Here is a 46045-nt window from a genome sequence, read left to right as displayed (position 1 = left end):
ACACCACAGCCCCGGCCGGGAATGAACGAGGGTACCGCGTAGCGGCGGAACGGTCTGCCGCACAGGCCCGGAGTGCAAAGGGCCCTTGCGCCCTTTGCCTGGTCGCGCGCAGCGGGGCAGCAAAAAATGACGTTACGTAATGGCGAACGGAACCCCGCCGGGTTTACATATTGCATATCAGCGCAAGCGTTACACCACAGCCCCGGCCGGGAATGAACGAGGGTACCGCGTAGCGGCGGAACGGTCTGCCGCACAGGCCCGGAGTGCAGAGGGCCCTTGCGCCCTTTGCCTGGTCGCGCGCAGCGGGGCAGCAAAAAATGACTTTACGTAATGGCGAACGGAACCCCGCCGGGTTTACATATTGCATATCAGCGCAAGCGTTACACCACAGCCCCGGCCGGGAATAACCGAAGGTACCGCGCAGCGGCGGAACGATCTGCCGCACAGGCCCGGAGTGCAGAGGGCGCGGCCGTTGCGCCCTTTGCCTGGTCGCCCGCAGCGGGGCAGCAAAAAATGACGTTACGTAATGGCGAACAGAACCCCGCCGGATTGACATATTGCATATCAGCACAAGCATTACGCCAATGATAACGACTGTTGCACAGCCCGGATTATCTCCAGCCATAACTTTTGCAGACGCGGGCCCGTCAGAGGGCTGCTGGCCAGCTCCTCCGCCGTGACACCCGGTAATACATAGCGGGTTGCCAGCGTTGCTGTCGGGCTGCAGGCCTCAGATAATATTCCCCCCATGACGGTGACAGTCTCCCTGAGTTGCCCCCATGCAAGATCAGTTACGGGTGACAGGTTCGGCAGAGCTACAGGTTTATCCAGCAATTCACCACTACTGACCAGCCAGTCGAGAGCATTTTTGATTACACCCGAAACACCGTGTGCATATTCCGGACTAACAATCAGAATTAAATCAGCGTTGTGTAATTCCTGTCTCCAGAGCCTGACTTTGGCAGGGGGCTGATATTCCAGGTCAGGGTTGAACAGAGGGAGACTGCCGGGAGTCGTGCTGATTTCAAAGCGAACCTCCTGCGGGCTAATCAGTGCCATCGCCCGAAGAAACAGACTGTTAAGAGAGTGACTGCGTAAACTGCCCGAAATACCAATCACTTTGTACATGGTTGTTATCCTTTTGAAATATGACCAGCCGGTAAACCCGGTGACTATGTCTGCTGAGTATCCTTTGCTGGCGGATAACAACAGTATTTATCAGTGACTGTCGCCAGAAGAAGACACTTATCATTATGTTATTCTATGAGATATTTATAAAAAGGATTTTTTGTCGTTGTACGACGACGCCTGCAGCTCTCCGGACTGCTGATAAAGAATCTTCGTTATCAAAAAATTATTTTTTATTTATTTAAAATCAAAGTGTTATTTTTTTGCAGCCTTTATTTATTCTGCTGGCATAGTTTCTGCAATGACTGCAGCGCAGATGCTCATTCTGCTTTTTATGTCTGCCGCCCGGCAACATAATCCCTGGAATGATGCAGAGCCCTTTACCGATACCTGTTATCTGCCTTCTCACAATTTATTGATGAGAGTTTCAGATATTACGTTGAGTCTGGTATCAGCTGTTGTCTATCGACCTGATTTTACACCTGCCCTGTTGCAGGTGTTTTTTTTGACTGCAATAAAAAAGCGCCCTGAGCGGCGCTTTTTAGGGATGACATTGATTACTGGTCCGGATTCTGCCTGAGAGTCAGTAACAGACCTTCACGGCGCATTTTTGCGGCTTGTTCGGGGCGGCCTGTCTTGTCATAACAGTCAGCCAGCCAGGCGTAATCGAAGGTATCAGGACGCTGTTCCAGAGCCTTCAGGAAAACATCTGCCGCCTGCTGCCACTCAGCCTGGCGCATCAGCATCTGCCCCAGAGTACTGTTCAGCAAGGGGGTAGCACCATGCTGTCTGATCTGCTGCCGCAATACTTTTTCCAGCTGTTCCGGTGCCGGACTATTGATTCGTGGTAACAGCAGAATCAGACGTTCATCATACTGTTGTTTCAGCCCGGCCAGCACAATTTCCTGTGCCATCTGCGGGTCGTTGCATTCGATCAGATGATTAACCATTGCCACCTGCAGGGCAGTATCCTGGCGGGTTTTACGGCTCTGATTTTTCCACCATTGCTTCAGACCTTCGCTACCCTGTTCTGCCATCGCCTGGTTCATCATGCCGAGCCAGGCCCGTTGCCGGAGATCCTGCAGGTGCTGCTCAGTCGTAACCTGTGACTTCTCCATTGACGGCAGAATATCCAGTAATGCGCGCCATGCCCCGGTATTCAGATAAGCCTGCTCTGCCAGCCGTAATACTTCAGGATGGCGCGGTGCAACTTCCAGTAAACGGTCAAGACAGTGACGGGCAGCATGATCTTCATGACGGGCCAGCAAAATACGGGCGCGGGTAATTTCTACCGGGATCTGGTTATCAGCACAGACCTCAGCAGCGCGTTCCAGGTGTTGATTCGCCCTGATTTCGTCTCCGCGTTGCTGGGCCGCTTCCGCCGCCAGCAGATAGTTTGCCAGAGGGTCGGCAGCATGATCCGCATCGCGTGACAGTAATTTCTCTACCTGCCGGTGATCACCTTCTGCCAGTTTAATCAATGCATCACGGGTATGGCGTTGCGCCCGGCGACGTTTACGGCCACTGAACCAGCCACGGGTACGTACTCCGGTACGCAGTATCCGCCGCAGCAGCCATTCGACAGCCAGGATAACCACTAATGCAAGGATCAGGATAATAGCCAGCCCGGTAACACTGGTTTCAATATTCCAGTTGTCCGTTTGTATCAGCACGTATCCCTGGTGTCCGGCCAGCAGGGGGCCGAGAATCACTCCTGCCAGCAGCAGCAGAAACAATATCAGTACTTTTAACATATCAGCCTCCCTGCTGGCTGGCTGCCGCAGCAGGCTGGTTCAGCAGTCCGCGGACACGGGTTTGTACTAATTTATCCAGCAGAGGCTGGCTGGAGAGGGTATCCGGGATATCCATAGCAATCGTCTGCTGCTCCAGAGCATCAAGCTGCGCTAAAAATGCTTTCGTCGCCGGGTCGTTGACGTCGTACCAGGCACGTACCCATGTCGATACGCTTTCCAGGGATTGTTTATAGATTTCTTCCTGATGGCGGGGCACTGCCTGGGCCGCGATCAGTAGTCCGGAACGAATATTTTCCCGCAGATAAATATCCTGATTAGGGGCCAGTAACGGCTGAGCAGTATTGTCGCGGCGGCGGATAGTAATAAAATTATCCATAAAATCGTGCCAGCTTTTGGCCAGATTTTCGCGCCAGTGGGCTAAGGATCCTGAGAGTTCGTGACTGTCCTGATCCATCGGATTACTGTTGTCTTCGTTATCCGCCAGACGCAGATTATCGACACCATTTGCCAGCTGGTTAAGCTGCAGAATGATACCGTCATAATCAACCTGATTGATGGCCGACAACGCACTGATATCCTGCATCAGGGCACGACGTATATTCAGAACGCTCGGGTCATTCATTTCAGCCAGACTGCTGTCGGCACTTTTTAACAGTGCAGCGGCGGTTGTGGCATCCTGGTCACTCCACAGTTTGCGTCCTGCAAGTTTCACCAGATAATCAGCCTGGGCTATCAGCCAGTTGTTACTGTCATTTCCGGTCAGTGATGTGACTTTTTCACGTAACGTGTTCAGTTCTTTGTCAGTCGTGTCCTGGCGCAGACGGGCGTCCTGCAGAGCCTGTGTGGCGGTGGTCAGCTGTGCCGAAAGCTGTTGCTGTCCGGATGTGGTCTGCTGCTGTAACAGAGTGAGTTTATCACTCAGTCCGGCTTCTGATTCAGCGTTCAGGCTCTGCTGCTGTTTAATATACCAGTAGCTTCCGGCACCTGTTGCCAGGGCAATGATAATGGCCACAATGGCTAAAGTGGTTCCGCTATTCCTTGCTACTGAAGTTGTTTGTTCCTCTGCCGGGGATTGCTGTGCTTCCGGAGGGGTCACTTCAGGTATGGCGGAGGGGTCTTTGTGTTCCGTCATTTTGGCTCATCCCATTATATTAATTTCAGTGTAACGCGCGTAACAACGCATCGTTATCCGCACCATCAGCTACCGTCACTGAATGCCAGCCTAATTCACTGGCGAGGGTAGCTAAACGTTCACTGACGACAACCAGCCGGCAGTGTAATAGCCATTCGCGGCGGTCAATTGCCGGGAACAACGAATATAAGAGTTGCAACATTTCACCGCTGGTCACTACCAGCGTGGTAATTCCTTGTCTGCGCCAGCGGACGGCTTCTTCCGCGCCCCGATATTGGCAAGCTATCCGTTGATAACATTCACACAGCTCTACCTGCGCACCGCGTTGTTGTAATGTGTCTGCCAGTAAATCACGTCCGCCATTACCGCGTAATATCAGAGCACGTCTGCCGGAGAGTTCTCTGAGTGAAGGCAGATTAAGCAGTGTTTCACTGGTGGCCCTGCCTTCAGGATAGTTCACTCTCTGCAGACTGGCCTGGTGTAAGTCCAGTGCAGTCCGCCGCCCTATAGCATAATAGTCGAGCCCGGCCGGCCATGCAGTATTACTTTGTACTATTGCCGGCGCGGCAAACCTGATTGCCTGGTGTGATACAGCAAACAGCAGATCACCGTTATGCAAACTGAGCAACTGCTGTGCCAGTGACCCCAGGCCGCGGCCGGGGGTATAGTCAATCAGCGGAAGGCTCCATGCGTGCTTGCCGGTCTGACGCAATCTGGCAACCAGCGCCGATGCCGAAGGCTCAGGGCGGGTAACCAGAATTGTCATACGGGAGGCTGGCCCTGATAAACTTCGCGTAATATCTCTCCGGCACCACGTTCCAGCAGTTCGTCCGCCAGGGCAATGCCCAGCTGTTCAGCCTGATCGCGATGGCCACGGCGTTCGGCACTGATCATTTTCGATCCATCCGGCGTCCCGACCAGTCCGCGTAACCATAACTGGTCGCCGGGCTGTAACAGGGCGAAACTGCCAATAGGTACCTGACAGCCGCCTTCCAGCCGGGTGTTCATTGCCCGCTCAGCACGGACACAAGTTTCTGTATCCCGGTGATTCAGCGCCTGTAACAGGGCGATCAGCGGGGCGTCATCCAGCCGGCACTCAATACCGACCGCTCCCTGGCCCACAGCCGGCAGTGAAACTTCGGCCGGCAGTGTACTGCGGATACGGGATTCTAATCCCAGGCGTTTCAGGCCTGCAGCCGCCAGAATAATTGCATCGTATTCTCCGGCATCCAGTTTTGACAACCGGGTACCGACATTACCCCGCAGGGAACGGATTGTCAGGTCGGGACGCAGTGCACTCAACTGACACTGGCGACGCAAACTGGAAGTACCGACCACTGCCCCCTGAGGCAGGTCATCAAGGGTGGCATATTTTTCAGAAACGAAGGCATCAAGGGGAGTTTCACGCTGACAGATGGTGACCAGCCCCAGCCCCTCAGGGAAAGCAACCGGTACGTCTTTCATCGAATGGACAGCCAAATCTGCCCGGTTCTCCAGCATCGCCAGTTCCAGCTCTTTGACAAATAATCCTTTGCCACCGACTTTGGATAACGGGGTATCCAGCAGAACATCACCTTTGGTGACCATAGGTACCAGCTCAACCTGTAAACCGGGATGGGCTGCGACTAACTGTTGCTGAACATAGTGCGCCTGCCAGAGCGCAAGCGGACTTTGCCTTGTGGCGATCCGAATAATTTTATCAGACATGTCATTAACCGTTTTTATCGTTTGTTAATCATCCTATCATTTAAACGACAAATGTGGCAGGCTTCGGCGATGAAATCCGTACGGGGACTCTGGCGCTGACCAGGGGGCGCGGGTCAGGGCTGTCCGCATCTAATAGTAAGATTTCAGCATGAAAGGTGATAAAGTAGGCGACGCAGTTGTTGCGTTTAGTCAGCAAAGGATGAAAGGCTAATCATCTCTATTGTCCGCAGCCGGTATCTGCCCGGCTGGTGAGAATACAGGTGTGCCCTGGGAACAACAGTGCTTAATTACCGGAAGAAGCAGGCGAAACCTCTTGTACCTTTATATTGAGACTCTGAAACAGAGGCTGGATGCCATTAATCAACTGCGTGTTGATCGGGCAAAAGCGGCTATGGGACCTGCATTCAGACAGGTGTATAGTTTGCTGCCGGCATTATTGCAGTATCATCATCCTATGCTGCCAGGCTACCTTGAGGGTCATGTACCACAGGGTATCAGTTTTTTTACGCCTGAAGATAATCAGCAGACCTTACTGAACCAGCTTGCCGGAAGACCCCTTCATCTGCCTGATATTTCCAGTGGTGAGGCACCTATCACCGGTGTTTACTCGATGGGCAGTACCTCATCGGTCGGGCAGAATGGCTTGTCCGACCTGGATATCTGGGTATGTCACCAGTCATGGCTGGATAGCGACGAAAGACAAAAGTTACAGCAAAAATGTCATCTTCTTGGCCAGTGGTGCATCTCTCTGGGAATTGAAGTCACTTTTTTTCTGATTGATGAGAACCGTTTCCGTCATAACGAAAGTGGTAACCTCGGGGCTGAAGATTGCGGCAGCACCCAGCATATTTTATTACTTGATGAATTCTACCGTTCTGCTGTGAGACTGGCGGGCAAGCGTATTCTGTGGAATATGGTGCCGGGTGAAGAAGAAGCTAATTACGACGATTATGTGATGTCGTTGTACGCTGGCGGGGTACTGACCCCTAATGAATGGCTGGATTTAGGTGGATTAGGCACGCTGTCGGCCGAAGAATATTTCGGTGCCAGTCTGTGGCAGCTGTATAAAAGTATCGACTCTCCCTATAAAGCGGTTCTGAAAACACTGCTGCTCGAATCCTATACCCGTGAATATCCCGACACCCGTCTGCTGGCGATGGACATTAAACAGCGGCTGCATGATGGTGAGATTGTCAGCTTCGGGCTCGACCCTTATTGCATGATGCTGGAAAAAGTGACTCGCTATTTACAGGACATTGATGATCCTGCGCGACTGGATCTGGTTCGCCGCTGCTTCTATCTGAAGGCCTGTGAAAAACTCAGTGTGGAACGGCCCGGGGGCCGTTCTCTGTGGCGGCGTGAAATACTTAGCCAGATGGTCAGAGAGTGGGGCTGGGATAGTCAGCGTCTGCAGATGCTCGACAGCCGTGCCAGCTGGAAAATTGACCAGGTGCGTGAAGCCCATAACGAATTACTGGATGCGATGATGCAGAGTTATCGTAACCTTATCCGTTTTGCGCGGCGCAATAATCTGAGTGTCAGTGCCAGTCCTCAGGATATCGGGGTACTGACCCGTAAGCTGTATGCGGCTTTTGAGGCCCTGCCAGGTAAAGTGATCCTGGTGAACCCGCAGATCTCACCGGATCTGTCGGAAGAAAACCTGACGTTTATTCATGTGCCTGAAGGGCGGGCTAACCGTCCTGGCTGGTACTTATATAATCAGTCGCCGGATATGGACTCCATTATCAGTCACCAGCCACTGGAATACAGCCGTTACCTGATAAAACTGGTGGCATGGGCATGGTTTAATGGTCTGCAGACCCGTAAGACACGACTGCATATTAAAGGGAATGGCGGTTGTGATGCCGGACGTTTACAGGAAGTGGTTAACGATATATCACAACAGTTTCCGTTACGGGTTCCGGCACCGACGCCGAAAGCATTGTACAGCCCGTGCGAGATCCGACACCTGGCGATTCTGGTGAATCTGGAATATGACCCGACAGCGGAATTTCGTAATCAGGTGGTACATTTTGATTTCCGTAAACTGGATGTTTTCAGTTTCGGCCAGCAGCAACGTTGTCTGATCGGCAGTATTGATCTGTTGTATCGAAATTCGTGGAACGAGGTTCGCACACTGCATTTCAGTGGTGAGCAGGCGATGATCGAAGCACTGAAAACCATTCTGGGAAAAATGCATCAGGATGCATTACCACCGGATGCGGTCGACGTCTTTTGTTATAGCCAGCATTTGCGGGGATTGATCCGTACCCGTGTGCAGCAGCTGGTCTCTGAATGTATTGATATCCGTCTGTCCAGTACCCGCCAGGAACCGGGCCGCTTTAAAGCCCTGCGGCTGGCTGGTGATACCTGGGGAGTCTTTTTCGAGCGGATGAGTGTGTCGGTACAGAAACTGGAGAATGCTGTGGAGTTTTACGGGGCCATTTCTAATAACAAACTGCATGGCCTGTCGATCAAGGTGGATTCACTGCAGGCCGATGTTCCGGCAGTGGTTAATGGCTATGCCAGTGAAGGAATTATTCAGTTTTTTTTCGAAAATAACCCGCAGTCGGATGACTTCAGTATTTATATCCTGGATGAAAGTAACCGGGTGGAGGTCTATCGTCACTGTGAAGGAAGTCGTGAAGAGCTGGTGCGTGATGTCAGTCGTTTTTACTCTTCCTCTCACGATCGTTTTACCTATGGATCCAGCTTCGTGAATTTCAATCTGCCCCAGTTTTATCAGCTGGTCACGGATGAAGGTAAAAGCCGGGTGCTGCCGTTTCGTTCTGTCTCTCATGATGAAGTGGCAGAAGATGTTTCGCCGCAATTCAGTCGTGACGTGCTGCCGCGTTCCCGAAACCTGTTTTAAAGCATAACGGCCCGCGGTCTGTCGCCGGGACCGTCACTGGCCGGTCAGAAGCTGAATTTTTCACCGGACTGCAGGCTGCAGGCTTCAGCCAGCAGGTGCCAGAAGTCACTGCCGGTGCGGTCACATACCCAGATCGGTGACTGATAGCTGAAGTGGTATCCACCGGTTTTGGTCGCCAGCCAGACCTGGTGCAATGGCTCCTGACGGTTAATGACAATTTTAGTGCCATTGTCGAAACTCAGGGTCATTACGCTGCCATGGGTTTCATAATCAATATCAGCATCGCCCTCATGCGCATCCAGACGTTCTTCGACGGCCAGTAGCAATTGGTCTGCCAGTTGGTGAAATTCACTGTCGTTCATCATAGCTCCCGTGTTTTTGGCAAAGTATAGCGCGCTGATATTGTTTGCCAATCATTGTCTGGCGCGGCAGGGATCAGATATTAAGCAGCTTATGCGAATTCAGGGATTTTCTGTTGCTTTTCCTTGTTCAACTGCGATGATAAGTGAACAGGAAAAAGCACAGAATGAGTGTAATCAAGATGAAGAAAATGTTCGGCTGGCTGGCGTTAATCGTGATCCCTGCGGTACTGACGGGATGCGGTCTGAAAGGCCCCCTTTACTTTCCTAAAACCGAAACCACACAGCAGGAACAGCAGCAAACAGCCCCGGTAAACACCTCGGAAACTGATGCGGCAGCGCCAGCGGGCACAGTGGCACCGTAACTAACCGATCACCGGCGGAGCAAAACATGCAGTTTTCTAAAATGCACGGCCTCGGCAATGATTTTATGGTCGTTGACGCAGTGACTCAGAATGTATTCTTTTCGCCGGAACTCATTCGCCGGCTGGCAGATCGCCATCTCGGGGTCGGGTTTGATCAGTTACTTATTGTCGAACCTCCTTATGATCCCGAGCTGGATTTTCATTATCGTATTTTTAATGCCGATGGCAGTGAAGTCGCCCAGTGCGGTAATGGCGCTCGTTGTTTTGCCCGGTTTGTCCGCCTTAAAGGCCTGACTAACAAAAGCGATATTCGTGTCAGTACCCAGACCGGAAGAATGACGCTCAGTGTGACCAGTGATGAGCTGGTAAGGGTCAATATGGGCGAGCCGGATTTCGAGCCCGGTAATGTCCCTTTTCGCGCCAATAAAGCAGAAAATCTCTATTTAATGCGGTTGCAGGAGCAAACCATCATGTTTGGCGTCGTATCGATGGGCAACCCGCATTGTGTTATTCAGGTCGACAATATTACAACCGCGGCGGTTGAACTTATCGGCCCGCAAATGGAAAGCCATGAGCGTTTTCCGGAACGGGTAAATGTCGGGTTTATGGAAGTGGTCTCTGAGGCGCATATCCGGTTACGTGTTTTTGAACGCGGGGCAGGAGAAACCCGGGCCTGCGGCAGCGGTGCCTGTGCAGCAGTCGCCAGCGGAATTCAGCAAGGCCTGCTGGCAGATAAAGTCCGGGTCGATCTGCCGGGTGGCAGCCTGCATATTACGTGGGGAGGACCGGGCACGCCGTTATATATGACGGGGCCTGCAACACATGTCTATGACGGATTTATTCATTTATGAAATCAGATGAAGACCAGGAGTTACTGAATTCTGTGATGACTGACGATCAGTCGGTCAGTGATTATCTGCGCCTGAACCCCGATTTCTTTATCCGTAATGCGCGGCAGGTGGAACAGATGCAGGTACCGCATCCGGTGCGCGGCAGTACCTCGCTGGTGGAATGGCATATGGCTCGTCAGCGTAACCATATCCGGCTTCTTGAAGAAGAAATCACCCTGCTGATGGAGCAGGCCACGGCGAATCAGCAACTCTTCGGACAACTGCTGTCATTGCAGTCTCATCTGGCCAGTGCCGGTAGTTTAACGGAGATGCTGAGCCGGTTACATCGCTGGGCCAGGAATCTGGGGCTGGCCGGGGCCAGTGTGCGGTTATTCACGGAACACTGGCAAACGGGAGCGCCTTCAGAATTTACCCATCTCGGGTTATCCCGCCAGTCCTTTGATTCACTGCGTATTCAGCGGCTGGGACGCAGACAGCATTATCTGGGCCCGCTGAATGGCCCAGAGCTGTTACTGTTGCTGCCGGAAGCGAAAGCGATTGGTTCAGTTGCCATGTCGCTGATGGGCGAAAATGAAGATGTCGGGGTACTGATTTTCAGTAGTCGTGATAAACAGCATTACCACCCCGGTATGGGCACCGAATTACTGGAGTATCTGGCAGGTATGCTGCCTGCGTTACTGACACGCTGGATCAGCCGGCGATGAATACCCCGATCCCCGTAACGCTACAGAGTCCGGTTGACCAGTTTCTGCGCTATCTGAAAGTGGAACGACAACTTAGTCCGCTGACACAGACCAGTTATCAGCGCCAACTGGCAGCGCTGACAGAAATGATCAATGAGATGGGCCTTCAGCAGTGGTCGCTGCTTGAGCCAGCTCATGTGCGCGCACTCGCAGCCAGAAGCCGGCGAAACGGGTTACAGGCGACCAGCCTGGCCCTGCGTTTGTCGGCTTTGCGTAGCTTTCTCGACTGGCAGGTCGGGCAAGGGTTGTTGCCGGCGAATCCGGCCAAAGGTATTGCCACACCAAAAACGTCACGCCATTTACCGAAAAATATTGATGTTGATGAGATGGGGCAACTGCTGGACATTGATCTCAATGATCCCCTGTCGGTTCGTGACCGGACCATGCTGGAGGTGATGTACGGTGCAGGGTTGCGTTTATCTGAGTTAGTCAGTCTTGATTGTCGCGATTTCGATGCGGAGCAGGGCGAAGTCTGGGTAACAGGCAAAGGCAGCAAAGAACGTCGTTTACCGGTGGGACGTACTGCCTGTGAATGGCTGCAGCGCTGGCTGGAGATGCGCGATTTATTCGGGCCGCAGGACGATGCGGTTTTTCTCTCGATGCAGGGGAAACGTATTTCGGCCCGAAATGTACAAAAACGCTTTGCCGGCTGGGGCATCCGCCAGGGACTGAACAGTCATATTCATCCGCATAAATTACGCCATTCCTTTGCGACTCATATGCTTGAATCGAGTGGCGATTTACGTGCGGTGCAGGAACTGCTGGGCCATGCCAGCCTGTCCACTACCCAGATCTATACGCACCTGGATTTTCAGCATCTGGCATCTGTGTATGATGCTGCACATCCCCGAGCGAAACGAGGAAAAAAATAATGCGTTTTTACCGGCCAGCCGGCACTGTCAGTGCCATGACCTTTGACCTGGATGATACGCTGTATGAAAACAGCGATGTTATCCTGACTACGGTCGAGAAGACTCATCAGGCATTACAGGATTTTCATCCGGTGTTGCAAAACGTGACGCTGTCAGACTATGAGCTGGCACGTGAAGAGATTAAATATCATCAGCCAGACAGCGTACATGATGTGACCCTGTGGCGGGAAAAATCTGTATACCTGCTGATGCAAAAGCACGGATTATCTGAACAGCTGTGTCAGCAAGGGGCATCTCATGTGATGTCGGTATTTGCCGCCTGGCGCAGTCAGGTCCATATGCCGCAGAGTACCCATGACGCGCTGCAATACCTGGCTGAGCGTGTTCCGCTGGCCGCGATCACTAACGGTAATGCCGACCCGCAACTGATGGGCATTGCCGGCTACTTTCGTTTTATACTGCGGGCCGGCCCTGACGGGCGGGCGAAACCAGCGCAGGATATGTACCGGCTGGCGGCCAGTCATCTGGGGTTACCGGCCGGTGAAATTCTGCATGTCGGCGATGATTTAACTACGGATGTGGCCGGATCGCTGCTCAGCGGGTTTCAGTCCTGCTGGATTAACCCGTTCCGGCGTAACCTGATGACAGCCTGTGATGCACGCCTGTTACCACACATGGAAATTTCACGGTTGGATTCCCTGACTACACTGGTATAATGGCTGTAAAAATATACAGTTAAATTCTCCTGATTCGCGGTGCCTATGGACGTTTCTGATCTGCTCAACAGTTTAAATGATAACCAGCGTGAAGCCGTTGCGGCACCGCGCAGTAATTTGCTGGTACTGGCCGGGGCGGGCAGTGGTAAAACCAGGGTGCTGGTTCATCGTATTGCCTGGTTACTGACCGTCGAAAACTGTTCCCCGTATTCGATTATGGCGGTGACCTTTACCAATAAAGCCGCTGCAGAAATGCGTCACCGAATTGAGCAGGTGCCTGGCACCAGCCAGGGGGGGATGTGGATTGGTACTTTCCATGGACTGGCTCACCGCTTATTACGCGCACATCCGCTGGATGCCGGATTACCTCAGGATTTCCAGATCCTCGACAGTGAAGACCAGCTACGGTTATTGAAACGCTTAATTAAGGCCATGAACCTTGATGACAAACAGTGGCCGGCACGTCAGGCGATGTGGTACATCAACGGTAAAAAAGACGAAGGATTGCGGCCTAAGCATATCGACAGCTACGGTAACCCGGTAGAGCAAACCTGGCTGAAAGTGTACCAGGCCTATCAGGAAGCCTGTGACCGTGCCGGGCTGGTGGATTTTGCCGAACTATTATTACGCGCTCACGAATTATGGCTGAATAAACCGCATATTCTTAACCATTATCGTGAACGTTTTACTAACCTGCTGGTGGACGAATTCCAGGATACTAACAACATCCAGTATGCCTGGATCCGTATGCTGGCGGGAGACAGTGGCAAAGTAATGATCGTCGGCGATGATGACCAGTCTATCTATGGCTGGCGTGGTGCTCAGGTCGAAAATATTCAGCGCTTTCTCACGGATTTTAACGGTGCCAGAACAATCCGGCTGGAACAAAACTATCGCTCTACCAGTAATATCCTGAAAGCTGCCAATACCCTGATTGCCAATAATCAGGGGCGGTTAGGGAAACAGCTGTGGACTGAAGACGGTGAAGGCGAACCCATCTCGTTATATTGTGCATTTAATGAACTCGACGAGGCACGGTTTGTTGTCGGGCGGATTAAACACTGGCATGAACAGGGTGGGGCGCTGGCAGACTGTGCCATCCTGTACCGCAGTAATGCCCAGTCGCGGGTACTGGAAGAGGCGTTACTGCAAAGCAGCCTGCCGTACCGGATTTATGGCGGGATGCGCTTTTTCGAACGTCAGGAAATTAAAGATGCCCTCGCCTACTTACGCCTGATATCGAACCGTAATGATGATGCCGCTTTCGAACGTGTGGTCAATACACCAACCCGGGGAATCGGCGACCGGACTCTGGAAGTCGTGCGTCAGGCAGCCCGAGACAGACAACTGACCCTCTGGCAATCTGCGCGGGAACTGTTGTCTGAAAAGGCGCTGGCGGGCAGAGCTGCATCTGCATTATTGCGCTTTATTGAACTGGTTGACTCACTGTCACGGGAAACCAGTGAACTGTCGCTGCATGTGCAAACTGACCGGGTAGTAAAAGATTCCGGGCTGTGGATGATGTATGAACAGGAAAAAGGTGAAAAAGGCCAGACGCGTATCGAAAACCTTGAGGAACTTGTGACGGCAACCCGTCAGTTTAGTTATCAGGATGAAGATCAGGATTTGATGCCATTACAGGCATTTTTGTCACACGCAGCGCTGGAAGCCGGTGAAGGGCAGGCGGATAAATGGCAGGATGCGGTACAGCTGATGACCATGCATGCTGCGAAAGGGCTGGAATTTAGTCAGGTATTTATTGTCGGCATGGAAGAGGGGATGTTCCCGAGTCAGATGTCACTGGAAGAAGGCGGACGTCTGGAAGAAGAACGCCGTCTGGCCTATGTCGGCGTGACCCGTGCTATGCAGAAACTGACGCTGACCTATGCCGAGAGTCGCCGGTTATACGGTAAAGAGGTATATCACCGCCCGTCACGGTTTATTGGTGAGATCCCTGAGGACTGTGTGGAGGAGGTCAGATTACGGGCCAGTGTCAGCCGGCCGGTCAGCCACCAGCGAATGGGGGCACCGGTGACGGCCAATGACAGCGGTTATTCTCTGGGACAGCGGGTCCGGCATGCGAAGTTTGGTGAAGGCACTATTGTTAACCTGGAAGGCAGTGGTGAGCATTGTCGCCTGCAGGTCGCATTTCAGGGCCAGGGGATAAAGTGGCTGGTTGCCGCCTATGCAAGGCTGGAAAACGTCTGAGGACGGGTAGTTTCCTTGACGATTTTTTCGTCCCATCGTAACATGCGCGCACTATTATTATCAGAGGACAACGCCTTGGACACGCCCAGTCGCTGCTGGCACACAGACCTGAACAACAGGCGAAACTGTTAAGGCAACCTCTTTTACCGGTAGCCCTGACGGTTATCGGTAACTCTCTGTAAATCATCGTCATCTGAGCCAGCACTGATTTACCATTCCTGTGGTTTATCGTGTTCAGGCGCCTGCTGTGCCAATCATCGGTTTTCCTGCGGTGTACAGCCTTGTCCCGTCATATAAGATATGGGGAGTACGTACTGCTATGCTGAGTGCATTTAAACTGGAAGACAATCGGTTAACCCGTCTGGAAATGGAAAGTGACGATAGTCAGCTTACGTCCTCAGTCTGGATTGATTTGATTGAACCTGAAGAACAGGAACGTGACTATATTCAGGAACAGCTGGGACAGAGCCTGGCAACACGTCCTGAACTGGAGGATATCGAAGCATCGGCACGTTTCTTCGAAGATGAAGACGGCCTGCATATCCACTCATTCTTCTTTTTTGAAGATGCAGATGATCATGCGGGTAATGCGACCGTCGCTTTTACTATCCGTGACGGTCGTTTGTTTACGTTGCGTGAACGTGAGTTACCGGCATTCCGCTTATACCGGATGCGGGCCCGTAATCAGACCCTGATTGACGGTAACGCGTTTGAGCTGTTACTGGACCTGTTCGAAACTAAAATCGAACAGCTGGCGGATGAGATTGAAAATATTTATACGGCGCTGGAGAAATTAAGTCGCGTCATTATGGAAGGACAGCAGGGTGAAGAATATGATGAAGCCTTGTCGCGACTGGCTGAACTGGAAGATATCGGCTGGAAAGTCCGCCTGTGTCTGATGGATACCCAGCGGGCACTGAATTTTCTGGTCAGAAAAGCCCGTTTGCCTGCCAATCAGCTTGAACAGGCCCGGGAGATTCTGCGCGATATAGAATCACTGCTGCCGCATAATGAATCCCTGTTCCAGAAAGTTAACTTTCTGATGCAGGCTGCGATGGGTTTTATCAGTATTGAACAAAACCGCATCATTAAAATCTTCTCGGTAGTTTCTGTGGTTTTCCTGCCACCGACCCTGGTAGCTTCCAGCTACGGGATGAACTTTGAGTTCATGCCGGAACTGAAGTGGAGCTTCGGTTATCCCGGCGCGATTGTACTGATGATCCTTGCGGCACTGGCCCCCTACCTCTACTTTAAACGACGTAACTGGCTATAAGCCCCGTTATACAGGCAGCCTGGCGGGCTGCCTGCTGTGCGCTGGTTTCACAATATTCCTCAATCCCCTGAGCTGCCAGTACCAGTACCGGATCGCCGCGGAATGTGCTGGTCTGGGGCAGAGAAAGATCAGAATCCTGCAAAAGGCTGCAGAGCCGTTAACGGCTCTGCAGTAATCGCTAAAACGAGGGATCAGTATTCTGAGTCGGTAATCACTTCTTCACCGAGATCGCCGGCTTTTGGCAGTGGTAAATAAGAAGAGTTTGCGGCCCGCAGTACCCGGATACCCCGCGCCCCGGCTTCACGGGCTGCGGTAATATCGCTGTCTGCATCACCGTAGTAGATACGAATATTTTTCTGTTTAATCCAGCGGATTTTGGTGTTTTCACCGGCCCGAAAACCGCTGAAAATCACCGGATTCATTTTATCCTGTGGAATAGAGAAATCCTGTTGCAGGATCCGGCTGACGGTTTCGGTGCTGGTCGGGGTTCGTGCTGTAATAAAATAGACCTGATCGCCGCGCTGTAAATGCATCTGAATCAGCTGGCGTGCAACCTGTTTGGGAATACTGAATTCATCCCAGCCATTATTCATTTTTTCCCAGAACTGCGGATTATTCAGGTAATCATTATTGCCCGGTGAAAACATTTTCTGGCCGCGGTAAAAACCGGGTGTTGAATAAAGCACCGTATCGTCAATATCAAAACCGACCGCCATCGGTGGACGGCCCCGTAAATTGTTCTCAATCTGTGCCACTGATACCCAGTGTATGGGTTGCCGGTGCGCCAGCCCGGCAGCAGTGATACCTGAGTATAACGGCGTAGCGGGCTGGACCTCGCTGGCCTGAGCCAGAGGCTGCAGAACCAGCAGAGAAAGGGTACACAGAGAAAAAAGCAGTTTACGTAATCTCATAACGGTGAGTCCTGGTATTTGTTAATGAATCAATAAGATAATGGCTATCTGATAGCATTAACGGGACACTCTGTAAAATAATTATTGCGGTTTTATGAGGTGGTTACGGTTGCCGTATTATCTGCCGGCTAGCCGATCAGGTAAGTTGCCGTCGCGGTAGCAATATAGTCCTGTTGTTGATTATGTAATTCGACCCGGCCGACGGCGACTTTATTACCGGCCCGGAGCAGCTGTGCGGTAGCGATAAATTTCTCTCCGCGTCCGGGACGTAAATAGTCAACCCGTAAGTCAATGGTGCCCATCCGTGAAATACGCTGACGAAGTTCTTCTTCACTGATCATATCCTGGCGGGTCAGGGCATGGTTAACACAAACCAGTCCGGCGGCCACGTCCAGCACCGAAGCAATGACACCGCCGTGCAGAATATTTTGCAGGGCATTACCCACCAGTGATGGCGCATTTTCCAGGGTCAGGATGGCCTGTTGATCATCCAGATGCTCCAGCTTCAGCCCCAGCGCCCGGTTAAAAGGCATACTGTTTACAAAGATATCACTGACCAGGGTTCTTGCCTGATGTTGTGTCAGATAACGCAGGCTCATAATTCACCTGTGGCAGGTTATTCGGCTAAGTCATTTTCTAATATTATGCTGTTATTCATCGGCTTTCCAGGTGAATATGAGCGGCCATTTTTTGGCATTTAACGATGTGACTGCATCGTTTTTGGTTTTTTTTTCTATCTTCGGGAGTATAGATTATGCGTTTCTTTGGCTACGGAATGGCTGCTGCCTTGCTGGTGCCTGCGCTGGTACAGGCGAAGGAAGCTAAAATATGCGAGGTTCATGATAATCCCGCTGTGCGCGGCAGTATCATCGCTAACTTACTGGAAAAGCATGATAATGCTTTTTTACTGTATCCCTATGAGAGTAATTATGTGCTCTATACGGATACCAGTAATATGAACACCCCGGCCATTTCCAGCTACCGCTGGGCAGATAAAGCGAATAAAGATGAATTAAAATTTCAGCTGAGCCTGGCGTTCCCTCTCTGGCGCGGGATTGCCGGTGACAATTCGGTACTGGCAATGTCTTATACTCAACGCTCGTGGTGGCAGATTTCAAATACCAAAGCGTCGTCACCGTTTCGCGAAACAAACTATGAACCACAGCTTTTTGTTGGCTGGGCAACAGATTACCGGTTGGGTAACTGGACATTACGTGATGTGGAACTGGGTTTCAATCATCAGTCCAATGGCCGGAGCGACCCGACTTCACGTAGCTGGAACCGGGTATATGCCCGTTTGATGGCAAAAAATGGTAATATGCTGGCAGAGATCAAGCCCTGGTATCGTATTCCCGAAAGTGCGGGCAGTGACGATAATCCGGACATTACTAAGTATATGGGCTATTACCGGGCGAAACTCGGGTATATGCTGGGTGACAGTATCTTCAGTATTGAAGGCAACTATAACTGGAACACCGGTTTCGGTGGCGCCTTACTTGGCTGGAGTTATCCGGTCACAGAGCATGTGCGTTTCTATACTCAGCTGTTTAGCGGTTATGGTGAGTCACTGATTGATTACAATCACCGCCAGACCAGGATTGGCGTCGGTTTTACTTTAAATGATTTATTCTGATTAAGAGCGCAGGAAATTTGTGACAACATCGGCAGTTATTCCGCAGCAGGATCATGCTCAGCAAATCCTGCGGGATATTTTTGGTTATCAGCACTTTCGCCCCGGCCAGCAAACCATCATTCAGACATCTCTTGACGGACAGGACTGCCTGGTGGTTATGCCGACCGGTGGCGGGAAGTCGCTGTGCTATCAGATCCCTGCGCTGGTTAGCGAAGGTCTGACGCTGGTGGTATCCCCGCTGATCTCCCTGATGAAAGATCAGGTCGATCAGTTACTGGCAAATGGTGTCATGGCTGCCAGCCTTAACTCTTCTCAGACCCGCGAGCAGCAACAGCAAATTTATGCTGACTGTCGGCAGGGGCGGATAAAATTACTGTATGTCGCGCCTGAGCGTCTGATGATGGACAGCTTTCTTGATGCACTTAGCCAGTGGCAACCGGTGATGCTGGCGGTCGATGAAGCCCACTGTATCTCACAATGGGGACATGACTTCCGCCCGGAATATGGTGCGCTTGGGGTATTGCGCCAGCGTTTTCCGCAACTGCGGATTATGGCTCTGACCGCGACAGCCGATAACGCGACCCGCCATGATATTCTGCAACAGTTGCAGTTGCAGGACCCGCTGATCCAAATCAGTAGCTTTGACCGCCCGAATATCCGCTATACGCTGCTGGAAAAGTACAAACCGACCGAACAATTACTGCGTTATGTTCAGGATCAGCGCGGTAAGAGCGGTATCATTTATTGTAACAGCCGCGCTAAAGTTGAAGACACGGCAGCACGTTTACAAAGCCGCGGGATCAGTGCCGGTGCCTATCATGCCGGACTGGATGTGCAGCAACGTGCCAGCGTCCAGGAAGCATTTCAGCGTGACGATCTGCAACTGGTAGTGGCCACGGTGGCTTTCGGGATGGGGATTAATAAGCCGAATGTCCGTTTTGTGGTGCATTTCGATATTCCGCGTAATATCGAATCCTATTATCAGGAAACCGGTCGTGCAGGCCGTGACGGTCTGCCTGCTGAAGCGATGATGCTGTATGATCCCGCCGATATGGCCTGGCTGCGACGCTGCCTGGAAGAAAAACCGCCGGGCGCGATGCTGGATATTGAACGCCATAAACTTAATGCGATGGGTGCTTTTGCTGAAGCACAGACCTGCCGCCGTCTGGTACTGCTGAATTACTTTGATGAAGGGCGACAGCAGCCGTGTGGTAACTGCGATATCTGTCTGGACCCGCCGAGGCGTTATGACGGACTGGTGGATGCACAAAAAGCCTTATCCGCTATTTACCGGGCAGGACAACGCTTCGGTATGGGCTATATTGTGGAACTACTGCGTGGTGCGGCCAGCCAGCGTATTAAGGATAACGGACATGATAAATTGCCGGTATACGGCATCGGGCGTGAACAATCCCATGAACATTGGGTCAGTGTATTACGCCAGCTGATCCATCTGGGTCTGGTGACCCAGAACATCAGTCAGCATTCTGCGCTGCAGCTGACCGAGGCGGCCAGACCGGTATTGCGCAGTGAACATCCGCTGATGCTTGCGGTGCCGCGCGTGGTGGCCCTGAAACCCCGCCAGGGAATGAGCAGGGTGCCCGGAGGCAATTATGACCGTAAGTTATTTGCCAGACTCAGGAAATTACGTAAAACCATTGCTGACGAAGAGAGTATTCCCCCTTATGTGGTGTTCAATGACGCGACATTAATCGAAATGGCGGAACTGTTACCGGTTTCCGCTTCTGAAATGCTGAGTGTAAATGGTATTGGTCAGCGAAAACTGGAACGTTTCGGCCAGCCCTTTATGCAGATGATTAAACAACATCTCAGCGATTTGTAATCTGTCCCTGTTTTTCTTTCTTTATCTGAGGAGTTTCCGGCATGTTAATGTCGTTTCTGACTCTGGCGCTTGTGCAGTTGCTGGCACTGATGAGCCCGGGTCCTGATTTCTTTTTTATTTCACAAACTGCCGTCAGCCGTTCTTCACGTGATGCGTTGATGGGGGTTCTCGGTGTGACACTGGGGGTGGCTATCTGGGCAGCGGTGGCACTGCTGGGACTGAATCTGTTGCTGGCAAAAATGGCCTGGCTGCATCAGCTGATTATGCTGGGCGGCGGGCTGTATCTGTTATGGATGGGCTGGCAATTATTATGCTCTGCACGGCGTCAGCATTTACAGCCGGACAGGGTTCAGCCGGCACCGGTGCTGGCGAAGCAGGGGCGAACGTTCCTCAAGGGGTTACTGACTAACCTGTCGAATCCAAAAGTTGTGATCTATTTTGGCAGTGTTTTTTCGCTGTTTGTCGGTGATGATGTCAGCACTATGCAGCGCTGGGGCATTTATGCACTGATCCTGCTGGAAACACTGGGGTGGTTTACACTGGTAGCGACGGTATTTGCCTTACCATGGATGCGCCGCAAATATCAGCAACTGGCGAAATGGCTGGATGGTGCCGGCGGAATACTGTTTACAGCCTTTGGCCTGCACTTAATCATATCCGGTTAAACCCGCTGCCGGGCCGTGAAGGTACGGACCCGGCAGATAATTAATGGCTGTGTCGTGCAGTTGCCAGTACGACCCCGATAGCAATAAAAACACTGCCAAAAATACGGTTCAGTAACTGCATTTGATGCGGGCCACGTATCCAGCGTGAAATACGGGTCGACAGTAACGCGTAACCCTGCATGACCAGAATATCCACACTGATAGTGGTCAGGCCCAGCACCAGATATTGCAGCATTTGGGGCTGATGGGGAATGATAAACTGTGGAAACAGCGCTGCCAGAAACACAATACTTTTCGGATTGGTCAGATTTACCAGCACCGCCCGTTTAAATACTCTGCCGCGGGATGTTGCTTTCGCCACCGCATTCAGGTCAATAGCACCTTTGGTTCTCCATTGCTGTATCCCTAACCAGATAAGATAAGCAGCACCGGCCCATTTCAGGATTTCAAAAGCGATTAATGAATGAGAAAATAAAGCACCAAGGCCGATACCGACTAACAGAATATGGGTGGCGAGGCCAACTTGTAATCCGGCAATAGAAATCTGAGTGCCCCTGAAACCATGGCTGATACCGGTACTCATGGTATTAATGGCTCCGGAACCAGGGGAAAGGCTTAACAGGGTAGTGGTCAGCAGGTAGGTGATCCACCAGTCAAAGGTCATTGATGTCGCTCCAGTCTTCAGCAGAGAAACAACAGAATACGTTATAATTCCATCAGACGATACTGGGATTTCAGCCGTTTTCCAGACCACAGAAAACGCCGAAGGGAGAGTAATGAAACAGCTTACGCAACGCTGGTTGCACCGTGAAAAAGAGTTTTCGGCGTTTGTTACCGGTCCTTTGCTCCACTTCTGGCGTCGCCGCCAGGAGAAATCATTTACCGGCACTGGCGGGCTGAATATCCGCTATGTCAGTTTCACATCCCCGCAACACCATAAAGCGATTATGGTTTCCCCCGGGCGGATTGAGAGTTACGTCAAATACCCTGAAGTGGCTTATGATCTGTTTCAGTGTGGCTACGATGTCTTTATTATCGATCACCGGGGGCAGGGCTTATCGGGCCGTATGCTGGAAGATACCCATCGCGGGCACGTAGAGAATTTTTCTGACTACGTGGATGACCTGCATAAGTTCTGGCAGATCACTCTTTCCGATACGCGTTATCAGCAAAAGTTTGCGCTATCCCATTCTATGGGGGGCGCGATTCTGGCATTGTTACTGCGCCGTCACCCTGAACTGGTTGATGCAGCAGCATTACTGGCTCCGATGTTTGGCATAGTGCTGCCGATGCCTGAGTGGATGGCAGAACGAATTCTTAACTGGACCGAAACCCGGTCGGGATTACGTGAAGGGTTTGCTCTGGGTACGGGGCGCTGGCATGCGCCGCCCTTTGCCGTAAATACGCTGACCCACAGCCGGGTCCGCTACCAGCGTAACTTACGTTTTTATGCTGATGAACCGGCATTACAGGTCGGCGGGCCGACGGCACACTGGGTACGGGAAAGTCTTAATGCCGGACATGAAATTCTGCGCGATGCTGCACAGATCACTACACCGATGCTGATCATTCAGGCCGAAGAAGATCTGGTGGTGGAAAATCAGGCGCAGGATCAATTCTGTGAATTACGACGGCTTGCGGGGATCCCTTGTGAAGGGGAAGCGCCGCAGGTTATCAGTGGTGCACGCCATGAAATATTATTCGAAAAAGATGAAATGCGGGCGCGGGCACTGAATCTTGCGGTCAGCTATTTTGACCGGTTTGGATGTTAATCATCGACGATAGCCATACCTTACCTCCGGAAACTCCGGTCTGACGTTAATTAAAGAGGTTTTCATGTACCATATTGTTGCTTCCGACCTGGATGGAACGCTACTTTCTCCTGATCACTCTTTGTCTGCTTACACCCGTGATACCTTGCAGAAGTTAACCCGTAAAGGGGTTCATTTTGTGTTTGCTACCGGCCGCCATCATATTGATGTCGCGCAGATGCGGCAGAAGCTGGGTATCGAAGCTTATATGATCACGTCGAACGGAGCGAGGGTACATGACCTTGCGGGTAACCTGATTTTTGCCCATAACCTGGACCCGGCGATTGCGTCAGAGCTGTACCGCCTGAAATATACCTCGGATGATATTCTGACTCAGGTTTATCGCAATGATGACTGGTATATCAGTCGGCATAGCGAAAAAGAGCGTGAATTCCTCCGTGAGTCGGAGTTTAATTATCAGATATTTCAGCCTGACGGGCTGGCGACTGATGGTATCAGTAAAGTCTTTTTTACCTGTGATCAGCATCAGACACTGGCTGAGCTTGAGCTGGCGATTATTGCCCGCTGGGGCGACCGGGTTAATGTGAGTTTCTCCCTGCCCGGCTGTCTGGAAGTGATGGCCGGAGGTGTCTCAAAAGGCCATGCGCTGGATGAAGTGGCAAGACGGTTAGGTTATAACCTGCAGGACTGTATCGCGTTTGGTGACGGGATGAACGATAAAGAAATGCTGAGCATGGCAGGCAAAGGCTGCATTATGCAAAATGCCCATCAGCGGCTACCTTCGCTGCTGACCGGGCTGGAAGTGATTGGCAGTAATGCGGAAGATGCGGTTCCCCGTTATTTAGAAAAGCTGTACAGCGACTGATCCTTCCTGCCATCGCCCGGGCAAGTCCTGACCGGACTGTCCGGGCGATAGAGTGCCTCTCCGCAGTATGATTTTTATGATATCAGTTGCTGTTTATGGCGTTTTTCACTCAGCGTGGTTAACAGCAGCAGTAATACTGCCAGTATACAGCCGGCAATCATGACCATAAAACCGCCATTCCAGCCAAAAAAATCCACCGTATAACCAACAATTGCACTGGCGGCAACCGATCCGCCAAGGTAACCAAACAGACCGGTAAATCCGGCGGCGGTGCCCGCTGCTTTTTTGGGTGCCAGCTCCAGCGCATGCAGACCAATCAGCATCACCGGTCCGTAGATCAGAAAACCAATCACCACCATACAGGCCATATCAATGCCGGGGTTGCCGGGCGGGTTAAGCCAGTAAATAAGAGTGGCAATGGTCACCAGTGTCATAAAAAAGACGCCGGTGATCCCGCGGTTACCTTTGAAAATTTTATCTGACATCCAGCCGCACAACAGTGTTCCAGGGATACCGGCATATTCATACAGGAAGTAGGCCCAGGATGATTTATCCAGTGAAAAATTTTTAACTTCTTTCAGGTAGGTCGGAGACCAGTCGAGAATACCGTAGCGCAGTAAATACACGAAGACATTGGCCAGCGCGATGTACCACAGTAATTTATTGGGCAGGATATATTGCGTAAAGATTTGCCGGGCGGTTAATTCAACTTCATGTTTCTCGTTATAGTCTGCGGGATAGTCATTTTTGTAGGCTTCTATCGGGGGTAATCCGCATGACTGCGGGGTATCACGCATTAATCCATAGGCCAGCAAAGCTACGCCGATAGCGGCAATCGCCGGCATATATAATGCGGCCTTCCAGTCATTAAACCAGACCATCCCCAGCAGGAATAGCAGCGGAGGCAGGCCTCCGCCGACGTTATGTGCACAGTTCCATACGGAGACAATGCCTCCCCTTTCTTTCTGTGACCACCAATGGACCATGGTCCGGCCGCAGGGAGGCCAGCCCATCCCCTGAAACCAGCCACAGATAAACAGCAGCACAAACATAATCATAATACCGGATGTCGCCAGCGGGATAAATCCCATAACCAGCATGACGACTGCTGCCATTATCAGTCCTGCGGGTAAAAATACACGCGGGTTCGACCGATCAGATACTGAACCCATAATGAATTTAGAAAACCCATAGGCAATCGAAATTCCGGATAAGGCAAAACCCAGATCGCCGCGGGAAAAACCCTGCTCGATCAGATAAGGCATAGCCAGGGTAAAGTTTTTACGAACCAGGTAATAAGCGGCGTAACCAAAGAAAATCCCGATAAAAATTTGCCAGCGCAGGCGACGATATAACGGATCGATGGCGGCCGGATCTGCCGGTGAAATATGGGGTGCGGGTTTAAACAGACTCAGCATTAACGTCCCTCCGGGAGAAAGCATTCCTTAAGTGTGGGCTGGCAATGGATAAGAATTTTCCGTCCTGCCAGCAGGATACCGGCCTCAGGGTAGCTTTCGTGACGGGAATTACCTTGACTGAGTACACAGATGTTACAAATTAATGACAATTTATAGGTGTTTATAAGATGTCAGGGAAACCTGAGTCTCGTATCCGCCACTTTTCATGTTGACCGGCAACCGAGTCGCTGGCCGGATCACTCGCGGTTGCATACGTCGTTTTCGCCGGCAGGGAAATATTTCGCCGGAGGGATTCAGAGTGCCGGATTTCTCTGACCTGCCGGCCGTGAAGCATCACGGACAAAAGGCAACTGTTCACAGGCGTGCTGCCGTGCAGAACGGATAAATGCCTCGGTCACTGGCTGACGTTGTTCACCGTCGCGTACCGCCGCATACAAACGGCTCCACAAACCTTCTCCGGGGGTTTTTGTGATAATCAGCTGCTGGCGTTCAAAACTTTCTACTACCCAGTGTGGTAACGCAGCAATACCCATTTTTGCAGCCACCATCTGAATCAGCAGCAAAGTATTATCAACACTTTTTAATGCCAGACTGATACCGGCAGGTTGCAGGAAATGTCGCCAGATATCCAGACGCTGACGCTGAACCGGATAAATCAGCAGAGTTTCGGTGCTAAGATCTTCAGGAGTAATAACGTCTTTTTTCGCCAGCGGATGGTCTGGTGCCATCACCAGCCGGACTTCAAAATCAAATAATGGTGAATAGTGCAATCCGCTGCGTGGCAGGATATCGGAGGTCAGTACAATATCCAGTTCGCCCTGTTGTAATGCGGGCTGCGGATCAAAGGTAACACCGGATTTGAAATCGACCGCGACCCGCGGCCAGTTGCTGCCAAAAATATCCAGTGCCGGAGTCAGCCATTGAATACAGCTATGACATTCAATCGCAATTCGTAGCGTCGTCTGTTGGGGCTCATGACAGGATTGCAGTGCCTGCTGGATCTGAGGCAGGACCTGATCTGCCAGTTGCAGCAGTGTTTCCCCCTGTGGTGTAAAGCGTAAAGGCTGACTTTTCCGGACAAACAGCCGGAAACCGAGACGCTGCTCAAGGTCACTGAACTGATGAGAAAGAGCAGACTGGGTCTGATGTAAGTGTGCTGCGGCACCTGCCAGCGAGCCGGTTGTTCTGAGGGCCTGTAGGGTTTTCAGGTGCTTAATCTCGATCATGAGACGCCTTCATAGTGATGTTGAATTATTTGCGCTTGTGGATACAACAGTACCTGCAGATTATGGATGTGTAAACATCTGGACGGCTAAACATCTGAAAAAATATTCTCAGCAACCTGTGACTTCCGGCAGGCGGGTGAATAATGGTACTGCTGCCATGGGCCCGGGGCTGAGACAGCGTCTTTCACTGACAGGAACTTATGCCATGACAATTCAGAATCACACATTAGGATTTCCGCGGATCGGCCTGGGACGCGAACTGAAAAAAGCTCAGGAAAGCTACTGGGCAGGTAAGTCCGGACAACAGGAGCTACTGGCAACCGGGCGTGAGCTCCGGGTGCGTCATTGGCAACAACAGAAGGATGCCGGGGTTGACTATATTCCTGTCGGTGATTTCGCATGGTATGACCATGTGCTGACAACCAGCCTGATGCTGGGTAATGTACCCGCCCGCCATCAGAGTACGGACGGTCAGACAGACCTGGATACCTTATTCCGTATCGCCCGAGGCCGGGCGCCGACTGGTGAACCCGCCGCAGCGGCAGAAATGACGAAGTGGTTTAATACCAACTATCACTACATCGTGCCTGAATTTACCCGTGGTCAGACATTCACTCTGGCCTGGACCCAGTTACTGGACGAAGTGGATGAAGCACTGGCGCTGGGTTACCAGGTTAAGCCGGTCCTGCTGGGGCCGGTTACCTATCTGTGGCTGGGCAAAGTAAAAGGGGAAGTGTTTGAGCGCCTGACGTTACTGCAGGATATTCTGCCGGTATACCAACAGGTGCTTGCGGCGCTGGCTGAACGGGGTATTGACTGGGTACAGATTGATGAACCTGCGTTATCGCTGGAGTTACCGGCCAAATGGCTGAACGCTTTTAGCGAAGCTTATCAGGCATTGCAGGGTCATACCCGGCTGTTGCTGACGACCTATTTTGACAGTATCAGCCAGAACCTGTCGGTCATCCGACAATTACCTGTACAGGGATTGCATGTCGATCTGGTACACGGCCATGATGATATTCAGTGTATTCATAAGCAATTACCGACCGGCTGGCTATTGTCCGTCGGTGTCATTAACGGACGCAATGTATGGCGTGCCGACCTTAGCCGCTGGTTTGACCAGCTACAGCCTCTGGCCGCACAACGTGAAAATTTGTGGATAGGCACTTCATGCTCTTTATTGCACAGTCCGATTGATCTGAGTACTGAGACCCGGCTGGATGATGATGTGAAAAGCTGGTTTTCTTTTGCGGTACAGAAATGTGACGAACTGTCGCTGCTGAGTCATGCCCTGAAGAGTAACGATCCGCTTGCTCTGGAAAGCCACAGTGCGCCGATCCGCGCCCGTGAACAATCATCACGGGTACATAATCAGGCAGTCGCTGACCGTTTACATGCTATTCACTCACGGGACAGCGAACGTCAGCACCATTACCCGATCCGCGCGGCAGCACAGCGGCAACGTTTCAGTTTACCGGCCTGGCCAACAACGACGATTGGTTCATTCCCCCAGACGACGGAGATCCGCAGCCTGCGGCTGGATTTCAGGCAGGGACGACTGGACAGCCATCACTACCGGACCGGTATTTCTGAACATATCCGGCAGGCCATTGCTGAGCAGGAACGGCTGGGACTGGATGTGCTGGTGCACGGTGAAGCCGAACGTAATGATATGGTGGAATATTTCGGCGAACAGCTGGACGGTTTTGCTTTTACGCGGAATGGCTGGGTACAAAGCTATGGTTCACGTTGCGTCAAGCCGCCGATCATTATCGGCGATATCAGTCGCCCGCAGCCTGTGACGGTTGAGTGGGCTACCTATGCCCAGTCCCTGACTGATAAACCCGTAAAAGGGATGCTTACCGGCCCGGTCACTATCCTCTGCTGGTCATTTCCGCGTGAAGATGTGAGCCGTGAAACTATCGCCAGGCAGATTGCGCTGGCGTTACGTGATGAAGTTGCCGATCTGGAAAATGCCGGTATTGGCATTATTCAGATTGATGAGCCTGCATTACGTGAAGGCCTGCCATTGCACGATTCTGACCGTGCAGCGTATCTGGCCTGGGCAGTTAATGCCTTCCGCTTAATGGCCGCTGTTGCTGATGACGCTACCCAGATCCATACCCATATGTGTTATTGCGAGTTTAATGACATTATGGCTGCGATTGCTGCCCTGGATGCAGATGTCATCACCATCGAGACCTCGCGTTCCGATATGGAACTGCTGGAATCTTTTGAAGAGTTTGAATATCCGAATGAAATCGGACCGGGGGTCTACGATATCCATTCCCCGAATATCCCTGATGTGGCCGGTATCGAAAATCTGCTGCGTAAAGCGGCAAAATATATTCCGGCGCAGCGGCTATGGGTGAATCCGGATTGCGGACTAAAAACCCGTGGCTGGACTGAAACCCGTCAGGCGTTGGAAAATATGGTAACAGCAGCCAGAAATTTACGTCGCCAGTCAGCGTGATCCGCTGCCGGCTTCTCTGTGAAAGCTATCCCCGGGGACAATCAGCGCCCCGGGTGACAGGAGAGATTAACGTCCTTTTTTCTTTCTGCCCGGCTGAGTAAAACGCTTACGGGCTGCAGGTTTAGCTGCCGGTTTGTCCGCAGATTTTTGTGCTGGGCCATTTTTTTTCGCGGCAGGTTTCCCTTTGGGTTTGCCCTTATTTTCGGCAGGATCAAGGGATGAAGAGTGCTCAATCAGTCGGAACAGCTCGATCAGCTCATCATCCGTAAAATCACGCCACTCACCGGGAGGCAGCCCTTTCAGGCTGACATTCATGATCCGCACCCGCTCAAGTTTGGTGACTTCAAAACCGAAATGCTTACACATCCGGCGGATCTGACGGTTAAGTCCCTGTACCAGTGTGATACGAAACACCATCGGCGCTTCTTTCTTCACTTTACATTTTTTAGTGACCGTACCCAGCATCGGCACACCGGCTGCCATACCCTGAATAAACTCATCGGTGATCGGTTTGTTTACCGTAACCACATACTCTTTTTCGTGATCGTTACCGGCGCGCAGTATTTTATTGACCAGGTCACCGTGGTTGGTCAGGAAAATCAGCCCCTGGGAATCTTTATCCAGACGACCTATCGGGAATACTCGTTTGCTGTGATTCACGAAATCGACAATATTATCTTTTTCGCTTTCTTCGGTAGTACTGATAATACCGGTCGGCTTATTGAGGGCGATCAGGACTAAATCTTCCTCGTTACGCGGCTCAATCAGCTGGCCGTTAACTTTCACCACGTCTCCGGCATACACCTGGTCACCGACAGCAGCACGTTTACCGTTAATAAACACGTTACCTTGCTCAATAAAACGGTCAGCATCGCGGCGAGAGCAAATACCGCTCTCACTGATGTATTTGTTCAGTCGGGTCGATGAGTTGGTCAGCATGAATTCTCCGAAAAAAGCGGACTATACCTCAGCCGGACGATGCTTAACATACTCAGTTTTACTCTCAGGGGGCTGAGGATGATGAAAACAGGCTCCCGCGATAAGCACGATATAGTACCGGACAGGATTTGTCCGGTACTATATCGTGCTGGTGGCTGAAAGGTTATTTTTTACCTGTCGTGACCTGCAACTGCGTACGGGTGGAACATGCCAGGATATTGCCTTTTTTACAGGCCATCCGTGCATATTTTAATGCGGTCCGTGGGTCTTTGGTCACACCGTGTCCATACCGGTACATATTGGCCAGATACAGCATCGCGTTACCGTCTCCGGCATCAGCGCCTTTCTGATACCACTGGCGGGCAGTGTCATAATTTTGCGGCACACCATAGCCATTCTCGTACAGGTGCCCGATAGCCTGATTCGCATCTGCTGACTGCAGCGCCAGTCCTTTCTGATAAAATTTCAGGGCTATTGGGTAGTTATCCCCGCCGCGTAACTCATAGACGGATCCTGCGGCAATACACTCAGCGGCCATGCCGGTATCACATTGGCTGATATGCTGTTGCAGTAGCTGTTGGTCAGGATAATCGCTGCTGCCGCCGGTAAACATACCATCAAAAAAGTTACCCAGGGTGCTGCACCCGGTCAGTGTCAGTACTGTCATACAGAGAATCAGCGTTTTTTTCATATCGTTTTCCTGTCTGTGACCGTAATGAACGTTCCCTGTATCGGGAAACGGCCGGTATTCAGTCACTCTGAGTGTATCCCGGATAAAAGATGCTGCCTTCGGGGCCGTTCTGAATTTTTATCAGCCGTCCGCTCTGCGACGGGTTTTGTTAATGCATTTTATTGAAAATTATCAATATCCAGAAAATTCTATTTGCGAAACACATCCCGCATTTATCTGCCTTTGTATGTAATACCATTTTTTTATATTGATTCCCGTCACATAAAATGCCGGTGGTTCACGTACAATTGGGACATCATCCACTGTAGTTATCGAGGTTACTATGTCGCAACCTGAAGTTTTCCATCTCGGACTGGCTAAAGCTGACCTTCAGGGAGCCACCCTGGCGATTGTTCCGGGTGATCCTGAACGGGTAAAAAAGATAGCGGAGCTGATGGACAATCCCCGCCAGCTGGCCGCACACCGTGAATTCACCAGCTGGATTGCTTTTATTGAAGGTAAGCCGGTTATTATTTGTTCTACCGGTATTGGCGGCCCGTCCACCTCTATCGCGGTGGAAGAACTGGCCCAGTTAGGGATACGTACTTTTTTACGGGTAGGGACAACAGGCGCGATTCAGCCGCATATTCATGTCGGTGATGTGCTGGTTACCACCGCTTCTGTCCGGCTGGACGGGGCGAGTCTCCACTTTGCGCCGCTGGAGTTCCCTGCGGTAGCTGATTTTACCTGTACCACAGCTCTGGCGGAGGCTGCCCGTCATGCCGGTGCAACTACCCATATCGGGGTTACTGCATCCTCAGATACGTTTTACCCGGGCCAGGAACGTTATGACACCTTCTCAGGAAGAGTGGTGAAATCTTTCCGCGGATCGATGGAAGAGTGGCAGTCGATGGGAGTGCTGAACTATGAAATGGAGTCAGCCACCTTACTGACCATGTGTGCCAGCCAGGGCCTGAGAGCAGGTATGATCGCCGGGGTAATTGTAAACCGCACCCAGAAAGAGATCCCTGACAGTGCCACCATGAAAAAAACCGAAAGTCAGGCGGTACAGATCGTAGTAAACGCAGCCAAATCGTTGTTATAACTCTTCTTATACGGGGTTGCGTTATCCGGAGGATAGCGCAACCGGCATCTTATCTCCGCGAAAATTATCTGGACATCTATACAGTGCGACTCTACCTTTCCTTTAACAGTGTGTTAAGCGGGGAAACGGGTGGATACGCAACTTATTATTTCAGGATGTCTGCTGCTGGGTGGTGCCGGTCTTGGCTGGCTGGTCGCTGTACTTCGGTCGGGCCATCAACTGGCGGCCTATGCTGCTGAACAGCGGGTCAGGCAGGAAACGGTCGATCAGTTACAGCAGGTTCTGGGTTCAGAGCAGCAGTCCGGCCGGCAGAAAGATCTCGAACTCCGGCAGTTACATGGCACGGTTGCCGCACAGCAGGAAAAACTGCAACAGCTGACATACTGGCGTGAACAGAGTGAACAACTCAGCCAGGAACTGCGCCATCAGGCGGATATCTATCGGGCGCAGGAAGCCGAACTGCGTGAAGTGACTACCCGGCTGGAGGACACCCGGCTGGCGGCCGAAGAAAAACAGCGTGTACTGATCAACAGCGAACAGCGACTGGCGGCACAATTCGAAAATCTGGCCGGCCGCATTTTCGAACACAGCGGCCGCCGTTTCGATGAGCAAAACCGGCAAAGTCTGCAGGGTCTGCTGACACCCCTGCGGGAACAGCTGGACGGCTTCCGGCGGCAGATTAATGACAGTTTTAGCAGTGAGGCCCGTGAGCGGCATACGCTTACACATGAAATCCGTCAGTTACAAAAACTGAATAGTCAAATGGCTCAGGAAGCCGTTAACCTGACCCGCGCCCTGAAAGGGGATAATAAAACCCAGGGGAACTGGGGGGAGGTTATCCTGGCGCGTGTGCTGGAAGCATCAGGACTGCGGGAAGGCTATGAATATGAGACTCAGGTCAGCATTCAGCGTAATGACGGGCGTTATCAGCCTGATGTTATTGTGCATTTGCCGCAGAATAAGGATGTGGTAATTGACGCTAAAATGACACTGGTGGCCTATGAGCGCTATTTTAACGCCGAAGATGACCTGCTACGTGAACAGGCGGCGCGTGAGCATATCTCCGCAATGCGTAATCACCTGCGGTTACTCAGCCGTAAAGATTACCAGCAACTGCCCGGAGTAAAATCGCTGGATTATGTCTTAATGTTTATTCCGGTCGAACCGGCGTTTTTACTGGCACTGGACAGAGAGCCTGAGCTGGTTAATGAGGCACTGCAACAGAACATTATGCTGGTCAGTCCGACGACGCTGTTGGTGGCCTTACGGACCATCAGTAATCTCTGGCGTTATGAACATCAAAGCCAGAATGCACGGGATATTGCAGAAAAAGCCGGCAGGCTATATGACAAAATGCGCTTGTTTGTCGACGATATGCAGAGCATGGGCAACCATCTTGATAAAGCCCGCGACAGCTACCAGCAATCGATGAAAAAACTGACCGAAGGGCGGGGCAATCTGGTCGCAAGGGCTGAGGCTTTTCGCCATATGGGGGTGGAAGTCCGGCGACCGATAGATCCGAAAATAACCGCGAAAGCCCTTTCATTTGATTTACCACCAGAAGATGACCCGCAGGACGGCGAAAGCACTCTGGCCGGCCTGCAGAATACGTGGGACAATAAGGCCCCTCTGGGGAATAGCTGAATAGTGGTGGCGTAACGTGCCTGGCCTTCGGGAGTCTGGTACACTTCAGACAGTATTGATTACAGAGCAGGTAATACCGATGGCAGATGAATCTCAGGAAACAACACATTTTGGTTTTCAGACCGTAGCAAAAAACGAAAAGGCTGAAAAAGTTGCTGACGTGTTCCATTCCGTAGCAGCAAAATATGACCTGATGAACGATTTGATGTCGATGGGCATCCATCGTATCTGGAAGCGTTTTACCATTGATTGCAGCGGTGTTCGCCGCGGGCAGCGGGTGCTGGATCTCGCCGGAGGAACCGGTGATCTGACGGCGAAATTCTCCCGTTTAGTCGGGGACACTGGCCAGGTAGTACTGGCAGATATTAACAGTTCGATGCTAAAAATGGGCCGCGAAAAGCTCCGTAACAGTGGGGTATCAGGTAACGTCAGTTATGTGCAGGCCAACGCAGAAGCTCTGCCATTCCCGGATAATTATTTTGACTGTATTACAATCTCTTTCGGGCTGCGTAATGTCACCGAAAAAGAGAAAGCTCTGGCATCGATGTTCCGCGTACTTAAACCGGGCGGACGCTTACTGGTACTGGAATTCTCAAAACCGCTGCTTGAGCCATTAAGCAAAGCTTACGATGCCTATTCTTTCCATATTTTACCGCGAATCGGGCAACTGGTCGCGGGCGATGCAGAAAGTTATCGTTATCTGGCAGAGTCTATCCGTATGCACCCTGATCAGGAAACGCTGAAAGGTATGATGAATGAGGTCGGTTTCGAAAATACCACCTATTACAACCTGACCGGAGGGATCGTTGCCCTTCACCGCGGATATAAATTCTGATGTCAACGGTAATCACTGCAATGCCGCTGCTGACGGCGGTTATCGAGAATACACTTAACCGCGTATTATACCAGGACCGGGGCCTTAAGGCTGCCCGCCAGCGGTTAAAAGGAAAAGTACTGACCCTGAAGTTCAGCGAGTTTTCCACACCACTGGTACTGGTATTCAGCGAACAGCAACTGGATGTGATCGGCGACTGGCAGGGCGACAGTGACTGTACTGTCTCGCTGGCATTGTCAGTGTTACCGGAGCTGCGTGACCGGCAGAATATGACCGCGTTAATCAGGCAGGGCCGGCTGGATGTTCAGGGCGATTTACAGGTGATTCAGCAATTCTCTGCGCTGATTGATTTAGCTGAGCTTGACCCCGCTGAATATATGGCACCGCTGGTCGGTGACATTGCTGCCCGTGGGATCAGCCGTGCAGGACAGCGCTTATTTTCGTTTGCCCGCCAGCAGATCAGTGGTAAGCAACAACAACTGGGCGAAATTCTGACTGAGGAGTGGCGGGTCGCCCCCGGCGCCCTCGAAGTGGCGTGGTTTTGTGAAGAAACCGCGGCGCTGGACAAAACGCTGGAAGCGCTGGATGCGCGGCTGGCACAATGGGAGAAGAAATGACTGTTGGAGAAATTCGGCGACTCTATTTCATTATTCGTATTTTCTTGTCTCATGGTCTGGATGAGCTTATTCCCCGTACCCGCCTGACCATACTGCTGCGCTTCTGGCGGCGTTGTATTTTCTGGATCCCTAACCGTTACCCGAATGAAGCGCTGGGTGTGCGTCTCAGAATGGCACTGGAACAGCTGGGGCCGGTATGGATTAAATTTGGCCAGATGCTGTCTACCAGACGAGACCTGTTTCCGCCGGAAATCGCCGATCAGCTTTCTTCACTGCAGGACAAAGTCCCGCCTTTTGACGGTGCAAAAGCTAAACAGCAGATTGAAAAATCGCTGGGAGGACCGGTTGAACAGTGGTTTGATGATTTCGAAATAACCCCTCTGGCTTCAGCGTCTATCGCTCAGGTACACACGGCCACTCTTAAAGAGAATGGCAAACATATTGTCATAAAAGTTATCCGTCCTGATATTTTGCCGGTGATAAAAGCGGACATGCGTCTTATCTATCGGCTGGCACGCTGGGTACCACGGTTGTTACCCGACGGCAGGCGGCTGCGCCCTGTCGAAGTTGTCCGGGATTATGAGAAAACCCTGCTGGATGAACTGAATTTACAGCGTGAAGCGGCCAATGCTATCCAGCTGAGGCGGAACTTTGAAAACAATAACATGCTGTATGTGCCGTTTATTTATTCTGATTATTGCAGTGAGAATATGCTGGTCATGGAGCGTATCTACGGGATCTCTGTCTCCGATACGGCAGCATTAAAGGCTCATGGCGTGAATATGCAGTTACTTGCAGAACGGGGTGTTCAGGTCTTCTTTACCCAGGTATTCCGCGACAGTTTCTTTCATGCGGATATGCATCCGGGGAATATTTTTGTCAGCTATGATCATCCGGAAGACCCGCAGTATATCGGCATTGACTGCGGTATTGTCGGCTCACTGAATAAAGATGATAAACGTTACCTGGCTGAAAATTTCATTGCTTTCTTTAACCGTGATTACCGGCGGGTGGCCGAACTGCACGTGGATTCGGGCTGGGTTCCGCCGGATACCAATGTCGAAGATTTTGAGTTTTCTATCCGTACTGTCTGTGAACCTATTTTTGAAAAACCGCTGGCGGAAATTTCCTTTGGTCATGTGCTGCTGAATCTGTTCAATACAGCCCGTCGTTTTAATATGGAAGTTCAGCCGCAATTGGTGTTGTTGCAGAAGACATTGCTGTATGTTGAAGGTATTGGCCGTCAGCTATATCCGCAGTTGGATCTCTGGAAAACAGCCAAACCATTCCTCGAGGAGTGGATTAAAGATCAGGTAGGACTGCCTGCTATCTGGCGGGCAGTGAAGACGAAAGCACCTTCATGGGCAGAAAAGCTTCCCGAATTACCTGAGTTACTTTATGACGGAATGCGGCAACATAAGTTACTGAAACACAGTGTTGATAAGCTGGCGCATGAAATGAATGCACAGCGTGTACGGCATAGTCAGGCACGTTATCTGTTCGGGATCGGCGCTGTTTTTCTGCTCTGTGGTACGGCAGTGACGATCGGACGTCCCCAATGGGATGTAACTTCGGTGCTACTGATTGTTGCTGGTGTGTTAACATGGCTGGCCGGTTGGCGGAAGACAAACTGATTGTCTGTTTTAGCCCAACCGCGCTAAGTTCAGGGGAATAAGGCGTAATGATACGCCTTGTATCATTGGATCATGGAATTCAGGGGTTAAAAATGGGCGGCATTAGTATCTGGAAGTTACTTATCATTGTGGTCATTCTGGTACTGTTGTTTGGTACTAAAAAACTGCGGGGTCTTGGCTCAGATTTAGGATCTTCGATTAAAGGCTTTAAAAAAGCCATGAGCGACGAAGATGAGAAAAAAGGGCAGGATGCGGACTTCCCCGCAACACCGATTTCAGAGAAAAAACCCGCGTCTTCTGTAAAAGAAGAATCCCGTAAAGATAACGATCAGGTATAAACCGTGTTCGATATAGGTTTTAGTGAGCTTTTACTGGTATTCGTGATTGGTCTGATTGTTCTCGGGCCACAGCGATTACCTGTGGCGGTGAAAACCGTTGTCGGCTGGATCCGCGCGATGCGCTCTCTGGCAGCCAACGTACAGAATGAGCTGGCTCAGGAGCTTAAGCTGCAGGAGTTACAGGACAGTCTGAAAAAAGTTGAAGAGGCAGGTAAAGGTACGCTTTCCCCTGAGCTGAAAGAATCAATGGAAGAGCTGCGTAAAACGGCTGACTCAATGAAGCGTACCTATCGTGAGGCAACTGATATGGAAGGGTATGATGATAAAGCCCATGGCGGAAACGCCGGTCAGCCATCTGCCGGGTCGGAAAAAACGACACCGCCCCCTGTAACGCCTTCGGTGACAGAGCCGCCTCAGCACCCGACAGCATCTTCTGCCGGAGCTGATACCCCGGCAGATACCCGCACAGCCAGCAGCGTTAACGCGGAACCAGAGTCCGCGACAAAACCTGCTTCATCCGTAAGTGAAGAACGATAATCATGGATGTACAAGATACTCAACCACTGATCAGCCATCTGATAGAACTGCGTAAACGCCTGTTATACTGTATTGTCTCAATACTGGTTATTTTCCTGTGTCTGGTCTATTTTTCCAATGATATCTACCAGTTAGTTGCAGCCCCTTTAATCCGTCAGATGCCAACCGGCGCCAGTATGATTGCGACTGATGTGGCATCACCTTTCTTTACGCCGATAAAACTGACGATTATTGTTTCGGTGTTTCTGGCGGTACCGGTGATCCTCTACCAGTTATGGGCATTTGTGGCACCGGCGTTATATCGTCATGAACGCCGGCTGATCATGCCTTTGTTGTTTTCCAGTTCGCTATTGTTTTATATCGGTGTCTGTTTTGCCTATTTTATCGTGTTCCCGCTGGCGTTTGGCTTTTTCGCCAAGACAGTACCGCACGGCGTACAGATTGCTACAGATATCAGTAACTACCTTGATTTTGTTATGGCACTGTTTCTGGCCTTTGGTGTGGCATTTGAAGTACCGGTCGCGATTGTACTGCTTTGCTGGACGGGCATTACTTCCCCCGAAGACCTGAAAAAGAAACGGCCTTATATGCTGGTCGGTGCGTTTGTGGTCGGCATGCTGTTAACCCCTCCTGATGTTTTTTCCCAAACTTTGCTCGCTATTCCGATGTACTGCCTGTTTGAAGTCGGCGTATTCTTCTCACGTTACTATGTTGGTAAAGGACGCTGGGATAAGGATAAAGATCAGGATAGCGAATCCTGAGATCCCGGCTCAGGTTCCCGTAAACACGGGAAATGTTAACTAAAACCACCCGTCAGGGTGGTTACGCTTTTTGGGAATAACTATGTTTGATATTGGTGTCAACCTGACCAGTACGCAGTTTGCGAAAGATCGTAAACAGGTGGTTTCACGGGCGCGCAGTGCAGGGGTATCCGGTATGCTGATTACCGGGACCAATGCACTCGAAAGTCAGCAGGCTTTATCGCTGGCAAAGCAGCACCCCGACTACTGCTGGTCTACTGCCGGCGTTCATCCCCACCATGCCAGTGAATGGTCGCAGGAAACAGCAGGCACGTTGCGCCGTCTGGCCGGTCAGCCTGAAGTTGTGGCAATTGGTGAATGTGGCCTCGATTTCAACCGTAACCTCGCCGATCATAATCAACAGGAATATGCGTTCGATGCACAGCTGGCATTAGCGGCTGAATTACAGTTGCCGGTGTTTCTGCACTGCCGTGAAGCCCATCAGCGTTTTATGGCAGTACTTGCCGGATGGCTGGATAAGTTACCGGCAGCCGTTGTCCACTGCTTTACCGGAACCCGCCAGGAACTTGAAGAGTGTCTGGCAGCAGGTATGTATGTCGGGATCACCGGCTGGGTGTGTGATGAACGCAGAGGCCTCGGGCTGCGGGAGTTACTGCCTGTGATTCCTGCCGACCGCCTGTTGCTGGAAACGGATGCACCTTATCTGATCCCACGTGATATGCATCCACGACCGCCTTCAAGACGTAATGAACCCTGCTTTCTGCCACATATCCTGCAGCAGGTTGCTGCATGGCGGAACGAAGATGTGGAATTACTGGCGAAACAGACTGACCACAATGCCCGGCAACTGTTCCGCCTCAGTTAATCAGGCCAGACTTTACGAAACTGCTGATTACCGATACTGCGCACTACCTGTTTGTTTAGCAGGTTAAGCAGTAAAAGCGAGCGGGTTTCGCCTTCCGGCTCAGTAAATATCGCCCGTAGTCCTTCGAATGTCCCGGCAATGATTTCGACTTCATCTCCCTGCCGGGGCCGTTCCCCGGCCTGCAGACACTGATAATCTTTATTGATAATACTATCGATGACTTCTTCCGGTACCGTAGCAGGCAATGCGCCAAACCGGACAAAATGGCTGACGCCGCGGGTAGCGTTAATGGTTGTAGTATGGATAACTTCCGGGGAAAAACGGATAAACAGATAATTAGGAAACAGCGGCTCACTCACCATACTGAGTTTGCCCCGCACTTTCTTTTCCACCTCAGTCACCGGGCTCAGGCAGGCAACGCCCTGGCGCTCAAGGTGTTCCTGTGCGCGTAATAACTGACCACGTTTGCAAAAAAGTAAATACCAGGATTCCATAACCGCTCCATTTAACCGGCAGCAAAGAATAACAAAACTCATAAGGGAGTTATAGGCTATTTATCCGGGTTACGCAGCCTTGTATCCCTTGCGGGTCATGGGATTGCGGTTATTTTCATCGCTGTGTAAATAATGATTTGCAGGCCCTATTCAGTACCCTGAATGACATCGTACAGATTATGTTCCGCACCGACAGGCTAATAAATCTCAGCATCCTGATGCAATCCTCCTTATAATGGCCAGATTATCTGCAGCAATAAAGTAAAAACCTCATGAAATATCAGGACTTAAGAGACTTCCTGCAACAACTTGAGCAGCGTGGTGAATTAAAAAGGATTAGTTATCCTGTTGATCCTAATTTAGAAATGACTGAGATTGCCGACCGGACATTGCGTGCCGGCGGACCTGCCTTATTGTTTGAAAATCCGAAAGGCTATGCGATGCCCGTACTCTGTAACCTGTTCGGGACCTCCGCACGGGTTGCCTTGGGGATGGGGCAGGAAGATGTCAGTGCATTACGTGATGTCGGAGAGTTACTGGCTTTTCTTAAAGAGCCGGCACCGCCAAAAGGTTTCCGTGACCTGTTCGAACAGATGCCGCGTTTTAAAAAAGTACTGAGTATGCCCACCAGGCGACGCAGCAGTGCCCCCTGTCAGGAAATCATCTTACAGGATGATGACGTTGACCTCTCGGCGATACCGGTAATGACCTGCTGGCCGGAAGATGCAGCACCGCTGATTACCTGGGGTCTGACCGTGACTCGAGGTCCGCACAAAGAGCGGCAAAATCTCGGGATTTATCGTATGCAGGTGATTGGTAAAAATCGCCTGATTATGCGCTGGTTATCACACCGTGGCGGGGCACTGGATTTTCAGGAATGGTGTAAAGCCCGTCCGGGTGAACGGTTTCCGGTTTCTGTCGCCTTAGGTGCCGATCCGGCGACTATTCTGGCTGCAGTGACGCCGATACCCGATACTCTCTCCGAATATGCATTTGCCGGGCTGCTCCGGGGCAGTAAAACGGATGTGGTAAAATCCCTGTCGAATGATCTCGATGTTCCGGCCAGTGCTGAAATTATCCTCGAAGGGTATATTGAGCCTGGCGATATGGCTGCGGAAGGTCCCTATGGTGATCATACAGGGTACTACAATGAAGTTGATAACTTCCCTGTATTCACCGTGACAAAAATCACCAAACGCCAGCAGGCAATTTACCATTCCACCTATACAGGCCGTCCGCCCGATGAACCTGCCGCTCTGGGGGTTGCACTGAATGAAGTGCTGGTGCCTATTCTGATCAAACAGTTTCCGGAAATTGTTGATTTCTATCTGCCTCCTGAGGGATGTTCTTACCGGCTGGCCGTCGTGACGATGAAGAAACAATATGCCGGACATGCAAAACGCGTTATGTTTGGAGTATGGTCTTTCCTGCGGCAATTTATGTACACCAAATTTGTCATTGTTTGCGATGATGATGTCAATGCCCGCGACTGGAATGATGTTATCTGGGCCATTACCACCCGCATGGACCCGGCCAGAGACACGGTAATTGTTGAAAATACCCCGATTGACTACCTCGACTTTGCTTCACCGGTCTCCGGCCTCGGCTCAAAAATGGGGATGGATGCTACCAATAAATGGCCGGGAGAAACGGATCGCGAGTGGGGTCGTCCGATTGTGAAAGATCCTAAGGTGACGGCCCGTGTTGATGAGATATGGGATGAGCTGGCGATATTTGAACCCCGTTCCGGACGTTAACAGAGAACCACCAATTTTAGCTAAAGACCCGACAGAGGGAACGCATGACAAGATTAAGCTGTAAAGTTATTTCTGTAGAAACCATTACCGACACTGTCTATCGGGTCCGGTTAGTGCCTGAAGCCGACTATAGTTTTCGCGCGGGTCAGTATCTGATGGTAGTAATGGATGAAAATGATAAACGTCCTTTTTCTCTGGCATCGACGCCGATGGATAAAGACATTATTGAACTGCATATCGGCGCATCGGATCTCAATCTGTATGCGATGGCTGTGATGGATCGTATCCGTGATCAGCGACAAATCACTGTGGATATGCCACACGGTAATGCGGCGCTGCGTGAAGACAGCGATCGGCCGATGATTCTTATTGCAGGCGGTACCGGGTTCTCTTATGTACGTTCTATCCTGCTGACGGCCTTGTCTGAAAATCCGCAGCGTGAGATTGCCATTTACTGGGGCGGGCGTGAGCCTCAGCATCTCTATGATCTGGAAGAACTGAACGCACTGGCAGTACGCCATCCTAATCTTAAGGTCGTACCGGTCGTTGAACAGCCTGATGCTGACTGGCAGGGCAGAACCGGCACTGTATTACCGGCGGTAATTCAGGATTACAGTTCACTGAAAGAATACGACATTTATATTGCAGGGCGTTTCGAAATGGCCAAAGCGGCGCGTGAGCGTTTCTGTGCTGAAAGAGAAGCTATCAGCAGTCAGATTTATGGTGATGCTTTCGCTTTTATCTGATAACCGCAGCATGTTGTCCTGAACAGGCGTTGCAGTCACTGCTGCAACGCCTGCCCACGTTGATCCCCTGTAAATCCTGTTATTTCCCTGAAAACGTCACTGCCCGTTGACCGCGACAGCGTATCCGCTACCCCGCCGGTCCGGTGAGCAACTGCCCGTGATGGTCAGCGCGGCATCCCGGCAACAGCTGTGATAAAATGGCACAAATTCTTATGCCAGAGAGGACCGGGATGAATTCACTCAATGAGTTGTATAAAACACACCTGACGACATTACAGCACCGTGCCCGAAAGATACTTGAGGCGCGTAACCTGCAGGCCTTATTGATTCATTCAGGAGAATTGCAAAATGTGTTCCTTGATGATCATCCCTATCCGTTTAAAGTCAATCCGCATTTCAAAGCATGGATCCCGGTGACCCGGACGCCTGATTGCTGGTTATGGATTGACGGTGTAAGTAAACCGCGTCTGTGGTTTTACTCGCCAGTCGATTACTGGCATAAAACTGATGAACTGCCGGACAGTTTCTGGACCAGTGAGTTCGATATCATCCCGTTACGCGAAAGCCAGCATATTGCCAGACTGTTACCTGCTGACAGAGGTCAGGTTGCTTATATTGGTCCGGTAGCCGGACGTGCAACGCAACTCGGTATTACGGAACAGAATATCAATCCGCAGCCGGTACTTGATTATCTGCATTATCACCGTAGTGTTAAAACAGATTATGAACTCTATTGTATGCGTGAAGCGCAGAAGATTGCTGTACAGGGACACCGTGCGGCAAAACAGGCTTTCTTTGACGGACAAAGTGAGTTCCTGATTAATTCAGCCTATCTGCAGGCAACCGGGCAGCGTGATACAGATGTGCCTTATGGCAATATTGTGGCGCTGAATGAACATGCTTCTGTGCTGCATTATACTCAGCTGGATAGTGACACGCCTGCCGAACCGCGCAGCTTTCTGCTGGATGCCGGGGCTGAATATCATGGTTACGCTGCGGATTTAACCCGCAGTTATGCATGGGATCCTGCGTCATTGTATGCGGAACTGGTAAGCGCGATGGACCAGCATCAGCAGCAATTGATCGCGACTTTACAGGCCGGGGTCTGCTACACGGACTATCATGTGCAGATGAATCAGCGCATTGCCCGTATGCTGACTGACTTCGGTATTATCAGCGGACTGAGTGAAGATGCACTGGTCAGTGAAAATATCACCTCGCTGTTTATGCCTCATGGTGTCGGTCATTCTCTGGGCTTGCAGGTACATGATGTCGCCGGATTTATGCAGGATGAGAAAGGCACACACCTGGCACCGCCAGCACAGTATCCGTGGCTGCGTTGTACCCGGACTCTGGCCGCGGGGATGGTTCTGACGATTGAACCTGGTCTGTATTTTATAGAATCTTTACTTTCGGCGTGGCGGCAGGGCAGTTTCAGTAAGCATTTCAACTGGCAACTTATTGATGCACTGAAACCTTACGGTGGGATCCGTATTGAAGACAACGTTATTATTCGCCAGGATGGCATCGAAAATATGACCCGCGACCTGCAGTTAACCTGATGGACGCTTATGATATTCCGTCTGCAGAAATCAGTGTGACGGAAGAAAGCATAAAGAAAAGTCGTTTTATCACCTTTCTGGCCCATACTGAAGGCGCTGAGAGCGCCAGGGACTTTGTCCGGCAGATAAAAAGTCAGCATCCTGATGCCCGGCACCATTGCTGGGCATGGGTAGCGGGTGCGCCGGATGACTCACAACAACTGGGCTTCTCGGATGACGGTGAACCTTCAGGCACGGCAGGTAAACCGATGCTGGCCCAGTTGATGGGCAGCGGGCTGGGTGAGGTGACAGCGGTGGTAGTCCGCTACTATGGCGGCGTTATGCTGGGGACCGGCGGGCTGGTTAAAGCTTATGGCGGCGGGGTTCGTCAGGGGCTCAGTGCTCTGACACGGACAACTAAAGTCCCGATGCAGACGTTTACGCTATGCTGTGATTACCGGCAACTGGATGATATTGAACGTCTGGTTGAACGTCATCAGGGGAAAATGATCCGCAGGGATTACCAGGCCGATATCATACTGACCCTTGCTTTGCCCCATGGCCGGGTCGGTGAGTTTACACAACATCTCTCAGATTTCAGCCGGGGCAGACTGATGCTTCAGCGGGTAAATCAACTTCCTATATAGAGTTAAGGACAGGAATAATGCACTTTCGTGCTATTACCCGCATCGTGGGTTTATTGATCATTATTTTCTCTGTCACCATGATTATGCCGGGGCTGGTTGCCTTGATTTATCGTGACGGGGCAGGACGGGCTTTTAGCCAGACGTTTATTATGGCACTGATTATCGGTTCAATACTCTGGTGGCCTAACCGTAAACAGAAAGTTGAACTCAAACCCCGTGAAGGGTTTTTGATTGTGGTGTTGTTCTGGACCGTATTAGGCAGTGTCGGGGCGATGCCGTTTATCTTTGCGGAACGACCTCATCTGTCGGTGACCGATGCCTTCTTTGAATCTTTTTCCGGACTGACCACCACCGGTGCGACAACGCTGGTAGGGCTGGACTCACTGCCGAAAGCTATTCTGTTCTACCGTCAGATGCTGCAGTGGCTGGGAGGTATGGGGATCATTGTGCTGGCGGTGGCTATCTTACCGATTCTCGGAGTTGGCGGCATGCAGCTGTATCGTGCCGAAATGCCCGGTCCTTTGAAAGATCATAAAATGCGGCCGAGGATTGCTGAAACGGCCAAAACGCTGTGGCTGATCTATGTGCTGCTGACCATCGCCTGTGCTGTTGCATTATGGCTGGCCGGCATGCCGTTGTTTGACGCTATCGGACACAGTTTCTCGACTATCGCTATCGGCGGATTTTCTACCCATGATGCCAGTATCGGCTATTTCCATAGTTCGACGATTAATACTATCGTTGCCATTTTCCTGCTGATCTCCGGATGTAACTATGGCCTGCACTTCTCTTTATTAAGCGGGCGCAGCTTACGGGGATACTGGCGGGACCCGGAATTCAGGGTATTTATCGGGGTACAGTTCACGCTGGTGGCTATCGCAACCCTGATCCTGTGGATACATAATACCTATAATGGTTTTTTCCAGACCCTGAATCAGGCCTTCTTCCAGGTTGTGTCAATGGCAACTACCGCCGGCTTCACCACCGACAGTATCTCCCACTGGCCATCTTTCCTTCCTATCCTGCTGCTGTGTTCTGCATTTATCGGTGGCTGTGCTGGTTCAACAGGAGGCGGGCTGAAAGTTATCCGGATTTTACTGCTGTGCAAGCAAGGGTCACGTGAACTTAAACGGCTGGTACATCCTAATGCGGTCTACACTATTAAGCTTGGGGAGCGAGCCTTGCCTGAGCGGATCCTTGAAGCAGTCTGGGGATTCTTTTCTGCTTATGCGCTGGTCTTTCTGATCAGTATGCTGGCCATCATTGCCACCGGGGTCGATAACTTCTCGGCCTTCGCTGCAGTAGCAGCAACATTGAATAACCTCGGCCCGGGATTAGGGGTTGTCGCAGACAACTTCGCGTCAATGAATGATACGGCAAAGTGGATCCTTATTTCGACCATGCTGTTTGGTCGTCTGGAAGTGTTTACCCTGCTGGTACTGTTTACTCCGACCTTCTGGCGGGAATAAGGGATAAAGAAGAATGAAGATGCTGGTATTGTTTTCCACCCGGGACGGTCAGACACAACGTATTGCCCGGTTTATTGCTGATCAGGTACAGCCACTGACAGAATGTGATGTTATCAATATTAAGGATATCGGGACTGCAGACTGGCAGGCCTATGACCGGCTATTAATTGCAGCCTCTATCCGTTATGGACATTATGCACCGGAGGTTCATCGCTGTATTGCTGACCATCTGCCTGAGTTACAGGCAAGGATCAGCGGTTTCATCTCAGTAAACCTGACGGCCCGTAAAGCGGATAAATGCACACCGCACACAAATGTCTATACCCGTAAGTTTCTTGAACAGTCGCCCTGGACCCCGGATCGCTGTCTGGTGGTGGCCGGTGCTTTACGTTATCCCCGTTATCGCTGGTTTGATAAATTTATGATCCGCCTGATCATGAAGATTACAGGAGGAGAAACGGACACTTCGAAAGAAGTCGAGTACACGGACTGGTCTCAGGTTGCAGATTTTGCCGATAATTTTGCACAAATTACCGGCAAATCGCTGTAAAAGTGGCTGATTCGGAGGAAAATCCGCCACTCAGTAATTAATTTAAAATAAACCCTTGCCAGAAAAAATTAACTCCCTATAATGCGCATCCACTGACACGGCAAAGC

Annotated in this window: 45 protein-coding genes; 30 read left to right on the top strand and 15 right to left on the bottom strand. The window is 51.2% G+C overall.

What is annotated here, in order from left to right; translation table 11 throughout:
* Positions 1-576 precede the first annotated feature (576 nt).
* Positions 577-1128: an NADPH-dependent FMN reductase gene (locus JK198_RS14295; RefSeq protein WP_249213175.1), complete on the bottom strand. Its 552-nt coding sequence runs from the start codon at positions 1126-1128 to the stop codon at positions 577-579.
* 301 nt (positions 1129-1429) lie between these two features.
* Between JK198_RS14295 and JK198_RS14290 the strand changes: the two genes are divergently transcribed.
* Positions 1430-1708, top strand: coding sequence for a hypothetical protein (locus JK198_RS14290; protein WP_212708184.1), 279 nt, complete (start codon positions 1430-1432; stop codon positions 1706-1708).
* On the opposite strand, the gene hemY is transcribed toward JK198_RS14290, so the two are convergent.
* Genes hemY through hemC form a run of 4 tightly spaced genes read right to left on the bottom strand, consistent with a single transcriptional unit; the run spans position 1686 to position 5721 of the window.
* Positions 1686-2882 carry a protoheme IX biogenesis protein HemY gene (hemY, locus tag JK198_RS14285; protein WP_212710819.1) on the bottom strand — a complete coding sequence of 399 codons (1197 nt, stop codon included), beginning with the start codon at positions 2880-2882 and terminating at the stop codon, positions 1686-1688. The two genes, JK198_RS14290 and hemY, sit on opposite strands and share 23 nt — an antisense overlap.
* Before the next feature lies 1 nt (position 2883).
* Positions 2884-4014, bottom strand: a complete 1131-nt coding sequence (hemX, locus tag JK198_RS14280) for a uroporphyrinogen-III C-methyltransferase (RefSeq protein WP_212708191.1) — start codon at positions 4012-4014, stop codon at positions 2884-2886.
* Positions 4015-4039: 25 nt separating this feature from the next.
* Positions 4040-4780 carry a uroporphyrinogen-III synthase gene (gene hemD, locus JK198_RS14275; protein WP_212708193.1) on the bottom strand — a complete coding sequence of 247 codons (741 nt, stop codon included), beginning with the start codon at positions 4778-4780 and terminating at the stop codon, positions 4040-4042.
* Positions 4777-5721, bottom strand: a complete 945-nt coding sequence (hemC, locus tag JK198_RS14270; RefSeq protein WP_212708194.1) for a hydroxymethylbilane synthase — start codon at positions 5719-5721, stop codon at positions 4777-4779. The genes hemD and hemC overlap by 4 nt, the downstream gene beginning before the upstream one ends.
* A 313-nt stretch (positions 5722-6034) precedes the next feature.
* On the opposite strand from hemC, the gene JK198_RS14265 reads away from it, so the two are divergent.
* Entirely contained in the window at positions 6035-8593 is a 2559-nt protein-coding gene (locus JK198_RS14265; protein WP_212708195.1) for a class I adenylate cyclase, read from the top strand.
* Positions 8594-8637: 44 nt separating this feature from the next.
* Here JK198_RS14265 and cyaY read toward each other — a convergent pair whose 3' ends face one another.
* The gene (gene cyaY, locus JK198_RS14260) at positions 8638-8955 is read right to left on the bottom strand and encodes an iron donor protein CyaY (RefSeq protein ID WP_212708234.1); all 318 of its coding nucleotides are present in this window, start codon (positions 8953-8955) and stop codon (positions 8638-8640) included.
* A gap of 164 nt (positions 8956-9119) precedes the next feature.
* On the opposite strand from cyaY, the gene JK198_RS14255 reads away from it, so the two are divergent.
* The 7 genes from JK198_RS14255 (at position 9120) to corA (ending at position 15980) form a co-directional block, all read left to right on the top strand.
* Positions 9120-9317: a lipoprotein gene (locus tag JK198_RS14255; RefSeq protein WP_249213174.1), complete on the top strand. Its 198-nt coding sequence runs from the start codon at positions 9120-9122 to the stop codon at positions 9315-9317.
* Positions 9318-9343: 26 nt separating this feature from the next.
* On the top strand, positions 9344-10168 hold the full coding sequence (dapF, locus tag JK198_RS14250; protein WP_212708196.1) for a diaminopimelate epimerase: 825 nt from the start codon (positions 9344-9346) through the stop codon (positions 10166-10168).
* Positions 10165-10872, top strand: coding sequence for a DUF484 domain-containing protein (locus JK198_RS14245; RefSeq protein WP_212708197.1), 708 nt, complete (start codon positions 10165-10167; stop codon positions 10870-10872). The genes dapF and JK198_RS14245 overlap by 4 nt, the downstream gene beginning before the upstream one ends.
* A complete protein-coding gene (xerC, locus tag JK198_RS14240; RefSeq protein WP_212708198.1) occupies positions 10869-11783 on the top strand; it encodes a tyrosine recombinase XerC in 915 nt (304 codons plus the stop codon). The genes JK198_RS14245 and xerC overlap by 4 nt, the downstream gene beginning before the upstream one ends.
* Complete coding sequence (gene yigB / locus JK198_RS14235) at positions 11783-12499, top strand: 5-amino-6-(5-phospho-D-ribitylamino)uracil phosphatase YigB (RefSeq protein WP_212708199.1); 717 nt, start codon at positions 11783-11785, stop codon at positions 12497-12499. The genes xerC and yigB overlap by 1 nt, the downstream gene beginning before the upstream one ends.
* 45 nt (positions 12500-12544) lie before the next feature.
* Positions 12545-14707 (top strand): DNA helicase II, encoded by a 2163-nt coding sequence (gene uvrD, locus JK198_RS14230; protein ID WP_212708200.1) that lies wholly within the window; start codon positions 12545-12547, stop codon positions 14705-14707.
* Between the two features lie 319 nt (positions 14708-15026).
* Positions 15027-15980: a magnesium/cobalt transporter CorA gene (gene corA / locus JK198_RS14225; protein WP_212708236.1), complete on the top strand. Its 954-nt coding sequence runs from the start codon at positions 15027-15029 to the stop codon at positions 15978-15980.
* Here corA and JK198_RS14220 read toward each other — a convergent pair.
* The 3 genes from JK198_RS14220 to JK198_RS14210 all read right to left on the bottom strand — a co-directional run bounded on the left by JK198_RS14220 (position 15958) and on the right by JK198_RS14210 (position 17490).
* Positions 15958-16122: a hypothetical protein gene (locus JK198_RS14220; RefSeq protein ID WP_212710818.1), complete on the bottom strand. Its 165-nt coding sequence runs from the start codon at positions 16120-16122 to the stop codon at positions 15958-15960. The two genes, corA and JK198_RS14220, sit on opposite strands and share 23 nt — an antisense overlap.
* 49 nt (positions 16123-16171) lie before the next feature.
* Positions 16172-16891 (bottom strand): acid phosphatase AphA, encoded by a 720-nt coding sequence (aphA, locus tag JK198_RS14215; RefSeq protein WP_212708201.1) that lies wholly within the window; start codon positions 16889-16891, stop codon positions 16172-16174.
* A gap of 128 nt (positions 16892-17019) precedes the next feature.
* The gene (locus JK198_RS14210; protein ID WP_212708202.1) at positions 17020-17490 is read right to left on the bottom strand and encodes a thioesterase family protein; all 471 of its coding nucleotides are present in this window, start codon (positions 17488-17490) and stop codon (positions 17020-17022) included.
* 155 nt (positions 17491-17645) lie between these two features.
* Here JK198_RS14210 and pldA point away from each other — a divergent pair, with 155 nt between their 5' ends.
* Genes pldA through rhtC form a run of 3 tightly spaced genes read left to right on the top strand, consistent with a single transcriptional unit; the run spans position 17646 to position 21032 of the window.
* The gene (gene pldA / locus JK198_RS14205; protein ID WP_212708203.1) at positions 17646-18524 is read left to right on the top strand and encodes a phospholipase A; all 879 of its coding nucleotides are present in this window, start codon (positions 17646-17648) and stop codon (positions 18522-18524) included.
* A 19-nt stretch (positions 18525-18543) separates the two neighbouring features.
* Positions 18544-20367 (top strand): ATP-dependent DNA helicase RecQ, encoded by a 1824-nt coding sequence (gene recQ / locus JK198_RS14200; protein ID WP_212710817.1) that lies wholly within the window; start codon positions 18544-18546, stop codon positions 20365-20367.
* Positions 20368-20408: 41 nt separating this feature from the next.
* On the top strand, positions 20409-21032 hold the full coding sequence (gene rhtC, locus JK198_RS14195) for a threonine export protein RhtC (protein WP_212708205.1): 624 nt from the start codon (positions 20409-20411) through the stop codon (positions 21030-21032).
* A 40-nt stretch (positions 21033-21072) separates the two neighbouring features.
* On the opposite strand, the gene rhtB is transcribed toward rhtC, so the two are convergent.
* On the bottom strand, positions 21073-21696 hold the full coding sequence (rhtB, locus tag JK198_RS14190; protein WP_212708206.1) for a homoserine/homoserine lactone efflux protein: 624 nt from the start codon (positions 21694-21696) through the stop codon (positions 21073-21075).
* A 112-nt stretch (positions 21697-21808) separates the two neighbouring features.
* Between rhtB and pldB the strand changes: the two genes are divergently transcribed.
* Positions 21809-22804 (top strand): lysophospholipase L2, encoded by a 996-nt coding sequence (gene pldB / locus JK198_RS14185; protein WP_212710816.1) that lies wholly within the window; start codon positions 21809-21811, stop codon positions 22802-22804.
* Between the two features lie 64 nt (positions 22805-22868).
* Positions 22869-23669 carry a sugar/pyridoxal phosphate phosphatase YigL gene (gene yigL / locus JK198_RS14180; protein ID WP_212710815.1) on the top strand — a complete coding sequence of 267 codons (801 nt, stop codon included), beginning with the start codon at positions 22869-22871 and terminating at the stop codon, positions 23667-23669.
* 74 nt (positions 23670-23743) lie between these two features.
* On the opposite strand, the gene glpT is transcribed toward yigL, so the two are convergent.
* On the bottom strand, positions 23744-25087 hold the full coding sequence (glpT, locus tag JK198_RS14175) for a glycerol-3-phosphate transporter (protein ID WP_212710814.1): 1344 nt from the start codon (positions 25085-25087) through the stop codon (positions 23744-23746).
* Between the two features lie 293 nt (positions 25088-25380).
* On the bottom strand, positions 25381-26313 hold the full coding sequence (metR, locus tag JK198_RS14170; protein ID WP_212708210.1) for an HTH-type transcriptional regulator MetR: 933 nt from the start codon (positions 26311-26313) through the stop codon (positions 25381-25383).
* 205 nt (positions 26314-26518) lie between these two features.
* On the opposite strand from metR, the gene metE reads away from it, so the two are divergent.
* Positions 26519-28789: a 5-methyltetrahydropteroyltriglutamate--homocysteine S-methyltransferase gene (metE, locus tag JK198_RS14165; RefSeq protein ID WP_212710813.1), complete on the top strand. Its 2271-nt coding sequence runs from the start codon at positions 26519-26521 to the stop codon at positions 28787-28789.
* A gap of 66 nt (positions 28790-28855) precedes the next feature.
* Here metE and rluF read toward each other — a convergent pair whose 3' ends face one another.
* On the bottom strand, positions 28856-29728 hold the full coding sequence (rluF, locus tag JK198_RS14160; protein WP_212708212.1) for a 23S rRNA pseudouridine(2604) synthase RluF: 873 nt from the start codon (positions 29726-29728) through the stop codon (positions 28856-28858).
* Between the two features lie 163 nt (positions 29729-29891).
* The gene (locus JK198_RS14155) at positions 29892-30419 is read right to left on the bottom strand and encodes a tetratricopeptide repeat protein (RefSeq protein WP_212708213.1); all 528 of its coding nucleotides are present in this window, start codon (positions 30417-30419) and stop codon (positions 29892-29894) included.
* Between the two features lie 322 nt (positions 30420-30741).
* On the opposite strand from JK198_RS14155, the gene udp reads away from it, so the two are divergent.
* From udp to tatD, 9 genes are all read left to right on the top strand, one after another.
* A complete protein-coding gene (udp, locus tag JK198_RS14150; RefSeq protein WP_212708214.1) occupies positions 30742-31503 on the top strand; it encodes a uridine phosphorylase in 762 nt (253 codons plus the stop codon).
* A gap of 129 nt (positions 31504-31632) precedes the next feature.
* Positions 31633-33147: a DNA recombination protein RmuC gene (gene rmuC / locus JK198_RS14145; protein ID WP_212710812.1), complete on the top strand. Its 1515-nt coding sequence runs from the start codon at positions 31633-31635 to the stop codon at positions 33145-33147.
* Positions 33148-33226: 79 nt separating this feature from the next.
* Positions 33227-33982: a bifunctional demethylmenaquinone methyltransferase/2-methoxy-6-polyprenyl-1,4-benzoquinol methylase UbiE gene (gene ubiE / locus JK198_RS14140; protein ID WP_212708216.1), complete on the top strand. Its 756-nt coding sequence runs from the start codon at positions 33227-33229 to the stop codon at positions 33980-33982.
* 11 nt (positions 33983-33993) lie between these two features.
* Positions 33994-34599: an SCP2 domain-containing protein gene (locus tag JK198_RS14135; RefSeq protein ID WP_212710821.1), complete on the top strand. Its 606-nt coding sequence runs from the start codon at positions 33994-33996 to the stop codon at positions 34597-34599.
* On the top strand, positions 34596-36233 hold the full coding sequence (gene ubiB / locus JK198_RS14130; RefSeq protein ID WP_212710811.1) for a ubiquinone biosynthesis regulatory protein kinase UbiB: 1638 nt from the start codon (positions 34596-34598) through the stop codon (positions 36231-36233). Before JK198_RS14135 ends, ubiB begins: the two co-directional genes overlap by 4 nt.
* Positions 36234-36325: 92 nt before the next feature.
* Complete coding sequence (gene tatA / locus JK198_RS14125) at positions 36326-36571, top strand: twin-arginine translocase TatA/TatE family subunit (RefSeq protein ID WP_212708218.1); 246 nt, start codon at positions 36326-36328, stop codon at positions 36569-36571.
* A gap of 3 nt (positions 36572-36574) precedes the next feature.
* Positions 36575-37108, top strand: a complete 534-nt coding sequence (gene tatB / locus JK198_RS14120; RefSeq protein ID WP_212708219.1) for a Sec-independent protein translocase protein TatB — start codon at positions 36575-36577, stop codon at positions 37106-37108.
* A gap of 2 nt (positions 37109-37110) precedes the next feature.
* On the top strand, positions 37111-37869 hold the full coding sequence (gene tatC, locus JK198_RS14115) for a Sec-independent protein translocase subunit TatC (protein WP_212708220.1): 759 nt from the start codon (positions 37111-37113) through the stop codon (positions 37867-37869).
* Positions 37870-37951: 82 nt separating this feature from the next.
* On the top strand, positions 37952-38734 hold the full coding sequence (tatD, locus tag JK198_RS14110; protein ID WP_212708221.1) for a 3'-5' ssDNA/RNA exonuclease TatD: 783 nt from the start codon (positions 37952-37954) through the stop codon (positions 38732-38734).
* Here tatD and rfaH read toward each other — a convergent pair.
* Complete coding sequence (rfaH, locus tag JK198_RS14105) at positions 38731-39228, bottom strand: transcription/translation regulatory transformer protein RfaH (RefSeq protein WP_212708222.1); 498 nt, start codon at positions 39226-39228, stop codon at positions 38731-38733. The two genes, tatD and rfaH, sit on opposite strands and share 4 nt — an antisense overlap.
* A 272-nt stretch (positions 39229-39500) precedes the next feature.
* Here rfaH and ubiD point away from each other — a divergent pair, with 272 nt between their 5' ends.
* From ubiD to hemG, 6 genes are all read left to right on the top strand, one after another.
* The gene (gene ubiD, locus JK198_RS14100; protein ID WP_212710810.1) at positions 39501-40985 is read left to right on the top strand and encodes a 4-hydroxy-3-polyprenylbenzoate decarboxylase; all 1485 of its coding nucleotides are present in this window, start codon (positions 39501-39503) and stop codon (positions 40983-40985) included.
* Between the two features lie 44 nt (positions 40986-41029).
* Positions 41030-41731 (top strand): NAD(P)H-flavin reductase, encoded by a 702-nt coding sequence (gene fre, locus JK198_RS14095; protein ID WP_212708224.1) that lies wholly within the window; start codon positions 41030-41032, stop codon positions 41729-41731.
* Between the two features lie 230 nt (positions 41732-41961).
* The gene (pepQ, locus tag JK198_RS14090; protein ID WP_212708225.1) at positions 41962-43293 is read left to right on the top strand and encodes a Xaa-Pro dipeptidase; all 1332 of its coding nucleotides are present in this window, start codon (positions 41962-41964) and stop codon (positions 43291-43293) included.
* Positions 43293-43919 carry an IMPACT family protein gene (locus tag JK198_RS14085; protein WP_212708226.1) on the top strand — a complete coding sequence of 209 codons (627 nt, stop codon included), beginning with the start codon at positions 43293-43295 and terminating at the stop codon, positions 43917-43919. The genes pepQ and JK198_RS14085 overlap by 1 nt, the downstream gene beginning before the upstream one ends.
* A 17-nt stretch (positions 43920-43936) precedes the next feature.
* Positions 43937-45388, top strand: coding sequence for a Trk system potassium transporter TrkH (gene trkH, locus JK198_RS14080; RefSeq protein ID WP_212708227.1), 1452 nt, complete (start codon positions 43937-43939; stop codon positions 45386-45388).
* Positions 45389-45401: 13 nt separating this feature from the next.
* Positions 45402-45938: a menaquinone-dependent protoporphyrinogen IX dehydrogenase gene (gene hemG / locus JK198_RS14075; protein WP_212708228.1), complete on the top strand. Its 537-nt coding sequence runs from the start codon at positions 45402-45404 to the stop codon at positions 45936-45938.
* The last annotated feature ends 107 nt before the right edge of the window (positions 45939-46045 follow it).

The organism is Tatumella sp. JGM91, assembly GCF_018257575.1.
GTDB lineage: Bacteria > Pseudomonadota > Gammaproteobacteria > Enterobacterales > Enterobacteriaceae > Tatumella > Tatumella punctata.
The sequence above is the reverse complement of the archived record's forward strand: the minus strand, read 5'-3'. Positions and strand labels throughout refer to the sequence as shown.

Excerpts from the sequence above, each read along its gene's own strand:
- JK198_RS14295 (WP_249213175.1), bottom strand. The coding sequence starts at position 1,128 with ATGTACAAAGTGATTGGTATTTCGGGCAGTTTACGCAGTCACTCTCTT.
- JK198_RS14290 (WP_212708184.1), top strand. The coding sequence starts at position 1,430 with ATGACTGCAGCGCAGATGCTCATTCTGCTTTTTATGTCTGCCGCCCGG.
- hemY (WP_212710819.1), bottom strand. The coding sequence starts at position 2,882 with ATGTTAAAAGTACTGATATTGTTTCTGCTGCTGCTGGCAGGAGTGATT.
- hemX (WP_212708191.1), bottom strand. The coding sequence starts at position 4,014 with ATGACGGAACACAAAGACCCCTCCGCCATACCTGAAGTGACCCCTCCG.
- hemD (WP_212708193.1), bottom strand. The coding sequence starts at position 4,780 with ATGACAATTCTGGTTACCCGCCCTGAGCCTTCGGCATCGGCGCTGGTT.
- hemC (WP_212708194.1), bottom strand. The coding sequence starts at position 5,721 with ATGTCTGATAAAATTATTCGGATCGCCACAAGGCAAAGTCCGCTTGCG.
- cyaY (WP_212708234.1), bottom strand. The coding sequence starts at position 8,955 with ATGAACGACAGTGAATTTCACCAACTGGCAGACCAATTGCTACTGGCC.
- JK198_RS14255 (WP_249213174.1), top strand. The coding sequence starts at position 9,120 with ATGAGTGTAATCAAGATGAAGAAAATGTTCGGCTGGCTGGCGTTAATC.
- dapF (WP_212708196.1), top strand. The coding sequence starts at position 9,344 with ATGCAGTTTTCTAAAATGCACGGCCTCGGCAATGATTTTATGGTCGTT.
- JK198_RS14245 (WP_212708197.1), top strand. The coding sequence starts at position 10,165 with ATGAAATCAGATGAAGACCAGGAGTTACTGAATTCTGTGATGACTGAC.
- xerC (WP_212708198.1), top strand. The coding sequence starts at position 10,869 with ATGAATACCCCGATCCCCGTAACGCTACAGAGTCCGGTTGACCAGTTT.
- yigB (WP_212708199.1), top strand. The coding sequence starts at position 11,783 with ATGCGTTTTTACCGGCCAGCCGGCACTGTCAGTGCCATGACCTTTGAC.
- uvrD (WP_212708200.1), top strand. The coding sequence starts at position 12,545 with ATGGACGTTTCTGATCTGCTCAACAGTTTAAATGATAACCAGCGTGAA.
- corA (WP_212708236.1), top strand. The coding sequence starts at position 15,027 with ATGCTGAGTGCATTTAAACTGGAAGACAATCGGTTAACCCGTCTGGAA.
- aphA (WP_212708201.1), bottom strand. The coding sequence starts at position 16,891 with ATGAGATTACGTAAACTGCTTTTTTCTCTGTGTACCCTTTCTCTGCTG.
- JK198_RS14210 (WP_212708202.1), bottom strand. The coding sequence starts at position 17,490 with ATGAGCCTGCGTTATCTGACACAACATCAGGCAAGAACCCTGGTCAGT.
- pldA (WP_212708203.1), top strand. The coding sequence starts at position 17,646 with ATGCGTTTCTTTGGCTACGGAATGGCTGCTGCCTTGCTGGTGCCTGCG.
- rhtC (WP_212708205.1), top strand. The coding sequence starts at position 20,409 with ATGTTAATGTCGTTTCTGACTCTGGCGCTTGTGCAGTTGCTGGCACTG.
- rhtB (WP_212708206.1), bottom strand. The coding sequence starts at position 21,696 with ATGACCTTTGACTGGTGGATCACCTACCTGCTGACCACTACCCTGTTA.
- pldB (WP_212710816.1), top strand. The coding sequence starts at position 21,809 with ATGAAACAGCTTACGCAACGCTGGTTGCACCGTGAAAAAGAGTTTTCG.
- yigL (WP_212710815.1), top strand. The coding sequence starts at position 22,869 with ATGTACCATATTGTTGCTTCCGACCTGGATGGAACGCTACTTTCTCCT.
- glpT (WP_212710814.1), bottom strand. The coding sequence starts at position 25,087 with ATGCTGAGTCTGTTTAAACCCGCACCCCATATTTCACCGGCAGATCCG.
- metR (WP_212708210.1), bottom strand. The coding sequence starts at position 26,313 with ATGATCGAGATTAAGCACCTGAAAACCCTACAGGCCCTCAGAACAACC.
- metE (WP_212710813.1), top strand. The coding sequence starts at position 26,519 with ATGACAATTCAGAATCACACATTAGGATTTCCGCGGATCGGCCTGGGA.
- rluF (WP_212708212.1), bottom strand. The coding sequence starts at position 29,728 with ATGCTGACCAACTCATCGACCCGACTGAACAAATACATCAGTGAGAGC.
- JK198_RS14155 (WP_212708213.1), bottom strand. The coding sequence starts at position 30,419 with ATGAAAAAAACGCTGATTCTCTGTATGACAGTACTGACACTGACCGGG.
- udp (WP_212708214.1), top strand. The coding sequence starts at position 30,742 with ATGTCGCAACCTGAAGTTTTCCATCTCGGACTGGCTAAAGCTGACCTT.
- ubiE (WP_212708216.1), top strand. The coding sequence starts at position 33,227 with ATGGCAGATGAATCTCAGGAAACAACACATTTTGGTTTTCAGACCGTA.
- ubiB (WP_212710811.1), top strand. The coding sequence starts at position 34,596 with ATGACTGTTGGAGAAATTCGGCGACTCTATTTCATTATTCGTATTTTC.
- tatA (WP_212708218.1), top strand. The coding sequence starts at position 36,326 with ATGGGCGGCATTAGTATCTGGAAGTTACTTATCATTGTGGTCATTCTG.
- tatC (WP_212708220.1), top strand. The coding sequence starts at position 37,111 with ATGGATGTACAAGATACTCAACCACTGATCAGCCATCTGATAGAACTG.
- tatD (WP_212708221.1), top strand. The coding sequence starts at position 37,952 with ATGTTTGATATTGGTGTCAACCTGACCAGTACGCAGTTTGCGAAAGAT.
- rfaH (WP_212708222.1), bottom strand. The coding sequence starts at position 39,228 with ATGGAATCCTGGTATTTACTTTTTTGCAAACGTGGTCAGTTATTACGC.
- ubiD (WP_212710810.1), top strand. The coding sequence starts at position 39,501 with ATGAAATATCAGGACTTAAGAGACTTCCTGCAACAACTTGAGCAGCGT.
- fre (WP_212708224.1), top strand. The coding sequence starts at position 41,030 with ATGACAAGATTAAGCTGTAAAGTTATTTCTGTAGAAACCATTACCGAC.
- pepQ (WP_212708225.1), top strand. The coding sequence starts at position 41,962 with ATGAATTCACTCAATGAGTTGTATAAAACACACCTGACGACATTACAG.
- JK198_RS14085 (WP_212708226.1), top strand. The coding sequence starts at position 43,293 with ATGGACGCTTATGATATTCCGTCTGCAGAAATCAGTGTGACGGAAGAA.
- trkH (WP_212708227.1), top strand. The coding sequence starts at position 43,937 with ATGCACTTTCGTGCTATTACCCGCATCGTGGGTTTATTGATCATTATT.
- hemG (WP_212708228.1), top strand. The coding sequence starts at position 45,402 with ATGAAGATGCTGGTATTGTTTTCCACCCGGGACGGTCAGACACAACGT.